This window comes from Streptomyces hesseae, from assembly GCF_031845785.1.
In the GTDB taxonomy this organism is placed as follows: Bacteria; Actinomycetota; Actinomycetes; order Streptomycetales; family Streptomycetaceae; genus Streptomyces; species Streptomyces hesseae.
The window spans coordinates 55569-111373 of record NZ_JAVRFI010000009.1 but is presented as its reverse complement, the minus strand read 5'-3'; the positions used below and the strand labels follow the sequence as shown (position 1 = coordinate 111373).

The 55805-nt window shown below is 71.5% G+C and carries 54 protein-coding genes and 1 pseudogene (2 of these 55 cut by a window edge); 36 read left to right on the top strand and 19 right to left on the bottom strand.

Annotation, left to right across the window (positions count from 1 at the left end; translation table 11 throughout):
- From RM609_RS16490 to RM609_RS16435, 12 genes are all read left to right on the top strand, one after another.
- Positions 1 to 692: the 3' portion of a helix-turn-helix domain-containing protein gene (locus RM609_RS16490; protein ID WP_311611613.1), read on the top strand. 211 nt of this gene lie to the left of the window's left edge; only the last 692 of its 903 coding nucleotides appear in the window; its start codon lies off the left edge, out of view; the stop codon is at positions 690 to 692.
- Between the two features lie 427 nt (positions 693 to 1119).
- Positions 1120 to 2286, top strand: coding sequence for a helix-turn-helix domain-containing protein (locus tag RM609_RS16485; RefSeq protein ID WP_311611612.1), 1167 nt, complete (start codon positions 1120 to 1122; stop codon positions 2284 to 2286).
- Positions 2287 to 2459: 173 nt separating this feature from the next.
- On the top strand, positions 2460 to 3449 hold the full coding sequence (locus tag RM609_RS16480) for a malate dehydrogenase (RefSeq protein ID WP_311611611.1): 990 nt from the start codon (positions 2460 to 2462) through the stop codon (positions 3447 to 3449).
- A 182-nt stretch (positions 3450 to 3631) separates the two neighbouring features.
- Positions 3632 to 5302, top strand: coding sequence for an AbeC-like domain-containing protein (locus RM609_RS16475; protein WP_311611609.1), 1671 nt, complete (start codon positions 3632 to 3634; stop codon positions 5300 to 5302).
- The gene (locus RM609_RS16470) at positions 5299 to 5862 is read left to right on the top strand and encodes a hypothetical protein (protein ID WP_311611607.1); all 564 of its coding nucleotides are present in this window, start codon (positions 5299 to 5301) and stop codon (positions 5860 to 5862) included. The genes RM609_RS16475 and RM609_RS16470 overlap by 4 nt, the downstream gene beginning before the upstream one ends.
- A gap of 13 nt (positions 5863 to 5875) precedes the next feature.
- Positions 5876 to 6808, top strand: coding sequence for a serine/threonine kinase C-terminal domain-containing protein (locus tag RM609_RS16465; protein ID WP_311611606.1), 933 nt, complete (start codon positions 5876 to 5878; stop codon positions 6806 to 6808).
- A gap of 185 nt (positions 6809 to 6993) precedes the next feature.
- Positions 6994 to 8502: an aldehyde dehydrogenase family protein gene (locus RM609_RS16460; RefSeq protein ID WP_311611604.1), complete on the top strand. Its 1509-nt coding sequence runs from the start codon at positions 6994 to 6996 to the stop codon at positions 8500 to 8502.
- A 60-nt stretch (positions 8503 to 8562) separates the two neighbouring features.
- A complete protein-coding gene (locus RM609_RS16455) occupies positions 8563 to 10095 on the top strand; it encodes a GMC family oxidoreductase (RefSeq protein WP_311611602.1) in 1533 nt (510 codons plus the stop codon).
- A gap of 35 nt (positions 10096 to 10130) precedes the next feature.
- Positions 10131 to 11279 carry a quaternary amine ABC transporter ATP-binding protein gene (locus RM609_RS16450; RefSeq protein ID WP_311611814.1) on the top strand — a complete coding sequence of 383 codons (1149 nt, stop codon included), beginning with the start codon at positions 10131 to 10133 and terminating at the stop codon, positions 11277 to 11279.
- A complete protein-coding gene (locus tag RM609_RS16445) occupies positions 11276 to 13249 on the top strand; it encodes an ABC transporter permease (RefSeq protein ID WP_311611601.1) in 1974 nt (657 codons plus the stop codon). Before RM609_RS16450 ends, RM609_RS16445 begins: the two co-directional genes overlap by 4 nt.
- Position 13250: 1 nt before the next feature.
- Positions 13251 to 14225: an ABC transporter substrate-binding protein gene (locus RM609_RS16440; protein ID WP_311611599.1), complete on the top strand. Its 975-nt coding sequence runs from the start codon at positions 13251 to 13253 to the stop codon at positions 14223 to 14225.
- Positions 14226 to 14345: 120 nt separating this feature from the next.
- On the top strand, positions 14346 to 15455 hold the full coding sequence (locus tag RM609_RS16435) for a hypothetical protein (protein ID WP_311611597.1): 1110 nt from the start codon (positions 14346 to 14348) through the stop codon (positions 15453 to 15455).
- Here RM609_RS16435 and RM609_RS16430 read toward each other — a convergent pair.
- The 3 genes from RM609_RS16430 to RM609_RS16420 form a co-directional block, all read right to left on the bottom strand.
- Positions 15452 to 16216 carry an isocitrate lyase/PEP mutase family protein gene (locus tag RM609_RS16430; protein ID WP_311611596.1) on the bottom strand — a complete coding sequence of 255 codons (765 nt, stop codon included), beginning with the start codon at positions 16214 to 16216 and terminating at the stop codon, positions 15452 to 15454. The genes RM609_RS16435 and RM609_RS16430 overlap by 4 nt on opposite strands.
- Positions 16217 to 16314: 98 nt before the next feature.
- Complete coding sequence (locus RM609_RS16425; protein WP_311611594.1) at positions 16315 to 16698, bottom strand: VOC family protein; 384 nt, start codon at positions 16696 to 16698, stop codon at positions 16315 to 16317.
- A 97-nt stretch (positions 16699 to 16795) separates the two neighbouring features.
- On the bottom strand, positions 16796 to 17278 hold the full coding sequence (locus RM609_RS16420) for a carboxymuconolactone decarboxylase family protein (RefSeq protein WP_311611592.1): 483 nt from the start codon (positions 17276 to 17278) through the stop codon (positions 16796 to 16798).
- Positions 17279 to 17325: 47 nt separating this feature from the next.
- Between RM609_RS16420 and pdxR the strand changes: the two genes are divergently transcribed.
- Positions 17326 to 18825: a MocR-like pyridoxine biosynthesis transcription factor PdxR gene (gene pdxR, locus RM609_RS16415; RefSeq protein WP_311611590.1), complete on the top strand. Its 1500-nt coding sequence runs from the start codon at positions 17326 to 17328 to the stop codon at positions 18823 to 18825.
- On the opposite strand, the gene RM609_RS16410 is transcribed toward pdxR, so the two are convergent.
- Positions 18822 to 19310, bottom strand: a complete 489-nt coding sequence (locus tag RM609_RS16410) for a hypothetical protein (RefSeq protein WP_311611589.1) — start codon at positions 19308 to 19310, stop codon at positions 18822 to 18824. The two genes, pdxR and RM609_RS16410, sit on opposite strands and share 4 nt — an antisense overlap.
- Before the next feature lie 274 nt (positions 19311 to 19584).
- Here RM609_RS16410 and RM609_RS16405 point away from each other — a divergent pair, with 274 nt between their 5' ends.
- The gene (locus tag RM609_RS16405; protein ID WP_311611587.1) at positions 19585 to 20043 is read left to right on the top strand and encodes a hypothetical protein; all 459 of its coding nucleotides are present in this window, start codon (positions 19585 to 19587) and stop codon (positions 20041 to 20043) included.
- A 50-nt stretch (positions 20044 to 20093) separates the two neighbouring features.
- Here RM609_RS16405 and RM609_RS16400 read toward each other — a convergent pair whose 3' ends face one another.
- From RM609_RS16400 to RM609_RS16390, 3 genes are all read right to left on the bottom strand, one after another.
- Complete coding sequence (locus RM609_RS16400; protein ID WP_311611586.1) at positions 20094 to 20987, bottom strand: YwqG family protein; 894 nt, start codon at positions 20985 to 20987, stop codon at positions 20094 to 20096.
- Positions 20988 to 21017: 30 nt separating this feature from the next.
- Complete coding sequence (locus tag RM609_RS16395) at positions 21018 to 21875, bottom strand: hypothetical protein (RefSeq protein ID WP_311611584.1); 858 nt, start codon at positions 21873 to 21875, stop codon at positions 21018 to 21020.
- A 153-nt stretch (positions 21876 to 22028) separates the two neighbouring features.
- A complete protein-coding gene (locus RM609_RS16390) occupies positions 22029 to 22238 on the bottom strand; it encodes a hypothetical protein (protein ID WP_311611583.1) in 210 nt (69 codons plus the stop codon).
- A gap of 240 nt (positions 22239 to 22478) precedes the next feature.
- Here RM609_RS16390 and RM609_RS16385 point away from each other — a divergent pair, with 240 nt between their 5' ends.
- Both RM609_RS16385 and RM609_RS16380 read left to right on the top strand, forming a co-directional pair.
- Positions 22479 to 23321: a helix-turn-helix domain-containing protein gene (locus RM609_RS16385; protein WP_311611581.1), complete on the top strand. Its 843-nt coding sequence runs from the start codon at positions 22479 to 22481 to the stop codon at positions 23319 to 23321.
- A complete protein-coding gene (locus RM609_RS16380) occupies positions 23306 to 23506 on the top strand; it encodes a DUF397 domain-containing protein (RefSeq protein WP_311611580.1) in 201 nt (66 codons plus the stop codon). Before RM609_RS16385 ends, RM609_RS16380 begins: the two co-directional genes overlap by 16 nt.
- A gap of 8 nt (positions 23507 to 23514) precedes the next feature.
- On the opposite strand, the gene RM609_RS16375 is transcribed toward RM609_RS16380, so the two are convergent.
- A complete protein-coding gene (locus RM609_RS16375; protein ID WP_311611578.1) occupies positions 23515 to 23826 on the bottom strand; it encodes a helix-turn-helix domain-containing protein in 312 nt (103 codons plus the stop codon).
- 268 nt (positions 23827 to 24094) lie between these two features.
- Here RM609_RS16375 and RM609_RS16370 point away from each other — a divergent pair, with 268 nt between their 5' ends.
- Complete coding sequence (locus RM609_RS16370; protein WP_311611577.1) at positions 24095 to 24541, top strand: hypothetical protein; 447 nt, start codon at positions 24095 to 24097, stop codon at positions 24539 to 24541.
- A 149-nt stretch (positions 24542 to 24690) separates the two neighbouring features.
- Here the strand turns inward: RM609_RS16370 and RM609_RS16365 are convergent, their stop codons facing one another.
- The gene (locus RM609_RS16365) at positions 24691 to 25515 is read right to left on the bottom strand and encodes a hypothetical protein (protein ID WP_311611812.1); all 825 of its coding nucleotides are present in this window, start codon (positions 25513 to 25515) and stop codon (positions 24691 to 24693) included.
- Between the two features lie 73 nt (positions 25516 to 25588).
- Here RM609_RS16365 and RM609_RS16360 point away from each other — a divergent pair, with 73 nt between their 5' ends.
- From RM609_RS16360 to RM609_RS16350, 3 genes are all read left to right on the top strand, one after another.
- On the top strand, positions 25589 to 26338 hold the full coding sequence (locus RM609_RS16360; RefSeq protein ID WP_311611575.1) for a serine hydrolase: 750 nt from the start codon (positions 25589 to 25591) through the stop codon (positions 26336 to 26338).
- A 65-nt stretch (positions 26339 to 26403) separates the two neighbouring features.
- Positions 26404 to 26742 carry a hypothetical protein gene (locus tag RM609_RS16355; protein WP_311611573.1) on the top strand — a complete coding sequence of 113 codons (339 nt, stop codon included), beginning with the start codon at positions 26404 to 26406 and terminating at the stop codon, positions 26740 to 26742.
- Between the two features lie 9 nt (positions 26743 to 26751).
- Positions 26752 to 27981 (top strand): glutathionylspermidine synthase family protein, encoded by a 1230-nt coding sequence (locus tag RM609_RS16350; protein WP_311611572.1) that lies wholly within the window; start codon positions 26752 to 26754, stop codon positions 27979 to 27981.
- Here RM609_RS16350 and RM609_RS16345 read toward each other — a convergent pair.
- Positions 27929 to 28807, bottom strand: coding sequence for a class I SAM-dependent methyltransferase (locus RM609_RS16345; RefSeq protein WP_311611570.1), 879 nt, complete (start codon positions 28805 to 28807; stop codon positions 27929 to 27931). The genes RM609_RS16350 and RM609_RS16345 overlap by 53 nt on opposite strands.
- A gap of 84 nt (positions 28808 to 28891) precedes the next feature.
- Between RM609_RS16345 and RM609_RS16340 the strand changes: the two genes are divergently transcribed.
- A complete protein-coding gene (locus RM609_RS16340; protein WP_311611568.1) occupies positions 28892 to 29935 on the top strand; it encodes an Lrp/AsnC family transcriptional regulator in 1044 nt (347 codons plus the stop codon).
- Here the strand turns inward: RM609_RS16340 and rocD are convergent.
- A complete protein-coding gene (rocD, locus tag RM609_RS16335; RefSeq protein WP_438828456.1) occupies positions 29877 to 31085 on the bottom strand; it encodes an ornithine--oxo-acid transaminase in 1209 nt (402 codons plus the stop codon). The genes RM609_RS16340 and rocD overlap by 59 nt on opposite strands.
- A gap of 114 nt (positions 31086 to 31199) precedes the next feature.
- Here rocD and trpS point away from each other — a divergent pair, with 114 nt between their 5' ends.
- The 3 genes from trpS (at position 31200) to RM609_RS16320 (ending at position 33866) form a co-directional block, all read left to right on the top strand.
- Entirely contained in the window at positions 31200 to 32219 is a 1020-nt protein-coding gene (gene trpS / locus RM609_RS16330) for a tryptophan--tRNA ligase (protein WP_311611809.1), read from the top strand.
- 175 nt (positions 32220 to 32394) lie between these two features.
- Complete coding sequence (locus RM609_RS16325; protein WP_311611567.1) at positions 32395 to 33009, top strand: 2'-5' RNA ligase family protein; 615 nt, start codon at positions 32395 to 32397, stop codon at positions 33007 to 33009.
- On the top strand, positions 32982 to 33866 hold the full coding sequence (locus tag RM609_RS16320) for a YihY/virulence factor BrkB family protein (RefSeq protein WP_311611565.1): 885 nt from the start codon (positions 32982 to 32984) through the stop codon (positions 33864 to 33866). The genes RM609_RS16325 and RM609_RS16320 overlap by 28 nt, the downstream gene beginning before the upstream one ends.
- Here RM609_RS16320 and RM609_RS16315 read toward each other — a convergent pair.
- Positions 33844 to 35322, bottom strand: coding sequence for a D-alanyl-D-alanine carboxypeptidase family protein (locus RM609_RS16315; protein ID WP_311611807.1), 1479 nt, complete (start codon positions 35320 to 35322; stop codon positions 33844 to 33846). The two genes, RM609_RS16320 and RM609_RS16315, sit on opposite strands and share 23 nt — an antisense overlap.
- Positions 35323 to 35434: 112 nt before the next feature.
- On the opposite strand from RM609_RS16315, the pseudogene RM609_RS16310 reads away from it, so the two are divergent.
- From RM609_RS16310 to RM609_RS16295, 4 genes and pseudogenes are all read left to right on the top strand, one after another.
- Positions 35435 to 35671 (top strand): annotated as a pseudogene (locus RM609_RS16310) (SCO4848 family membrane protein); the annotation flags it as partial.
- A gap of 83 nt (positions 35672 to 35754) precedes the next feature.
- A complete protein-coding gene (locus RM609_RS16305) occupies positions 35755 to 37374 on the top strand; it encodes an ABC transporter substrate-binding protein (protein ID WP_311611564.1) in 1620 nt (539 codons plus the stop codon).
- A gap of 103 nt (positions 37375 to 37477) precedes the next feature.
- A complete protein-coding gene (locus tag RM609_RS16300; protein ID WP_311611562.1) occupies positions 37478 to 38353 on the top strand; it encodes an SAM-dependent methyltransferase in 876 nt (291 codons plus the stop codon).
- 40 nt (positions 38354 to 38393) lie between these two features.
- Positions 38394 to 38630: a hypothetical protein gene (locus RM609_RS16295; RefSeq protein WP_311611561.1), complete on the top strand. Its 237-nt coding sequence runs from the start codon at positions 38394 to 38396 to the stop codon at positions 38628 to 38630.
- Between the two features lie 29 nt (positions 38631 to 38659).
- Here the strand turns inward: RM609_RS16295 and RM609_RS16290 are convergent, their stop codons facing one another.
- Positions 38660 to 39442 carry an alpha/beta fold hydrolase gene (locus RM609_RS16290; RefSeq protein WP_311611559.1) on the bottom strand — a complete coding sequence of 261 codons (783 nt, stop codon included), beginning with the start codon at positions 39440 to 39442 and terminating at the stop codon, positions 38660 to 38662.
- A 60-nt stretch (positions 39443 to 39502) separates the two neighbouring features.
- On the opposite strand from RM609_RS16290, the gene RM609_RS16285 reads away from it, so the two are divergent.
- Positions 39503 to 39898: a MerR family transcriptional regulator gene (locus RM609_RS16285; protein WP_311611557.1), complete on the top strand. Its 396-nt coding sequence runs from the start codon at positions 39503 to 39505 to the stop codon at positions 39896 to 39898.
- A 67-nt stretch (positions 39899 to 39965) separates the two neighbouring features.
- Here RM609_RS16285 and RM609_RS16280 read toward each other — a convergent pair whose 3' ends face one another.
- The 4 genes from RM609_RS16280 to sdhC are packed head-to-tail and all read right to left on the bottom strand — an operon-like array spanning position 39966 to position 43364.
- Positions 39966 to 40724, bottom strand: a complete 759-nt coding sequence (locus RM609_RS16280; protein WP_311611556.1) for a succinate dehydrogenase iron-sulfur subunit — start codon at positions 40722 to 40724, stop codon at positions 39966 to 39968.
- Complete coding sequence (sdhA, locus tag RM609_RS16275) at positions 40724 to 42478, bottom strand: succinate dehydrogenase flavoprotein subunit (protein WP_311611555.1); 1755 nt, start codon at positions 42476 to 42478, stop codon at positions 40724 to 40726. The genes RM609_RS16280 and sdhA overlap by 1 nt, the downstream gene beginning before the upstream one ends.
- Positions 42479 to 42501: 23 nt before the next feature.
- Positions 42502 to 42975: a succinate dehydrogenase hydrophobic membrane anchor subunit gene (locus RM609_RS16270; protein WP_311611553.1), complete on the bottom strand. Its 474-nt coding sequence runs from the start codon at positions 42973 to 42975 to the stop codon at positions 42502 to 42504.
- An 8-nt stretch (positions 42976 to 42983) separates the two neighbouring features.
- Positions 42984 to 43364, bottom strand: coding sequence for a succinate dehydrogenase, cytochrome b556 subunit (sdhC, locus tag RM609_RS16265; protein ID WP_311611552.1), 381 nt, complete (start codon positions 43362 to 43364; stop codon positions 42984 to 42986).
- Between the two features lie 354 nt (positions 43365 to 43718).
- Here sdhC and RM609_RS16260 point away from each other — a divergent pair, with 354 nt between their 5' ends.
- From RM609_RS16260 to RM609_RS16235, 6 genes are all read left to right on the top strand, one after another.
- Positions 43719 to 45371 carry a beta-N-acetylhexosaminidase gene (locus tag RM609_RS16260; RefSeq protein WP_311611550.1) on the top strand — a complete coding sequence of 551 codons (1653 nt, stop codon included), beginning with the start codon at positions 43719 to 43721 and terminating at the stop codon, positions 45369 to 45371.
- Positions 45372 to 45648: 277 nt separating this feature from the next.
- The gene (locus RM609_RS16255) at positions 45649 to 46677 is read left to right on the top strand and encodes a DUF4328 domain-containing protein (protein WP_311611547.1); all 1029 of its coding nucleotides are present in this window, start codon (positions 45649 to 45651) and stop codon (positions 46675 to 46677) included.
- Between the two features lie 34 nt (positions 46678 to 46711).
- Positions 46712 to 47368 (top strand): RNA polymerase sigma factor, encoded by a 657-nt coding sequence (locus RM609_RS16250; RefSeq protein WP_311611804.1) that lies wholly within the window; start codon positions 46712 to 46714, stop codon positions 47366 to 47368.
- A complete protein-coding gene (locus tag RM609_RS16245; protein WP_311611545.1) occupies positions 47368 to 48462 on the top strand; it encodes a hypothetical protein in 1095 nt (364 codons plus the stop codon). Before RM609_RS16250 ends, RM609_RS16245 begins: the two co-directional genes overlap by 1 nt.
- Before the next feature lie 211 nt (positions 48463 to 48673).
- Positions 48674 to 50266 (top strand): acyl-CoA mutase large subunit family protein, encoded by a 1593-nt coding sequence (locus RM609_RS16240; RefSeq protein ID WP_311611544.1) that lies wholly within the window; start codon positions 48674 to 48676, stop codon positions 50264 to 50266.
- A gap of 70 nt (positions 50267 to 50336) precedes the next feature.
- Positions 50337 to 50555 carry a hypothetical protein gene (locus tag RM609_RS16235; RefSeq protein ID WP_311611543.1) on the top strand — a complete coding sequence of 73 codons (219 nt, stop codon included), beginning with the start codon at positions 50337 to 50339 and terminating at the stop codon, positions 50553 to 50555.
- Between the two features lie 29 nt (positions 50556 to 50584).
- Here the strand turns inward: RM609_RS16235 and RM609_RS16230 are convergent, their stop codons facing one another.
- Positions 50585 to 52066 carry an alpha/beta hydrolase gene (locus RM609_RS16230; RefSeq protein ID WP_311611542.1) on the bottom strand — a complete coding sequence of 494 codons (1482 nt, stop codon included), beginning with the start codon at positions 52064 to 52066 and terminating at the stop codon, positions 50585 to 50587.
- Between the two features lie 383 nt (positions 52067 to 52449).
- On the opposite strand from RM609_RS16230, the gene RM609_RS16225 reads away from it, so the two are divergent.
- The gene (locus tag RM609_RS16225) at positions 52450 to 54093 is read left to right on the top strand and encodes a fibronectin type III domain-containing protein (protein ID WP_311611541.1); all 1644 of its coding nucleotides are present in this window, start codon (positions 52450 to 52452) and stop codon (positions 54091 to 54093) included.
- A 55-nt stretch (positions 54094 to 54148) separates the two neighbouring features.
- Here the strand turns inward: RM609_RS16225 and RM609_RS16220 are convergent, their stop codons facing one another.
- On the bottom strand, positions 54149 to 55805 hold the 3' portion of the coding sequence (locus RM609_RS16220) for a HelD family protein (protein WP_438828465.1). 599 nt of this gene lie beyond the right edge of the window; 1657 of the gene's 2256 nt are visible here — the last part of the coding sequence; its start codon lies beyond the right edge, outside the window; the stop codon is at positions 54149 to 54151.

Here is a 55805-nt window from a genome sequence, read left to right as displayed (position 1 = left end):
GGCTGCTGGCGCTGTGGGAGCTCGCCGAACAGTCGTGGAGCGGACGGGCCGCCGCCGGGGAGGCCCCGACGCAGGCGCCCCCGCCGCAGGCGCCCCCGCCGCAGGCGCCCCCGCCCGTGGTGGCGGAGCGGCTGGAGGAGCGGCCGGAGCGGAAGCCGGAGCGGAAGCCGTCCTTCGTCCGGCGGGTACTGCTGCTGACCGGCATCGCCGTCCTCGCCGCGGCGGGCGTGGTGCTCTCGCTGATCCTGACGAGCGGCGGGTCCGGCGCCGGCGGACGGGACCCCGACCCCCTCGCGGCGGCCTCCTATCCGCAGTCCTACGAACCCGGCTGCCGGGGAACGGAGTGCGAGGGCGCGGACCCCACGGAGATGGGCTGCGGCGCCCAGGGCATGCTCGCCACCCTGCTCCAGCGCCGGGCGGCCGGCGGCCAGCGGGTCGAGATCCGCTACAGCGAGAAGTGCGGGGCCGTGTGGGTGCGGTCCATGCACCTGCGGCTCGGCGACCGTGTCGTGCTCTCGCTGCCCGGCAGCGACCCCAAGGAGCTCAAGGCGGCGAGCCAGCGGGACACGGAGGTCTATCTGTCGACCGCCATGACGGCCACCAAGTACCCGGACAGGGCGCGGGTCTGTGTACTGCCTGCGGGAGGCAGCCCGGAATGCTTTGTTCCGCAATCGCCCGCTCCACGTGTGTGATGCCGCGTGTGATGGGCGACATGTGGGTAGAAGACGGGTGGAGGAGAGCCGGCGGCCGGTCCTCCACCCCCGTGGGAGGACCGCCCGCCGCTCACCCAAGAGGATCATGACCGCGACAATCCGGATCAAGGTCCGCCGGGCCGCTGTGGCATGGGTGTGACCATTCCGGTACCGGGTCCCTTTTCCGTATCAAAGTGCCCGGGCGTGTCACCGTACGGTCACCGCGTGCGCCAGGGGCGTGCGCCCCATGGCCTTGATCAACCCCAAGTGCCACCGTGCGCCGCCCCTTTGGGAACTGACATGCTGGTTTCGGGCATCCCCGTGGGTAGCCGTGAGCGGGGCCGCGGGCGCGGCGGGGCGGAAGGGCGGACATCGGCGCGAGTGGCACGGGGACAGACGCTTAGGTACCGGGGGACAGGGGAGGGCAATGCCTCGCTGGAGGGCGCTACCGGAGGAACTCGACCCACAGGTGCGCGAGTTCGCCGAACAATTGCGCAGACTGGTCGAGCGCAGCGGGCTCGGCATCGCCGCCGTGGCGGACCGTACCGGTTACAGCAAGACGTCCTGGGAGCGCTATCTCAACGGCCGGCTGCTGCCCCCGCGCGGGGCGGCGGAGGCGCTGGCCGAGGTCACGGGCACCGACGTCGGCCATCTGGGCACGCTGTGGGAGCTGGCCGAACGGTCGTGGAGCCGCTCCGAGCTGCGGCACGACGTGACGATGGAGGCGATCCGCGTCGCGGAGGCGCGGGCGGCGCTGGGGGAGTTCGGACCGCCGCCGCCGAAGGCGGGGCGGGCGAAGAAGCAGGCCGCGTCCGCGCCGACGCCTTCGCCGGACCCCGTCGGGGAGGTTCGCACGGCCGTACGTGACGAGGGCGCGATGCCGCCCGCGATGCCTCCGATGCCGGATTCCGGGCTGCCGCGCGATCCGGAGTCGCGGGACGTACGGGACATGGCCATTCCGGTCCGGAAGCCGAAGGAGTCTAAGGAGCCGAAGGGGCTCAAGGAGTCGAAGGGGCCCAAGGAGTCGAAGGGGCCCAAGGAGCCGAAGGCGGCCAAGGTCCCCGCCTCCACGCGCCGCAACGCGGTGCTGTTCGCCGTCGGCGCGGTGGGGGCCCTCCTCGTCGTCGCGGCGGGCGTCCTGCTGCTCGGTACGGGCTCGGACGAGGGGCAGGTGGCCCCGGGCGCGATCGCCACGCCGAGCGCGGGCAGCCCGTCGAGCATGCCCGACGGGGTGAAGTGCACGGGCGCCGGCTGCGCGGGCAAGGACCCCGAGACGATGGGCTGCGGTGGCGCGCACGCCACGACAGCGGGTTCCGCGACGGTGGGGGCGTCATTTCTTGAGGTCCGCTACAGCAAGGTCTGCGGCGCGGCGTGGGCCCGGATCACGCAGGCGGCGCCCGGCGACACCCTCCGCATAAGCGGCACCGGCACCCGGGCCGTCACCGAGAGCGGCCGCGTCGACAAGGGCGCCGACGGGCACACCCGCATGATCCCCGTCCCCGACCCGGGCCAGGCGTCGGCCTGCGCGGCGCTCGTCTCCGGCCGCAAGGGCTGCACGACGCCGCGAGCGGCGGAGCGCGCGCCGCAGGGGTGACGGGGGCCCGGGGGCTCCCGCCCCCGGGAAACGGCGACGGTGAGGCGTCCCACACGGGGCGTGGGGTCGATGGCGGGTCCCGTCGGATAGCCTGGCGCCGGATCTCTTGATACCGAGAGAGATCCGCACACCTTGGGCAGGGACACCCACCAAAGCTCGCGCAGGAGATCGCCATGACCCGCACTCCCGTCAATGTCACCGTCACCGGCGCCGCCGGTCAGATCGGCTACGCGCTGCTCTTCCGCATCGCCTCCGGTCACCTCCTCGGCGCGGACGTGCCGGTCAAGCTGCGCCTGCTGGAGATCCCGCAGGGCCTGAAGGCCGCCGAGGGCACCGCCATGGAGCTCGACGACTGCGCCTTCCCGCTGCTGCGCGGCATCGAGATCACCGATGACGCGAACGTCGCGTTCGACGGCGCCAACGTCGCGCTGCTCGTCGGCGCCCGCCCCCGTACCAAGGGCATGGAGCGCGGCGACCTGCTCGAGGCCAACGGCGGTATCTTCAAGCCGCAGGGCAAGGCCATCAACGACAACGCCGCGGACGACATCAAGGTCCTCGTCGTCGGCAACCCGGCCAACACCAACGCCCTGATCGCCCAGGCCGCCGCCCCGGACGTACCGGCGGAGCGCTTCACCGCCATGACCCGTCTGGACCACAACCGGGCGATCTCGCAGCTGGCGCAGAAGACCGGCGTGGCCGTCTCCGAGATCAAGAAGCTGACGATCTGGGGCAACCACTCGGCCACCCAGTACCCGGACATCTTCCACGCCGAGATCGCCGGCAAGAACGCCGCCGAGGTCGTCAACGACGAGCAGTGGCTCGCGGACACCTTCATCCCGACCGTCGCCAAGCGCGGCGCCGCGATCATCGAGGCCCGTGGCGCGTCCTCGGCCGCCTCGGCCGCGAACGCCGCCATCGACCACGTCCACACGTGGGTCAACGGCACCGCCGCGGGCGACTGGGCCTCCATGGGTATCCCGTCGGACGGCTCCTACGGCGTTCCCGAGGGTCTCATCTCCTCCTTCCCGGTCACCGTGAAGGACGGCAAGTACGAGATCGTCCAGGGCCTGGAGATCAACGACTTCTCCCGCGCCCGCATCGACGCCTCCGTCAAGGAGCTCGCGGAGGAGCGCGACGCCGTGCGCGCCCTCGGCCTGATCTGAGCCGGTACGGAAACCCCGTCGCCGTACGGGTGTACTGACGTACACCCGTGCCCGACGATTTCGGGCCCGTCATCCACCTCCAAGGGGGGTCGGTGGCGGGCCCGTTGGCTTATTCTGGGTTCTTCCGAAAATACGTCAACTCGGCTAGTTCGAAGGCGAGTTCGACGGATCGGGGGACCGAAATGAGCCATTCCGTCCAAGGATCCCCGTCAGAGGCCACCCGGTTACTCTGCGCGGGGACCTACCTCGACATCGAGTTCCGCCGCCGTGTCATCGAAGAGCTGGTGGAACATGAGGAAAGACCCATCGCCCCGTCCCTGGGGGTCGATGCGGTGCCGGTGCTCACCCACGCACTGCGCGCCCGCGGTCAGGACACCCTGACCGCCCTGCTCCTGTTCGCCCTGTGGGTGGCCTTCATCGCCGTCGACTTCGCCTCGGCTCCCGAGGGCGCGGAGGGCCCCCCGTTCGGGGGCCTCTGGTCCATGTTGTACGCCGGGGTCTGCCTGCTCCACTGGGGCGCGCACGCCGCCGCCGGGCGGGGCTCGGCCGCGTACGTCGTAGACCGGCGCACGCTCCGGGAGGCCCTCCAGGGCAGCGGCGGCCAGCGGGCCCTGCGCGCCCTGCTGCCGGGGCTGCCCCTCATCACCCTCGCCTACTGGCTGTTCGCCCTGTGGGCGCTCGCGCAGGGCGCGGGCAACTGGGCGGGCGTCATCTTCCCGCTGCTGCTCGTGCTGCCGGTGTGGATGCACCGGGCGCGTGTGGCGGCCGTGATGCGCGACGAGCTGAGCCGGAAGAACTTCGCCGAGTCCCGGCCCTTTCCCGACTCGGCTTACCACCGCCGTATCGCCCGGTCCATCGACCGCGAGCAGTACGCGGGGCTGACGATCTACGACCCCTCCCGGCCGTTCATCGGCATGGGCGTCCCGTACGAGCCCTGGTCCTTCGCCCTGGAGCTCAAGCGCGGCAAGGAGTCGCCGTCGGCGTCCAACGGCACCGCCAATGGCGCGACCAATGGCGCGTCGGCCGGTGCGTCCGGTCGCGCGGCCGGTGCCCCCTTCACCGGCCGTACGGTCGTGGAGCTCATCCGGCCCCGGCTGGAGGCCCTGCGGCAGGCGGCCGCCGCGACCAGCCGGGACCGGCTGAAGGACCTGGAGATCGACGAGTTCGTCTATCTCCCGGTCGGGCCGCAGCGGCCCATGGTGTCCTACGACGAGCGCACGGTGCGGATGCACCTGGCCGAGGCCGTCAACGAGGGCGGTGAGGCGCGCCGCTACTTCCTGCGCGTGCGCGTCGGCGCGTGGGACGAGCAGGTCGTGGTGTCGGTGCTGGTCCGGGTGCACACCCAGGGCGGGATGCTGGTCCTGGAGGTCGTCCCGCACGTGCTGACCCCGGTCAGGGCGGAGTTCCGCGCGGTCGACGTGATCGCGAGCCGGGGCGAGGAGGACATGCTGCGCGACGGGCTGCGGGCGCTGCTGACCGCTCCCGCCGCGGGCTTCGCGGCGGCGGTCTCCACGGTCGGCTCCGGCGTGTCGGGCTTCCGCACCTGGCTCGCCGACCCCCGGCGCTCGGCGCCGGACGGCCCGGCCCACTCGGTGCGGGAGCTGGCGGCGACGAAGGAGATCTCGCTGTTCCAGGAGATGGACGTCAGCCGCTATGTGAAGACGGTCCAGGACCGCATCGCGAGCGGGGTCCGGGAGGCGCTGCGCTCCCAGGGCTATGAGACGGACCGTTTCGAGCAGCAGATCGTGCAGATCAGCGAGGGCGCGATCTACATCGGCCAGATGAGCGGCGGCGCCGTGGCCCAGGGCGCGGGCGCCGAGGCCAAACACCTCTCGGGAAGCGGGGGACGATGACGGACGACCGGCACAGGAACGACCGGCAGCACGAACGCGAAGAGGACGAGGAACGCCACGGGAACGCCCCGGGCGGTGGCGGCATCTCCATCGGCTCGCTGAGCGGCGGCGCCGTGGCCCAGGGCGACGGAGCCCAGGCCGAGGACCGTTCCGAGCGGGTGGGCGAGCGCCCCGCGGCGGCGGCCGCGACACCTCCGCCGCAGGCCCCGGGCCGGGGCGGCATGGCCGTCGGCTCGATGTCGGGCGGCGCGCTGGCCCAGGGCAGGGACGCGCGGGCGGTCGACGCCTCACGGCAGTTGCTGACCGTGACGCCCGAACTCCTCGCAGCGGTCCGGGAGATGCGGATGGAGCTGTCCCACCGCGTCCGTACCCCGGGCGACGGGCTGGACGAGGTCGACGGGGAGCTCGCGGAGCTCCAGGCGGAGGCCGGGCTGACCGGCCAGGCCAGGCGCACCCGGCTGACACGTCTGCGGACGCTGCTGACCAGCGGCGCCACGGCCGTCGGCGGGCTGGCGTCGCTGGCCGCCGTCGTCGAGGCGATCAGCCGGTTAGTGGCGTGAGGCGGCGAGACGCATGAGCTACTGGGACGCGGACGCGCAGAAGTGGGTGGACGAACCGCCACCCGGTTGGCGGCCGCCGCCGGAATCGCGGAGCGCCGGGACCGGCGACGACACGGACGACGAGCCCGAAGTGACTCTCGGTGCCCCGGATCCGTACGAGGACCGGCCCACGGGCCCCTCCCACGCCTCGATCCTCGCGGGCGTCGTGGCCGGGGTGGTGCTGGCGGCCGGACTCGGCGTCGGCATCTGGGCGCTCGTCCGGGACGACGGCGGCGGAGGGGGCGGCGACGGGCCCGTACCGACCGCCACCGCCTGGCCGTCACCCGGCCCGACGGACACCTACGGCTCGTCGTACGGCTCGTCCTACGGGACGACATACGGCACGACATCCGGTACGAGCTCGGGCACGACCTCCGGTCTCTCCGGGGGCTACCCCAACCCCTACAACCCGAACCCCTACCCCACCGCAACCACCTACGGCACATACAGCGCCCCGGGCGCCGCGTCCGGCTTCGTACGGACCACGGATCCGGCCGGCTTCCGGCTGGACGTGCCGGCGGGCTGGTCGCGCAGCACGGACCGGGGCAGCGTCTTCTACAAGACGGCGGACGGGCTGAGCCTCATCCAGGTGTTCACGCTCAGTCCGCCGGGGGCGACGCCGTACGACTCGCTGCTGGAGACCGAGAAGTACGTCTCCGAGTACAAGAACTACCGGAAGGCCAGGCTGGGCGCGGTCTCCGGGCAGGGCAATCCCGCCGAGTACGAGTACGCGTACACGCTGAGTGACGGGACCGGCCGGCATGTGGTGATCCACGCCTACACCGCTCCCGACGGCAAGCAGTACGCCCTGCTGGTGGGCGGTCCCGTGGGTAGTGAGTCCACTCAGGGCCTGGTCATGCGGTCACTGGTGGGCTCGTTCTGCCCTACGGGCTACTGCGTCGGATGACGCCGTCCTGACATCGTCCGATCAACACCCCACCCCGCGACGCTGAGTGATGCGCGTCACTCTTTGTGAAAGGAGAGGCATAGGTTGACCCCTTCTGGTTAGGCGCGACCCGTTGCCGGCCCTGGGCCTCGTCCGGACAGGGCCGGGACGCACGGGATCGTTCGTCACCGGAAGGCAGAGAAGACATGGCGTCAGCCGAGACCATCCACGTCGACGGGGAGTGGCGTGCCGCCGCGTCCGGCGCGCAGCGGGAGGTGCTCGACCCGGCCGACGCCACCGTCCTCGCGGTCGTGGCCGAGGGCGGTGCGGCCGACACCGACGCCGCCGTCGCCGCCGCGCGGCGCGCCTTCCGCGGCGGCCAGGGCGACTGGCCGCGCACGCCGGTCGCCGAACGGGCCGCGCTGCTGCGGCGCGTTGCCGATCTGCTCCAGCGCGACCGCGAGAGCATCGCGCTGATCGAGAGCCGGGACACCGGCAAGACGCTGGAGGAGGGGCGGGTCGACGTCGACGATGTCACCGCCGCCTTCCGCTACTTCGCCGATCTCGTCATCAACGAGGGCGGCGGCCGTGTGGTCGACGCCGGCTCGGACGACGTCCACAGCATCGTCGTGCACGAGCCGGTGGGCGTCTGCGCGCTGATCACGCCCTGGAACTATCCGCTGCTCCAGGCGAGTTGGAAGATCGCCCCGGCGCTGGCCGCGGGCAACACCTTCGTCATCAAGCCCAGCGAGGTCACCCCGCTGTCGACCGTCCACCTGGTGCGGCTCCTCGCCGAGGCCGGGCTGCCCGATGGCGTCGCCAACCTCGTCACCGGCGCGGGCGACCCGGTCGGCGCCCGGCTGGCCGAGCACCCGCACGTGGACCTGGTCTCCTTCACCGGCGGCCTCGCCAGCGGCGCCAAGGTGGCCCGCGCCGCCGCGCCGGCCGTCAAGAAGGTCGCCCTCGAACTCGGCGGCAAGAACCCCAACGTCGTCTTCGCCGACGCCTGCGCCACCGACGAGGACTTCGACACCACCGTCGACCAGGCCCTCAACGCCGCCTTCATCCACAGCGGTCAGGTCTGCTCGGCGGGCTCCCGGCTCATCATCGAGGAGTCGGTGCGCGACCGCTTCGTCGCCGAACTCGCCCGCCGCGCCGAGCGGATCAGGCTCGGCCGGGGCACCGAGAAGGACGTCGAGTGCGGCCCGCTCGTCTCCGCGCAGCAGCTCGCCAAGGTCGAGGCGTACGTCGCCTCAGCGCTCGCCGAGGGGGCGGCCCTGCGCTGCGGCGGCAAGCGCCCCGAGCCGTCGGAGACCCGTCCGGCGGACGGCTACTTCTACGAGCCCACCGTCCTGGACCTCTGCCACGGTGACATGACGGTCGTCCGGGAGGAGACCTTCGGGCCCATCCTCACCGTCGAGACCTTCCACACCGAGGACGAGGCCGTGGCGCTGGCCAACGACACCGAGTACGGGCTCGCGGGCGCCGTCTGGACCAAGGACGCGGGCCGGGCCCGCCGGGTGGCCGGCCGGCTGCGGCACGGCACGGTCTGGATCAACGACTACCACCCCTACCTGCCGCAGGCGGAGTGGGGCGGCTTCGGCAAGTCCGGCACCGGCCGTGAGCTGGGCCCCGCCGGACTCGCCGAGTACCGCGAGAGCAAGCACGTCTACCAGAACCTGGCCCCGAAGCCGGTGCGCTGGTTCGCCGGCTGAGCGGGCGTTTCGCCCGCCCCTGCTGAAACCTCCCTGCCGCACAAGGAGTTCACCCCCACCATGCCTGTCTACGACTACGTCGTCATCGGCGGCGGAACCGCCGGCTCCGTCATCGCCTCCCGACTCACCGAGGACCCCGACGTCACCGTCGCCGTCATCGAGGGCGGCCCCACCGACGTCGACCGCGAGGACGTCCTGACCCTGCGCCGCTGGCTCGGCCTGCTCGGCGGGGACCTGGACTACGACTACCCGACCGTCGAACAGCCCAGAGGCAACTCCCACATCCGCCACAGCCGCGCCCGGGTGCTGGGCGGCTGCTCCTCCCACAACACCCTGATCTCCTTCAAGCCGCTGCCCGGCGACTGGGACGAGTGGGCCGAGGCCGGCGCCGAGGGCTGGGACGCGGAGTCCATGGACCCGTACTTCGCCCGGCTCCGCAACAACATCGTCGCGGTGGACGAGAAGGACCGGAACGCCATCGCCCGCGACTTCGTCGAGGCCGCCCGGCGCGCCACGGACGTCCCGCGCGTCGAGGGCTTCAACAAGAAGCCCTTCCACGAGGGCGTCGGCTTCTTCGACCTCGCCTACCACCCCGAGAACAACAAGCGCTCCAGCGCCTCGGTGGCCTACCTCCACCCCTTCCTCGACCGTCCCAACCTCCATCTGATGCTGGAGACCTGGGCGCACCGGCTGGAGATCGAGGCCGGCCGGGCGCGCGGCGTGCACGTCCGCACCAAGGACGGCGAGGAGCTGTTCGTCGAGGCGGCCCGCGAGGTGCTCGTCTGCGCGGGCGCCGTGGACACGCCCCGGCTGCTGCTCCACTCCGGCATCGGCCCCAAGGCCGACCTGGAAGAGCTCGGTATCCCTGTCGTCCACGACCTGCCGGGCGTCGGCGAGAACCTCCTCGACCACCCCGAGTCGGTGATCGTGTGGGAGACGGACGGGCCCATCCCCGAGAACTCCGCGATGGACTCCGACGCGGGCCTGTTCGTCCGCCGGGACCCGGCCTCGAACGGCCCGGACCTGATGTTCCACTTCTACCAGATCCCCTTCACCGACAACCCCGAGCGCCTGGGCTACGAGAAGCCCGAGCACGGCGTGTCGATGACCCCCAACATCCCCAAGCCGCGCAGCCGCGGCCGCCTCTACCTCACCAGCGCCGACCCGTCCGTCAAACCCGCCCTGGACTTCCGCTACTTCACGGACGAGGATGACTACGACGCCCGTACGCTCGTCGACGGCATCCGCGTCGCCCGTGAGATAGCGAAGACCGAGCCGCTGGCGGGCTGGCTCAAGCGCGAGGTCTGCCCGGGCCCGGAGATCACCTCGGACGAGGAGCTCAGCGAGTACGCGCGCAAGGTCGCACACACCGTCTACCACCCGGCGGGCACCTGCCGCATGGGCGCGTCGACGGACGACCAGGCCGTCGTGGACCCGGAGCTGCGCATCCGCGGCCTGGAGGGCATCCGTATCGCGGACGCGTCGGTCTTCCCGACGATGACGGCCGTCAACCCGATGATCGGAGTGCTGATGGTGGGGGAGAAGTGCGCCGAACTGCTGGTAAAGCCCGCTACCCGAGGGGGTGACGCCTGATGTCGAACGATGGCAATGGCATAGGCGGCAATGGCATGGGGAAGTCCGCCGGCGAGGCGGTCGCCCCCGTCTTCTCCGTCCGCAACCTGTGGAAGGTCTTCGGCCCGAAGGCCGACCGCGTCCCGGCCAGTGACGAACTGGCCGCGCTGTCCCCCGAGGAACTGCGCGAACGCACCGGATGCACCGTCGCCGTCCGCGACGTCTCCTTCGACGTGCGCCCCGGCGAGTGCTTCGTGGTCATGGGCCTGTCCGGCTCGGGCAAGTCCACGCTCGTCCGCTGCCTCACCCGCCTCATCGAACCCACCGCCGGCACCATCGCCATCGACGGCGAGGACGTGGGCGGCATGGACAAGGGCGCCCTGCGCGACCTGCGCCGGCACCGGGCCGCCATGGTCTTCCAGCACTTCGGCCTGCTCCCGCACCGCACGGTGCTCGACAACGTCGCCTACGGCCTGGAGATCCAGGGCATGGGCAAGGCCGAACGCCGCGCCAAGGCCGCCGAGATGGTGACCAAGGTCGGCCTCGCGGGCATGGAGGGCCGCCGCCCCGGCCAGCTCTCCGGTGGCCAGCAGCAGCGCGTCGGCCTGGCCCGCGCCCTGGCCGCCGACCCCGAAGTACTGCTGTTCGACGAGCCGTTCAGCGCGCTCGACCCGCTGATCCGCCGCGACATGCAGGAAGAGGTCGTCCGCCTCAACCGCGACGAGGGCCGCACGATGGTCTTCATCACCCACGACCTCAGCGAGGCGCTGCGCGTCGGCGACCGCATCGCGCTGATGCGCGGCGGCCGCGTCGTCCAGTGCGGCACCCCCGAGGAGATCGTCGGCTCCCCCGCCGACGACTACGTCCGCGACTTCGTCCGGGACGTGCCGCGCGAGCAGGTCCTCACCGTCCGCCGCGCCATGCGCCCCGCCCATGACGCGGGCGAGGCCGCGACCGGCCCGGCGCTGTCCCCGGCCACGACCGTCGCCGACGCCATCGAGGCGGTGGCCCGTACGGGCCACTCCGCGCGGGTCGTCGACGCGGGCCGCTGCCTGGGCGTCGTCGACTCCACGAGCCTGCTGGGCGTCGTGGCGGGCCTGGACAAGGCGAAGGACGTCGGCAAGGACGTCGGCAAGGACATGGGCAAGGCGAAGAACGAGCAGGGCTTCCACACAGGGGGTTTCGAGGAGAAGACCGCGGCATGAGTACTGCCGGCACCACCACGGTCCCGTCCGCCCAGGGCGGGACCATCACCCCCCACACCCGTCTCCGGGCACTCTGGCAACGCCCCGCGGCCCGCAAACTGCTGCTGCTGGCGGCCGTCACCGCGGCCGTGGCGCCGTTCGCCGCCGCCCGCTGGGGCAGCGGAGCCTGGCCGCACGCCCTGACCGTCGACCTCGCCGGCCCGCTCGGCCGGGCCAACGACTGGATCATCGACAACCGCGACAGCCACTGGCTGTTCCTGTACTTCTTCGGCCACATCAGCAACGCGATCGTCATCTCGATCCGGGCCGTCTACGTGGTCCTGCTCGCCCTCGGCTGGGCGGGCGTGACGGCGGGCGCGACACTGCTGGCGTGGCGCTTGGCGGGCGTACGGGCGGGCGTCACGGCCCTGGCCTCGTTCGCGGTGTGCGGACTGCTGGGCATGTGGGTGCCCACGATGCGCACGCTGGCCCTGATGATCGTGGCCGTCGCGGCGTCCGTCGCCGTGGGCGCCCTGCTGGGCCTGGCGGCCGGTCTCTCGGACCGTACGTTCCGGGCCCTGCGCCCGGTCCTGGACACGATGCAGGCCCTGCCCGCCTTCGCGTACCTCCTGCCGGTCGTACTCGTCTTCGGCATCGGCGTGGCCCCGGCCGTCCTGGCCACCGTCGTCTACGCGGCACCCCCGATGGCCCGCCTCACGGCCCTGGGCCTGCGCGGCACGGACAAGGGCGTCCTGGAAGCCGTCGACTCCCTCGGCGCCACCGCCCGCCAGCGCCTGCTCACGGCCCGCCTGCCCCTGGCCCGCCGCGAACTCCTCCTGGGCGTCAACCAGAGCATCATGATGGCCCTGTCCATGGCCGTCATCGCCTCGGTCATCGGCGCGGACGGCCTCGGCGACCGCGTCTACCAGGCCCTGTCGACGGTAGACGTGGGCAGCGCCCTGACAGCGGGCATCCCGATCGTCCTGCTGGCGATAGTCCTGGACCGCTCTGTGGGCAATCGTTCCGCAGGGCGGAACGGGTGGGCACAGAGCAACCCACCGGGCCGCACCCGAACGGTCACCACGTGGGTGCTGGCCACGGCAGCGGTGGTGGCCCTGGGCCGCCTGGTCGGCACGTCCTGGCCGAGCCAGTGGACCGTGCCGATCGCCGCCCCGGTCAACACGGCCAAGGACTGGATGGTCGACCACCTCTACAGCGGAATCCCAGGAATCGGCGGCACCGCCGACGCCGCCGCCCACTACACCGCCTGGGTCCTGGACCCCCTCCGCAGCGGCCTCCAGGCCCTCCCCTGGTGGGGCGCCCTGACCCTCGTCGCGGCGCTGGCCTGGCTGATCGGCACCTGGCGCACCGCCCTCACCGCGACGGTATCGCTCGCCGCGATCGGCGTGCTGGGCCGCTGGGAGCCCGCCATGGACACCCTCTCCCAGGTGCTCGCGGCGGTCGTCGTCACCCTGGCCCTGGGCGTGCTGATCGCCGTCGCGGCAGCGCGCAGCGACCGGGTGGAGCGGCTGCTCCGCCCCGTCCTGGACGTGTTCCAGACCATGCCGCAGTTCGTCTACCTCATCCCGGTCGTCGCCCTCTTCGGCGTGGGCCGCGCCCCGGCCGCCGCGGCGGCGATCGTCTACGCGCTCCCCGCCGTCGTCCGCATCGTCGACCAGGGCCTGCGGCAGGTGGACCCGGCGGCCATGGAGTCCGCGCGCTCGCTGGGCGCGACGGGCGGGCAGCAGCTCCGCCAGGTGCAGTTCCCGCTGGCGAAACCGCAGCTGCTGCTGGCCGTGAACCAGGCGGTCGTCCTCGTCCTGTCCGTCGTCATCATCGGCGGCCTGGTGGGCGGTGGCGCGCTCGGCTACGAGGTCGTGTTCGGCCTGGCCCAGGGCGACCTGGCCACGGGCCTGATGGCCGGTACGGCCATCGCGTGCCTGGGACTGATGCTCGACCGGGTGACCCAGCCGGTGAAGGAGGCGAACTGACATGAAGCTGAAGCACAAGACACTGACGGTCGCCGCGACAGCGACCTTGCTGGCCGCCGCCACCGGTTGCGGCGCGGCGGACATGACCAAGCAGGCGTCCCCGTACGCCAACGCGGCGGGCGCGAAGACCGTGACCCTCTCCGTGCAGTCGTGGGTAGGCGCCCGCGCCAACGCGGCGGTGGCGCAGTACCTGCTGGAGCACGAGCTGGGCTACCGCGTGGACACCGTGCAGGTGGACGAGGTCCCGGCCTGGGACGCCCTCAGCCAGGGCCGCGTGGACGCGATCATGGAGGACTGGGGCCACCCGGACCAGGAGAAGCGCTACGTCCAGGACAAGAAGACGATCACGGCGGGCGGCGACCTCGGGGTCACCGGCCACATCGGCTGGTGGGTCCCCAAGTACTTCGCGGACGCCCACCCCGACGTTCTGGACTGGAAGAACCTCAACAAATACGCCTCGCAGCTGAAGACTTCCGAGAGCGGAGGGAAGGGCCAGCTCCTCGACGGCTCCCCGTCGTACGTCACCAACGACAAGGCGCTGGTGAAGAACCTGAAGCTGGACTACCAGGTCGTCTTCGCGGGGTCGGAGGCCGCGCAGATCACGCAGATCAAGCAGTTCGCGAAGGAGAAGAAGCCCTTCCTGACCTACTGGTACGAGCCCCAGTGGCTCTTCAACGAGGTCCCGATGGTCGAGGTGAAGCTCCCGGAGTACACGGACGCCTGCGCGGCCAAGGGCGCGAAGGACCCGTCGACGATCGACTGCGCGTACCCGACGACGTCCCTGAAGAAGTACCTCAACACGGACTTCGCGAACAAGGGCGGCAAGGCGGCCCGCTTCCTCAAGGAATTCCACTGGACGAAGGCCGACCAGAACGAGGTGGCCCAGATGATCGCCGAGGAGAAGCTGGCGCCGGAGGCGGCGGCGAAGAGGTGGGTGGACCGCCACCCGGACATGTGGAAGAAGTGGGTCAACTAGCCCCGCCGGCGTTTGAGGCGCGGGGTCTGGGGCGGAGCCCCAGGAAACGGTGAAAGGGCGGGACTGGGGCATCAACCCCCCGCCTCAACGCCCCCCAACCCGCAGGCGCACAATTCCCCCATGCCACCCCCCGCTCAACGCGCGACAACCCGCAAGGACCGCCGCGCGGCCGCCATCCACGCGGCCGCCGGCGTTGTCCTCGCGACAGCCGCCGCCATCCTGCTCCTCCTCGTCGCCCCCGCCAAGCACACCGAGGAGCGCGATTTCCTGGCGGCACCCATCTGCCCGGCCGCAGCGGCCGCCACGGGCGCACCCGCCGCCACGGCCGACTGCCTGCGGCCGGAGCCGTTCACGGTCGTCAAGGTCGTCCGCGACGAGATGAAGAGGACCCCCAGCTACGAGCTGCGCGTCGCCGACCGCGACGGGATGAGCGGGCTCGTCCCGCTCAAGGGGCAGCGCCCGGTCGTCGACGTAGTCAAGGCCGGTGACCAAGTAACGGCCTGGTACTGGAGGGGCGAGATCCGGGCGTTCGGCTTCCGCGGCAAGTGGCAGTACACCGACGCGGCCCCGACGGACGACTTCAGCCTCCCCGCCGCCATCGGCCTGGGGCTGGCGCCCTTCTCCCTCGCCTTCCTCTGGTCGGCGTACTGGCTGGCCCGCCGGTCGGACAGGTCGCCGCGGCTTGTGCCCTGGCAGACCTCGATCCCGTTCGTGGCGGCCCTCGGCATCGCGACGGCCGGGGCGCCGTTCGGCTACTTCATGAGCACGACGGCGGAGGCACTGCGCTGGACCGCCTCCATCGCCATGTCCATCGCGCTCGTCGCGGCCGCCGCGATGGTCCGCTGCGCCTTCCGGGACCGCCGGAAGGACACCGACACGGTCGAGATCGCACCGCTGGTCCCCACTCGGGAAGAGGTCTTCGCCGGTGCGATCAGCGGTGACGTCCCGTACAGCGAGAAGGGTTACCGCACGCTCGTCGCGAGCCCCGGCAGGCTCGTGTCGTCCCTCGATCCCGCCGGCCGTATGCTCCGCAAGGCCGTGCCGGGCACCCTGGTCGTGGAGCGCGTCCGCCCCGTCCACCGTACGGACCCCGTTCTGTACATGGACGGCGAGGCCCTGGTCGCGGAGTGCCGCGACGGCGAGAAGCAGGTGCTGATCACGGTGGGCGCCGAGCACATGGGCTGGGTGCTGGGGGCGCTGCTGCCGGACGGACCGGCGCCCGTCTCTTAGGACTCCTCCCGCAGCCCGGCGGCGATTTCCGCCACCGCCGCCATCGCCCGCCGGTGCAGCCCGCCCCCGAAGGTGACGCGGGCGGCGCCGAGGGCGCCGAGTTCGGTGGGGGAGGGTCCGCCGGGCTTGGCGAGGGCGTTGACCGGGATTCCGACGCGATCGGCGATCGGCGCGAGCAGCTCGGCGGGGGCGAGGATCGGGTAGACGCAGTCGGCGCCGGCCGCGGCGTACAGCAGCCCGCGTTCGACGGCGGGGGCGGCGCCCTCGACGCCCTTCAGGAACGTGTCGATACGGGCGTTGACGACGAGCCGTCCGTCCGCCTCGGCCACGACGGCGGCCAGCCAGTCGGCCTGCTCGCGCGGCTCCTTGAGCAGGCCGGTCCGCCGGTCGGTGTCCTCCAGGTTGCAGCCGACCACGCCGGTTTCGAGGAGGCGTTCGACGAGCTCGCGGGGCGGCAGCCCGTAGCCGTCCTCCACGTCGGCGGTGACGACCACTCCTTCGGCAGCGACGGCCCGCACGATCCGGCCCACCGCCGTCAGCATTTCCGCTGCCGGAGCTTCCCCGTCCGCGTATCCCAGCGCTGCCGAGACCCCCGCGCTCGGCGTCGCCAGGGCCCGGAAACCGGCATCGGCGAAGGCCCGGGCGCTGGCGGCGTCCCAGGGGCCGGGCAGCACGAGCGGACCGTCGGTGGCACTGCTGTGATGGCGGACCCGGAAGGCGGCCACTGCCGCCGTCGTCGCCGCGTCGTCGTTCGCTCTCATACGAACGACCGTAGGCGCGTGACAGGCGGGCGGAGTGGTCCACTTCCCCTTGAAGAACGTGGGCCACTCCGCCGTTCGGCCCCTATGAGGCCGGGGGATCAGCCGCCGTACGGGCGGGTGATGATCTCCATGAAGTGGCCCGCGGGGTCCGGGAAGTACACGCCCCGGCCACCGTCATTGGTGTTGATCTCCATCGGCCGCTGCTGACGCGGATCGGCCCAATAGGTGATCCCGGCTTCCTGGATGCGCGCGAACGCCGCGTCGAACTCCTCCTCGGAGATGAGGAAGGCGTAGTGCTGCGGCGCGACGGGCGCCCCGGGCGGAACGGGGGCGAAATCGAGAGTCACGCCGTTGGCGAGGACGACGGGGACGAACGGTCCCCACGGCTCACCGATTTCCAGCCCGAGGATGTGGGCGAAGAATTCCGCCGACTCGCGGTTGTCCTTGGCCGCGACGATGGTGTGGTTCAGCTGAACTGACAAGGTGTAAGTGCCTCCGAGGGCATCTCGGGCACCTCCACGCCTCACCCGGCCGGTGACCGACGCGCGATGCCGTGGCGCGAGCCTACCCAAGATCGAATCAGGGCTGGTAGGACCCGGGCTGGACGCGCGTCGAGACGCTGATGCGGTTCCAGGAGTTGATCACGATGATGGCGGCGATGAGGTGCGCCAGCTCCTCCTCGGAGAAGTGGCGCGCGGCGCGCTCGTAGACCTCGTCCGGGACGAAGCCGTCCGTGAGGACCGTGATGGCCTCGGTGAGGGCGAGGGCCGCCTGCTCCTTCTCGGTGTAGTAGCCGGTGGCCTCCTCCCAGGCGTTGAGGAGGTAGATGCGCGCCTCCGACTCGCCCGCCTTACGGGCGTCCTTGACGTGCATGTCGATGCAGAACGCGCAGTGGTTGAGCTGCGAGGCGCGGATCTTCACCAGCTCGCCGATGACCGGGTCCACGCCCTGGTTCGCGGCCTTCGAGAGGGCGAACATCGCCTTCCGGACCTCGGGGGCGTGCTTGTAGAAGTCCATGCGGGGGCCGTGCTGGTGGGCGCTTGTCTCGGGTGTCGTCGTCATGCCACCGACGCTACGCCAGGGATAGCCCAGCGGTATGGTCCATTCCCATGGAGAAAACGTGGGCCATTTCCGGGGTGGACCTCCACCTGGACCTTCCCCGCGCGGTCGCGGGAGCCGAGGCCGGAACGGGCATGGGCACGGGCACCGGCGCGGGGGAGCGCGGCGTGCGCGCCTCGCTCACCGACGCGCTGCGCGAAGCCGTACGCTCCGGGCGGCTGGCCCCCGGTACCCGGCTGCCCTCCTCCCGCTCCCTCGCCGCCGACCTCGGGCTCGCCCGCAACACCGTCGCCGACGCCTACGGCGAGCTCGTCGCGGAGGGCTGGCTCACCGCCCGGCAGGGCTCCGGCACCCGGGTGGCCGCCCGCACCGCGCCACCCCGCCCGGCCCCCGCCCACCGTCGCGCCACCCCGCCCCGCACCCCGCCGCCGCCCGTCCACGACCTGCGCCCCGGCCCCTGCGACGTGTCCTCCTTCCCCCGCGCCGCCTGGCTCTCCGCCGCCCGCCGCGCCATGGCCGCCGTCCCCCACGAGGCCTTCGGCTACAGCGACGGCCGGGGCCGCCCCGAGCTGCGCGAAGCCCTCGCCGGCTATCTGGCGCGGGCGCGCGGCGTCCGTACGACCCCCGAACGCATCGTGTTGTGCGCGGGCTTCAGCCAGGGGCTCGCCCTGCTGGGACGAGTGCTGCGGCAGCGCGGCGTGAAGTCGATGGGCGTCGAGTCGTACGGACTCTGGATCCACCACGACATCATCGAACGGGCCGGGATCCGGACGGCCCCGCTGACCGTGGACGGCCACGGCGCGCGGGTCGCCGAGCTGGACGACGAGGCGCGGCGGAACGTCCGTTCCGTTCTCCTCACCCCCGCCCACCAGTTCCCCACGGGCGTCCCCCTCCACCCCGACCGCCGCGCCGCCGTCGCCGACTGGGCCTCCCGCACGGGCGGCCTGATCGTCGAGGACGACTACGACGGCGAGTTCCGTTACGACCGCCAGCCCGTCGGCGCCCTCCAGGGCCTGGCCCCCGAGCACGTCGTCTACTGCGGCACCGCCAGCAAGTCCCTAGCCCCCGGCCTGCGCCTGGCCTGGCTCGTCCTCCCCGAACACCTCGTCGCCGACGTCGTGGACCTGCGACGCACCGGCGAATGGGGCATGGGCGTCCTCGATCAGCTCACCCTCGCCGAGTTCATCAACTCCGGTGGCTACGACCGTCACATCCGTGCCATGCGCCTCCACTATCGCCGCCGCCGCGACGACCTCGTCTCCGCCCTCGCCCGGCACGCGCCCCACATCCGCGTCACCGGCATCGCCGCCGGCCTCCACGCCGTCCTCGAACTCCCCCTGGGCACCGAGCACGCCACCGTCCAGGCCGCCGCCTGGCGGGGCCTGGCGGTGCAGGGCCTGAGCGCCTTCCGCCACGCGGCCGTGGACGAGTCCGCCCCCTCCCCGGTGCCGGACGGCCGCGACGGCCTGATCGTGGCCTATGGCACCCCCGCGAAGCACGCCTTCGCGGGAGCGCTGGAGACGCTCATCGACGTCCTGCCGGCGCTCTAGCCGTTCGTCGGGCGAGCACCGACATACCGCTTGGTCGCCCGTAGTCCGCACAGCACCATGCCGGCCACCGAAAAGCCGCAGAAGGCGAGCATGGCGGGTGGTCCGGTCCACCACCCCACGTCGGGGGGTTCCGAGAACAGCCCTCTGATCAGGGCGAGCCCGAACAATCCGAACGGGGGCAAGAACTGGGCCTGCAAGGTCTCCGCCGGGCCCGGCCGGCCCTGGAGCAGTCCCCGCCCGTTCCGCAGCATGGCCAGACCGAACCACGCCCCCAGGGAGGAGAACACGACTCCCAGCCAGCCGCCGAGCCAGCGGTTCTGCCCCGGCTCGGCGCCGAAGATCCACCACACCGTGTGCAGCGTGATCCAGACGCACCCGCCGCAGATGAACGCCCCGTAGAGCAGCCCTATGAGCCCGGCGGCCGTGGCCGTGGCCGGCCGGCTGCGGTGGGGCCGCTCATCGGGTCGGGACTCTGAAGACTCCATCGCGATGACTCCAACCGCCGGATGATGCGCCGAGGTTAATGAGGGCCTTGTGGGGGTGGGATCTCGACGGCCGAACGTAAACGTGTCATTGACGGCTGTGGCGAGGGTCGTTATCGCCTCGGGTCGATCAACTGCGGCGTTCAACCGCGCGCGTGATCGGGAAGCGTGCCGGATTTACGGCTTCCGCGTCAGGAAGGTAACAAGATCATTGTCATGCTCCCGTTCGCTGCGCTGTGATCTGCGGCGGAGACCGCCGGGAGTCGGCAATCTCCGGATGACCGAAAGGAACACGAGCGTGTACAAGCGCTTCACGGCCGCGGCGACTGTCTCGGGCCTCGCGGCCGCACTCGTCATGGCGGCCTCGCCGGCCAACGCGGCTCCGGCTGCCGACACCAAGTCCGTGGTGGCCAAGCAGGACCAGGCGGCCGCTTCGGCGCCCGCCGCCCCGTTCGGCGGCACGACGACCAACTTCTGCGCCCGGCTCAGGGTGAACGGTCAGAACAAGAGCTGGGAGATGCACTACGACAAGGTCGACCACTCCTTCGCGGTCTGGGCTCCCGGCATCAACCGGACCGTCTACTGCAAGGACCCGTCGTTCAACAACTACGACTGCCTGGCCGCCACCGAAGGGCTGGTCTTCACGCTCATCGGTGGCGGTGTCGCCTGGCGCGCCGCTCTCTCGCTGGCCGGTGGCGGGGCGCTGAGCGCAGCGGCGATCTGGCAGTCCTGCTGAGAGGTGACGCGGGCAGCCACGCCTGCCTCACCCAGCGGAAATCCGCGTGTTCAGCAGCACTGCATGGTGAACATCGCTTGATCGAAGCGGCCGGCGGCCAGGTCCTCGGGGCGTATGAGCCAGTAGAGGGCGCCGCAGTCGCCCCACATCATGTCGGCGGCGTCGTCGGTGTCGATCTGGGCGAGGAGCGTCCAGCGCCCGGCCTCCTCGGTGACGCGCGGGTCGCTCCAGGGGATGTCGCCGCCGTCGCGGTTGAGGAAACCGTGGGCGATCTCGTACTCCACGGGGTTCTGGACGGGGTTGGCATGGCCGCCGACGAGATGGTCGGCGTCCCGCTCCAGATCCCACAGCGCCTCGACGAACGCCTCGGCCTCTGCCGGGTGACCGTTGCCGTCCTTGACGACACCGTCGCGGTACAGAGCCGAGACGAAGTCCGGGTGCCAGGAGTCGGGCGCGGTCCACTCCACGCGGGCCGTCAGCGGCACCTCCTGGTACGGCTCGAACTCCACGTCCTCGTCGTCGACGACGGGCCACGCACGCTCGGCCACCTCGACGCCGGCCGGGACGTGGACGACCCGGGCGCCCGCCCACGTCTCCGGCTCCTTGGGCCAGACCAGCGCGTCGCCGTCGTCGATCTGCCCGTCGAAGTAGAAGAACGACAGCGTCCCGTCGGCGGGCAGCGCTATGTCCAGCGCGTCCTTGGGCAGCGCGGCACAGTCGACGGACGCGATGAACGACAGCGGCCCGTGCCCCTCCCACACCGGCCACGCCATGTCCTCCGGCAGCTCGGGCAGCCCGCCCAGCCGCCCGACCACCACGTCCTCCGCCCCCGGCTCCGGGGTCGCCACCAGCCGCGCGGCCGGGCGCAGAAGGGAAATCCAGCGCTCGGCGAGGTCGGCGGGCAGAAGCGTCCGGGCGAGGTCGTGCAGCGTGCTCTCAGTCATGTGGACGATGATGCACGACCCCACTGACAATCACGTCTGAGCTGCGAGGATGTCCCGGATCGCGGCCATGCCGCGTCTGGTGGCGGCGATGGCGCCGGAGGCGTCGTCAGCGGCCGCCTCCGTGCGGCACTGGCGGCACGCCGCCTCATTTGTGACCGGGCGAAACACGCGTCCGCAGCCGCCCGCGCAGGAGCGCAGGGGATTCGGTGGGGGCGTCGGCTCGGGCGCCGGGTCCGGCATCTTGCGCGTGAGCCGGTCGCGCGTCAGCCCGGCGGGGGACCGGACGACGTCCGGGAGCCCGGACGTCAGCGCTTCTCGCAGCTCGGCGAGGGTCGCCCCTCTGGCCAGCCACTCCGTCGCGAGCGGCGCGAGCGCGCGAATGTCCCGCCCGGAGAGGCGGAGCCTCCGTTCGGAGCGAGTGACGGAGGTCAGGGCGTCCGCGCCGCGATCGGTTGGCGGGAGGGGAGGGTTGGGGGTCTCCTCCCCGGTGTTTCCCTGGGGATGACCGACGGCTTGGTCGGCCGGACGACCGGGGGCCGGAGGAGCGGCCGTCGGCGGGCACTGCTCGTCCCGGATGGCCAGCGCCTCGGCCGTCGTCAGCGGGACATTCGATACGAGCTGTGTCGTGGACCAGCGTCCTCGGGGCCCGGAGAGCTTCCACTCGTGGACGTATCCCTCGGCGAGCAGTTCGCGCTTGGCGCGGCCGAAGGCGGTCTTCCTGATCCCGGCGCGCCGGGCGGACTCGGAGAGGGACTCGTCGACGCCTTCGGGAAGCGAAAGCTGCCATAGGAGGAGGCACTTGGCGTCGGAGGAGAGGCGGGGATGGCGGATGATCTCGTTGGAGATCTGGGTGTAGAAGCGCGTGGGCGCGATAACATGCCGGAACATCTTGAGGGAGGCCTTTTCCCTTGAAGGTGTAGACCCCCGGATTGGTGTTGCGAGCACCGCCGGGGGTCGATTCGTATGCGCCGAAACGTACTCCACGGGGGCGTGCCGAAGGGCACGTTCCGGTGCTCCAACACCCGTACGGTTACTAATGGGTCAGCCGTGCGATACGCGCTGATGGACGCCCATGGCGGTGGCCATCGCCATGGCCATGCCCTGGTTTCCGTCGCGCACGGCCATGGCTCGGCTCCGCTTGATGGTCCGGCACTCCTCGCAGGACGGCGGAGGGCCCGCGTAGGCGGTCAGCGCGGCGGTGAGGAGCTGAGCCTCGTAGCCGGTGAGCGCGTCGTCGATGACGATGAACATCTGTCCGTCGGAAGGTCCGTGGGGAACGACCTGGACCGTACAGCCGTGAGCTTTGAATGCGTCGGAAAGCTCGCGTGCCGTGCGCGCGGCGGCGTGACGGATGTTGTCGTATGGCATGGGTGGGCTACCTCGGTCGTGGTCTGTTGCTCCGGTTCCGGTTCTCAGCATCGGGGCGTAGGGCTACGCTCACCAGGGGTAACGGCTTTCGGTACGACAAGACGAAAACGGGTGGTCGCCTCCATGCCTGCGCCCAAGGAACTCGACCCGTCCAGCTCCCTACCGGCCTTGTACGGAACGAAGTTGCGCAAGCTTCGTGTGCGGGCTGGTTGGACGCAGAAGGAATTGGCGGAGAAGGTCTTTCTCTCCCATAGCCGTATCGCTCAGTTCGAGCTGGCAAAGGAGACGCCGGCGGAGGAGGTGTCAGCGATGCTCGATGCGCTCCTGGGAGCGGATGGTGACTTGCACGACCTTTGGGCGCACTTGCAGCGACTGCCACCGTCGGACGCGTTCCGTAAATACAAGGAGTACGAGGCCAAGGCCACCGCGATCCATCAATATCAAGCGCATTGCGTGCCAGGGCTGCTCCAGACGGAGGCGTACGCGCGCGAGGTGATGATCCACGCCCTGCCGTGGGCTTCTGAGGAAGAAATCGACGAATGGGTGGCTGTCCGAATGGCCCGGAGCGGTGTGCTCAGGAAGGAAGCTCCACCGCTGCTGTGGGTCGTGTTGGACGAGGCGGTGATTCGTCGGCTGGTCGGAGGGCCATCGGTCATGCGCGCGCAGATGGCCCACCTGCTGAAGATGTCCAAGGAGCCCCGCATCGAAATCCAGGTGCTGCCGTATGCGGCAGGCAGTCATGCGGCCATGGGCGGGTCGCTGACAGTCCTGTCCTTCGACAACGCCCCGGATTTCGTGTATCTCGAAGGCGGGACCGCCCTGACTGACATGGTCAGGGATCGCAAGGCGGTAGCCCGCCACTCCCACCGATATGACCTAGTACATGCGTTGGCGCTGCCACCAGCCGAGTCCAGAAGGTGGATCGAGAAGGCGATGGAGGAATTCAGCACATGGGACTCGAACTGAGTGAGGCGACTTGGCGCAAGTCGACGTACAGCGCCGCGCATGAGGAATGCCTGGAGGTCGCCGACCTCATACCCGGCGACCTCATACCCGTCCGCGACAGCAAAGTCCCCACAGGGCCCGCCCTGTTCCTCCCGGCCGGGGCCTGGGCCACGTTCGTACGTGCCGTCAAGGCGGACGCGGCCTGAAGTCAGGCTCAGGCGGTGTGCGGGGTGAACGCCACGCGCGTGTCCTCGACGTCGACGGAGACATCCAGCTTCGCGTCGAGCGCGGCAGCAAGAACGCGGAGGAGCGGGAACGTCGGCGCCGTGCCGCCGCCTTCGATCCGTTCGATGTCCGCGAGGGATATCCCGGTCCGTTCGGCCAGGGTGCCCTGGTCGATCTCCAGGGCCATCCGGCGGTCGTAGACCGCCTGGCCCAGAGCGATGGCGGCGCCCGCCTCGACGTACGCCGGATCGGCCCGGTGTGCTTCCGGAATCTTCCATGAGGTGTGGTGCCCCGCGCTCACAGTGACTCCTGACTGCTCCACCGCCGGGACGTTAGGGGCAGAGCCCGCGCTCGCTGATGGAATCACGCGGCGATCGCCTGATCGGGTGACTCGGGTCGGCGCCCCCGGGCACCGGATTCGTAAGCGCGATCGATCACTCCGCGCCGTAATCGCCTTGGCGACATCCCGCCCTAGGCGGCGCCCGGACGCGCCGCAAGGGTGGAGGGCGTGCGCCGGCGGCGGTCTGCCGTCGGTGGAAGTGGACCGTGAGAGAAGGGACGTCTCGCCCATGCCTCCGATCCCGATCAGGCCTGGCATCTACAAGATCCACGCGCACATCATCGGTGCGTCCTCCCTGGTGACGGCCACGGAGCACGCCGTGAAGCACGGCGCGCCCGTGATCGTCGACCGGCTGAACCCGCTCCCGATCGAGCAGGAGTGGATCATCGAGCCCGCCGAGCCCGTACCCGGCTCGCCGTATGTGATCCGCCTCGCCAGCCACGACACCGCCGGTCTGGTGATCGCCGAAGACAAGCTCTTCGTCAACAACGTGTCCCGCGCCGAGCTGGCGAAGTTCACGTTCGAAGGCGTGCTCGGCGGCGTCAAGATCCTCAACGAGAAGGGCCTCGCCCTGCGGGCGGGTCACCGTGGTGCCCAGATCGAAGTCGTGCCGCCGAAGCCGGAGTTCCAGGAGACCTGGACCCTGGAGCACGCGCGCGGGATCGACCAGGACTAGCCACTGGCCACACCCCAGGCGTGGGGCGGGGCGATCGGCGGCCTTACGGCCGACCGGTCGCCCCGCTGTCGTTGCCGACGACATGGCAGCGCCTACCCCACCCGCCTCGGCCTCACACCTGCTGAATCCGTCCGCCGGAAGGGCAACGGTCACTCCTCCGCCGGTGCCTCCCCGAACCGCGCCAGCGCCAGCGCGCCCGCCACCGCCAGCGCGAAGCCCGTCACGGCGAGCGGCAGCAAGCCCTCCCGTGTGCGGTCGCCGAGCCAGGCGACGCCCACCCAGGACGGGCCGAGGGTCTCGCCGATGACCATGCCCGCCGTCGCGGCCGTGACCGAGCCGCGCTGCAACGCGGACGTCAGGAGCAGGAACGCCGCTCCGCCGCCGATCAGCAAGGCATAAGCAGCGGGGTTGGTCAGGACGGCGGAGGGCGCGAAGTCGTCGATCAGACGCACCGAGACCTCGACGACGCCGAAGCCGAAGCCCGCGCCCAGGCCCAGGGCCGCCGCCCTCGCCCGTCCCCGGGCCCGGCCCGCCGCCGCGCCGAAGGCGAGGACGCCCACCGCCGCGACCAGGACACCGACGCGTAGCGCGGTGTCGCCCGTACCCGTGCCCTCCGCGCCGGAGGACAGGCCCAGCATCGCCAGCCCGCCGCACACCACCAGTACCGCTGCCCACTCCATGCCGCTGAGCCGCACGCGCAGCACGCGTGAGGCCGTGACGGCGGTGACGGCCAGGCTCGCGGCGAGGGCGGCGCTCACCGCGTAGATGGGCAGGGTGCGGAGGGCGACGAGCTCCAGCAGGAAGCCCACGCCGTCCAGGGCGAGCCCGGCGAGGTAGCGCCACTGACGCAACGCCCGCATCAGGAGCATCGGATCGACGCCGGAGCCCGTGCCGGGCGCGGTGGCCCGGGTCGCTACGGCCTGGAGGACGGACGCGGTGCCGAAGCAGACCGCCGTGCCGAGTGCGCAGAGCATGCCGAGGATCACGTCTCCGACTGTAGGGCGAGGGAGTCTCCCGGAGCCTGGGCCTGGACCCTAAAGTCGACTCGTGCTTTCACTGGTCGTGGCGCCCTGGCGGCGCGCTCCCGTCGTCGAGCGGAACCCGGACGTGCCGCATGACGCGGCGAGCACGATGAAGGTGGCCGTGCTCGCGGCGCTCCACCGCGGCGGGGCCGACCTGGACAGGCGGATTCCGGTCGTCAATCGTTTCGTCTCTGTGACGGGAACCGCCTCTTTCGCCAACGAGCGGTCCTACGACAGCGACGACGAGCCATGGGAACTGCTCGGCGGCACCGCGTCGTTGCGCTGGCTCGCCGGGCGGATGGTGACGCACTCCTCCAACCTGGCCACCAATCTCTGCCTCGCCGAGGCCGGCCGCGAGGCCGTGGCCCGCGTGTGGGAGCGGGCGGGGGCGCGCGGCAGCGATACGCCGCGCGGAATCGAGGACGCGCCGGGGCGCGCGGCGGGTGTGCGCAACCTGGCCACGGCGGGGGATCTGGTCCGGCTGCTGGAGTCGCTGGAGCCGGAGCTGCTCGCCCTGCTGGAGGGCAATGTCCACCGTGTGGACCTGGCGGCGGGGCTGCCGCCGGGGACCCGGCTGGCGGGGAAGAACGGCTGGTTCCCCGGGGTGCGGCACAGCGCCGCTGTCGTCCACCCGCCCGACGCCGGGCCGTACACGATCGCCGTCTGCTACACCGGGCCCCTCGCCAATGGGGAGGATGTCGACGACCCCGCCGCCCGTCTGCTGGCACGGATCTCCGCACGGGTCTGGGAGGCCCGGCACACCCTCGCGAAATGATCTTCCGTACCCCGGTTTAGGGTGGACGGACTTTCGAACTGTTCACGCGACGGGGGCGTCAGCGCATGGAGAAGAAAACGCGACGGCGTTTGCGGTCCAGCACGGTCATATTGGGCGGAATGGGCGTGCTCGCCACCGCCCTCACCTCCTGCGGATCCGAACCGGACAAACGCTGCGTCGACCGCAACAGCTACGAGGCGGGGAAGGGCTACAAGGTCCTCGACTCGAAGTCCTGCAAGAAGAGCGGTGGCAGCGGCGGTCACGCCGCCGGCACCTGGTACTACAACTCCGGCGATTCCGGCAGTCGCGCCAAGACCGGAACGTTCGACAAGAGCAAGGCCGTTTCCCGGGGCGGATTCGGCTGTTCCTCCTCCAAGGACCATTCCGGTTCGAGCGGCGGCTGATCCTGGGACATGCGCCGCCATCGCACCACCCCTCGCCCCGGCTGGCAGAACACCGTCGAGGAACAGGGCCTGATCTATCCGCTCACCCGCGAGCCGGACGGCTCCCTGCGGCCGTACTGGGACGAGAGCGCGTACTACTCCTTCACGCTGCCCGAGATCGAGGCACTGGAGGACGTCGTCGAGGAGCTCCACACGATGTGCCTGGCCGCGGCCGCGCACATCGTGGAACGCGACCGCTTCGCCGACCTGGGCCTCACCGACCCCCGGCTCATGGCCCTGATCGGCGAGTCCTGGCACCGGCGCGATGAACTCCCCTCCCTCTACGGGCGCTTCGACCTCCGTTACGACGGGCGCGGCGGCCCCGCGAAGATGCTGGAGTACAACGCCGACACCCCGACGTCCCTCGTGGAGGCGGCCGGTCCGCAGTGGTTCTGGATGGAGGAACGCTTCGCCGGCGTTCCCGACGCCGACCAGTGGAATTCCCTCCACGAACGGCTCGTCGACACCTGGCGCCGCCAGGCGGGCCTGCTGCCGCCCGGCGCGCCCGTGCATTTCGCGCATTCCATCGGCGATGAATTGGGCGAGGACCTGATGACCGTCGCCTATCTCCGTGAGACGGCGGAACAGGCGGGCATCGCGACGGACGTCATCTCCATGGAGGACATCGGCTGGGACGGCCTCTCCGGCCGTTTCGTCGACAAGAAACTCCGTTTCATCCGGGCCTGTTTCAAGCTCTACCCCTGGGAATGGCTGGCGGAGGACGACTTCGGCCCGCACGTGCTCGACACGCTCGACAACGGCGGCGGTACGGGTTCCACGCTGTGGATCGAACCGGCGTGGAAGATGCTGCTGTCGAACAAGGCACTGCTGGCCGTGCTCTGGGAACTCTTTCCCGGGCACCCGAATCTGCTGCCCGCCTATCTGGACGGCCCCCGGGAACTCGCGCGCGAAGGCGGCTGGGCCGCCAAGCCGCTCTTCGGGCGAGAGGGCGCGGGCGTCACCCTCCACCCGGCCGGGGAGGCGGTCGGGGAGACGGCCGGGGAGGCCCCCGCGACCCGGGACGAACCCTGCTGCTACCAGGAACTCGCCCCGCTCCCCGACTTCGACGGCAACCACGTGGTGCTGGGCGCCTGGGTGGTCGACGGCGAGCCCGCCGGTCTGGGCATCCGGGAGTCGTCGGGCCTGGTCACGGACGGGTACGCCCGCTTCGTCCCCCACGTGATCCTCCCGGAGGGGTGACCGCACCGCCCCCACCGGGCCGGCGCGTCGCCTCCACCAGCCACCCCGAAAGTTCCCGCCCGCCCGGCAGCCACCGCCCCAACTCCTCGCCCACCTCGGCGAACGACCGCACCCCGGCCCGCCACCCGAACCCAGCGAGCAGCGCCCCGGGGTCGTCCGTCCCGTACCGCCACGGCGCGCCCCACTCCGCCATCAGCCGCAGCAGCGGGCGGGCCTCGGGGGCGGAGAGGAACGCGGCGGGCACGAAGTCGGTCAGGAGCCGGCTGCCCGGCGCGGACAGGGCCGAGATCCGGTCGAGGAGCGCGAGCACGTCCGGCTCCGCCAGGTACTGGTTCAGCCCTTCCGCCAGCCAGCACGTCGGCCCGTCGGCCGCCCGGAACCCCGCGTCGGCCAGGGCCTCGCCCCAGTCGGCCGCCGCGAGGTCGACACCCACGCCGACCCGCCGGCACGTCGGCCTGACAGCGCCGCCCAACAGCCGTTCCTTGCGGGCCAGGACCTCCGGCCGGTCCAGCTCGTAGACCGTCACATCGCCGGACAGCCCCAGCCGGTACGCCCGGGTGTCCATCCCCGCCGCGACGATCACGAGCCGGTGGGGACCCCCGTACCCCACCGCGCTCTTGACCGCCTCGTCGAAGAACCGCGTCCGGACCGAGAGCAGCGGCGTGTCGCCGAAGTCGTCCAGCAGGGCCATGCCCGGAGGCCCGGCCAGGGCCGCGGCGAACGGGTCGCGGAAGAGAGCGTCCGCCCTGGCCGATTCACGGGCCCGCTGCGCCGCGGTGAGCAGCGCCGTGCGCGCGACGGGATCGAGTTCGTCGTGTTGCTTCATGCCGACGACCCTCCCCGGCATCGATACCCCTCGTCTTCAACTGCCCGCACCGTGACGGAATCCGACATCCGATACCGTCTTCCGGTGGAATCCGTCATACGCGATCTCGACCTCCTCGACCGGCAGTTGGCCCACGCCCTCCAGATCGACGGACGCGCCTCCTTCAGCCGCATCGCCGCCGTCCTAGGCACCTCGGACCGTACGGTCGCCCGCCGTTACCACCGGCTGCGCGTGGACGGCGCGCTGCGCGTCGTCGGGCTGCCGGAGGCCCGGAGCCTCGGACTGGTCGACTGGGGCGTACGGATCCAGTGCACGCCCGACGCCTCGGCCGCGATCGCCGCCACGCTGGCGGAACGCGCGGACACCTCATGGGTGGGGCTCGCCTCCGGCGGCACGGAGATCACCTGTATCACCCGCGCCCAGGGCGGCTCGGGACCCGGGAGCCTGCTGCTGTCCAAGCTGCCCAGGACACCGCGGATCACCGGAGTGACCGCCCACTGCTTCCTGCGCCCGGTCGCCGGTACGGCCGGGTGGCCGGGACGTACCGACGCGCTCGACGCGCGGCAGGTCGCGGAGCTGTCCCCTCCGGTGCCCGCCGTGAACCCGGCCCGGTGGGAACCCACCGCCGCCGACCACCGCCTCCTGGACGTCCTCGCCCAGGACGGCCGTGCCGCCGTGCCCGAACTGGCCGCCGCCACCGGCTGGTCGGAGTCCACCGTCCGGCGCCGGATCGAGGAGCTCCGGGCCACCGGGGTGCTGTACTTCGACGTCGACATCGACCCGGCGCTCTACGGGTTCGCCTGCGAGGCCGTGCTGTGGCTGAGCGTCGCCCCGGCCGAGCTCGGCACCGTCGGCGCGGCCCTCGACGGGCACGCCGAGGTCGCGTACGCCGCGGCCGTCACCGGGCCGAGCAACATGATGGCGATCGTCGTCGTCAAGGACGCCGACGCGCTCTACGACTACCTCGCCGTCCGCGTCGGCGCCCTGCCCGGTGTGCGGGGCGCGGAGACCGCGCTCGTCACCCGGCACGTCAAGCGCGCGGGGGCGCTGCTCGGCCCGCGTCGGCACCTCAGCCCGTCAGCACCTCCCGCAGCCGCTCCAGCCCCCAGTCCAGGTCCTCCTTGCTGATGACCAGCGGCGGGGCGATGCGGATCGTCGCGCCGTGGGTGTCCTTGACGAGCACCCCGCGCGCCATCAGCCGCTCCGAGACCTCGCGGCCCGTGCCGATCTCCGGGGCGATGTCGACGCCCGCCCACAGGCCCCGGCCGCGGACGGCCGTGACGGCCGGGCCGCCCGCCAGGAGGCCGAGTTCGTGGTGGAGGTGGTCGCCGAGGCGGGCCGCGCGTTCCTGGTACTCGCCGGAGCGGAGGATCGCGATGACCTCCAGGGCCACCGCGCACGCCAGCGGATTCCCCCCGAAGGTGGAACCGTGTTCGCCCGGCTTGTGGACGCCCAGCACCTCGCGCGAGGAGACGACCGCCGAGACCGGCACCACGCCGCCGCCGAGCGCCTTGCCCAGGATGTAGACGTCCGGGACGACGTCCTCGTGCTCGCAGGCGAACGTCCGGCCCGTTCTGCCCAGCCCGGACTGGATCTCGTCCGCCATGAAGAGGACGTTCCGCTCCCGCGTGACCCGGCGGACGCCCGCCAGATAGCCGGCCGGGGGCACCAGGACGCCCGCCTCGCCCTGGATGGGCTCCAGGAGCACGGCCACGGTGTGCTCGTCGACGGCGGCCTCCAGCGCCGCCAGGTCGCCGTACGGGACGATCTCGAAGCCCGGCGTGTACGGACCGTAGTCCGCCCGGGCCTCCTCGTCCGTGGAGAAGCTGATGATCGTGGTCGTACGGCCGTGGAAGTTGTTGTCCGCCACGACGATCTTCGCCTTGCCGTCGGGGACGCCCTTGACGCGGTAGCCCCACTTGCGGGCGGTCTTCACGGCCGTCTCCACGGCCTCCGCGCCCGTGTTCATGGGCAGGACCATCTCCATCCCGCACAGCTCCGCGAGCTCGGTACAGAACTCGCCGAAGCGGTCGTGGTGGAAGGCCCGGGAGGTCAGGGTCACCCTGTCGAGCTGCTCCTTGGCCGCGTTGATCAGTCGTCGGTGGCCGTGGCCGAAGTTCAGCGCCGAGTATCCGGCGAGCATGTCGAGATAGCGGCGGCCCTCGACGTCGGTCATCCAGGCGCCCTGCGCGGTCGCGACGACGACCGGCAGCGGATGGTAGTTGTGCGCGCTGTACTTCTCGGCGGCGGCGATGCTGCGTTCCGTGGCGGTCACCATGTGCTCCGTTCCACTCCGGGGCTGATGCTGACGCCTTTGTACACCCGCCGTACACCCTCGGTGGGCGCGGTTTTCCACAGCTGAACCGAGTCCGCTCCCGCACCTGAGAGAATGTTGTGCATGGCCCTTGATCGTCCGCGCGCTCTCTCCGGTATCCAGCCCACCGCAGGCTCGTTCCACCTCGGGAACTACCTCGGTGCGGTCCGTCAGTACGTGGCTCTGCAGGAGTCCCACGACGCCTTCTACATGGTCGTCGACCTCCATGCGATCACCGTGCCGCAGGACCCCAAGGAGCTGCGGGCCAATACCCGTGTCGCGGCCGCCCAGCTGCTGGCCGCCGGGCTGGACCCGGAGCGCTGCACGCTGTTCGTGCAGAGCCACGTCCCGGAGCACGCGCAGCTCGGCTGGGTGATGAACTGCCTGACCGGCTTCGGCGAGGCCTCGCGCATGACGCAGTTCAAGGACAAGTCCGCCAAGCAGGGCGCCGGCGCCACCACGGTCGGCCTGTTCACGTACCCGATCCTCCAGGTCGCCGACATCCTCCTCTACCAGGCGGACTCGGTGCCGGTGGGCGAGGACCAGCGCCAGCACATCGAGCTCACGCGCGACCTGGCCGAGCGTTTCAACGGCCGCTTCGGCGACACCTTCACCCTCCCGTCGGCGCACATCGTCCGCGAGACGGCGAAGATCTACGACCTTCAGGACCCGTCGGCGAAGATGAGCAAGTCGACGGCCAACCCCAAGGGCCTGATCAACCTGCTCGACGAGCCCAAGGTCTCGGCGAAGAAGATCAAGAGCGCGGTCACCGACACCGACACGGTCATCCGCTTCGACGCCGAGAAGAAGCCGGGCGTCAGCAATCTCCTCACGATCTACGCCACGCTCACCGGCACCACCATCGCCGAGCTGGAGCGGAAGTACGAGGGCAAGGGCTACGGCGCGCTCAAGACCGACCTCGCCGAGGTCATGGTGGAGTGGGTCACCCCCTTCCGCGCCCGTACCCAGGAGTACCTGGACGACCCGGCCGAGCTGGACGCGGTGCTGGCCAAGGGCGCGGAGAAGGCCCGGGCCGTCGCGGCGGACACCCTGGCCCGGGCGTACGACCGGGTGGGCTTCCTGCCCGCCAAGCACTGACCGGTCGCGTTTCGGCGGCCCCGCCGGCCGCTGAGCCATCCGGATACGGTTCACCGGCGTCCGCGCACGTCGGGCCCCTGATCCCGGGCGGGCGGGACCAGGAGATCTGGCAGTGGGAGCGGCGCAGCCGTCACACTGACCACGGGGACGTACAGGCGCCAGGAGGGAGAACGCAGTGGGGACCGTAACGCTCGGCGTTTCGATCGCGGTCCCGGAGCCGTACGGCAGCTTCCTCCAGAAGCGCCGCGAGGGCTTCGGCGACCCGCACGCCCACGGCATTCCCACGCACGTCACCCTGCTGCCGCCCACCGAGGTGGAGGTCTCGTCGCTCCCCGCGATCGAACGGCACCTCGCCGAGGTCGCGGCGGCGGGGCGCCCCTTCCGGATGCGGCTGTCGGGGACGGGCACGTTCCGGCCGCTCTCGCCGGTCGTCTATGTGAACGTGGTCGAGGGCTCGGCCGCCTGCGCATGGCTCCAGAAGCGGGTGCGGGACGCGTCGGGCCCGGTCGCGCGGGAGCTCCAGTTCCCGTACCACCCGCATGTCACCGTGGCCCACGGCATCGCCGAGGAGGCCATGGACCGGGCCTTCGCGGAGCTCGCGGACTACGAGGCGGAGTGGACGATCGAGGGCTTCGCCCTCTACGAGCAGGGAGAGGACGGTATCTGGCGCCTCGAGCGCGACTTTCCCTTTGGGACCGACGGCGTGGCCGACGATGTGACCCCGGCGGTGCCCCGGCAGGAAGGCACGGGTATCCGTAGCTCATGGACTGGCTCACCCGGCTGCCCCTGATCGGCCCCCTCGTCGCGAAGGCGATGCGTACGCACGCCTGGCGCGCGTACGCCACCCTCGATCGTGTGAAGTGGACGCGGCTCGCCGCCGCGATCACCTTCTCGAGTTTCGTCGCGCTCTTCCCCCTGCTCACCCTCGGCGCGGCCGTGGCCGCCGCCGTGCTCAGCGACGGGCAGACCAAGGACCTGGAGCGGCGGATCGCCGAGCAGGTGCCCTCCGGGGCTCTCGACATCAGCACGTTCACCGACAACGCCGGCACGGTCGGCCTCGTCGCGGGCGCCCTGCTGCTGTTCACCGGCGTCAGCTGGGTCGGTCAGCTGCGGGAGTGCCTGCGGGTGGTGTGGGAGCTGGAGGAGGACCCCGGGAACATCCTGCTCCTCAAGGTCAAGGACGGCGCCCTGCTGCTGGGCCTCGGCGGGGTCTTCCTGCTGTCGGCGGGCTGCTCGGCCTTCGCGTCGGCCGCGGTCGGCTGGGTCGTGGAGCGGGCCGGGCTGGAGGGCGTCGGCGGGCTGCTGACGGCCCTCGGTTTCTGCATCGCCGTCCTCGCGGACTTCCTGCTGATGCTCTACGTCCTGTCACGGCTGCCCGGCGTCCAGCCCGAGCGGCGCCGGCTGGTCACCGGCGCGCTGCTCGGGGCGGTGGGCTTCGAGCTGCTCAAGCTGGTGCTGAGCGGCTATCTGCGGGGCGTGGCGGCCAGGAGCATGTACGGCGCGTTCGGCACCCCGATCGCCCTACTGCTGTGGATCAACTTCACGGCGAAGCTCACGCTCTACTGTGCCGCGTGGACCGCCACGGACGACGCGGCCACGCGGCACGGAGAGAAGCGCTCGCCGGCTACTCCTTCGGCGGGTTCTTAGGCTGCGGCGGGGCCGCGTGACCGCCCGCGCGGCGTCGCGCCCGCTCCGGCAGCGGATGCCTGCGGTTGACGACGAACCCGGCCACGGCCAGCACCGCCAGCGCCCCGCCCGTCAGGCCGACGGCCGTCCACATGCCGTCGCCGCCGCCCGTGACGGCGGCCTGGGCGCCCTGCGGGGACTGCCCGCCCGTAGCGCCCTTGTCGGCGGGGAAGCCGCCCTTCGGCGGGACGAGCACGCCCACCGGCTTGACGTGGCCGGCCGCCTCGAAGCCCCAGTCGAGGAGCAACTGGGTCTCCTTGTAGACCTGGTTGCGCTCCTTGGTCTCCGGGTTCATCACGGTGACCAGCAGCTTCTTGCCGTCGTGCTGGGCGACGCCGGTGAAGGTGTTGCCGGCGTTGGTGGTGGAGCCGTTCTTCACCCCCGCCATGCCCTTGTAGGCCGGCACCCCGTCCTGGCCGGTGAGGAGCCGGTTGGTGTTGACGATCTCCTTCGTCTTCCCCGGGTGGTCCTCGTCGGGGAACTGCGTCCGGGCCGTCGAGCAGTACTCGCGGAAGTCGGCCTTCTGGAGGCCGGAGCGGGCGAACAGCGTCAGGTCGTAGGCGCTGGAGACCTGCCCCTCGGCGTCGTAGCCGTCGGGCGTGATCACATGGGTGTCGTTGGCCTGGAGCTCGTCGGCGTGCTCCTGCATGTCCCGGACGGTCTTGGCCACGCCGCCGTTCATCGCGGACAGCACGTGCACGGCGTCGTTGCCGGAGCGCAGGAAGACGCCCATCCACATGTCGTGGACGGAGTAGCTCAGCCCCTCCTTCATCCCGACCTGGCTGCTGCCCTCGCCCATGCCCTCCATGTCGGACGGCCTGACCTCGTGCTTCTTGTCCTTGGGGAACTTCGGCAGCACCGTGTCGGCGAAGAGCATCTTCAGCGTGGAGGCGGGCGGGAGCTGCCAGTGGGCGTTGTTGGCGGCGAGGATGTCACCGGTCTCGGCGTCCGCGACGAGCCACGAGTTCCCGCTGAGCTCCCGGGGCAGCTCGGGCGCGCCGGGGCCCAGCTGGACCTGCGGGCCGGGCCGGCCCAGGAGCTCGCCGCCCACCGTCGACATCTTGGCGGGCGGCAGCCGCTTCGGCGGGGGCTTGGCCTTGCCGTCGGCGGGCTTGCCGGGGGTCGCCGAGGCGCCGGGCGTCGCCGGGGCACCGGGGGAGCCCGCCGGCGAGCCGCTGGGGCCCGGGGCGGGAACGGCGAGGGCGGGGGCGGCGGCCGCCAGCGGGAGCAACAGCGAGGCACCGGCCGCCAGCAGGGCCGCGCAGCGGCGGCGGGGCGTCGCGGAGTACCGCGGGGGGTGTGATGTCGTCGTCGGCACGCTGGTGAACGTACCGCCACGCTCCGTCGACCGGGACGGCGCCTCACGGAGGGCGCCCGCCGAGGACCCGATAGGACCATTGCCGGCGCCGGAACGCATACTGAAACCCATGGCGAACGCTTCCCCTGCTTCCCCCACCGATGCTTCCCCCACCGAGCCCGAGGCCCCCGCTCCGTCGGCCCCCTCCGCTCCGGCACCGGTTCCCGCGACCCTCTCCCGTCCCGTGTCGTGGTTCCTGCTGGCGTTCGGCGCCTGGAGCTGGGTCATCTGGGTCACTTTCGTGAAAAATCTCTGGAAGGACGGCAGCGGACTGGCCTTCGACGACGCGGGTTCCCCGACCGCGTACTTCTGGGTCCACCTGCTGCTCGCGATCACTTCTTTTCTTCTGGGGACGGCTGTCGGCCTCATCGGGTTGCGTGGCGTCAGGGCGCTGCGGCGTAGCTCATAGCGGCCGGTTGACCCATTCCCGGGACGTACGCCCGTTCCCCCTTCTACGGTGATGCGCATCACTGGGCAGGAGGGGCGCGGGGGATGCGTGAGGTCCGGGTACGAAGAGGGTTACGAGGGCTACAAGGGTTACCGCGAAGGGGCTTACGCGGTCGGCGCGCGGCCGGGGCGTCGCTGACGCTCCTGCTGCTCGCGGCGGGCGCCGGAGGCTGCCGGCTCACCCCGGGGGAGGACCGCGACCGGGGGCCCGTCCAGGTCGGCACGACCGACACGGTCACCGCGCTCGACCCGGCGGGCGCCTACGACGCCGGGTCCTGGGCGCTGTACGGCAACCTCTTCCAGACCCTGCTGACCTTCGCCCCCGGCTCGAAGAACCCGGTGCCGGACGCGGCCCGCAGCTGCGGCTTCAAGGGCGACGACCTGCGGACGTACACGTGCGAGCTGCGCCCGGGGCTGAGCTTCGCCAACGGGCACGAGCTGACCGCGGAGGACGTGAAGTTCTCCTTCGACCGCATCGCCCGGATCAAGTCGCCGCAGGGCCCCGCATCGCTGCTGGACACCCTGGGCTCGGTCGAGACCTCCGGCGGCGGACGCGTCGTCACCTTCCGCCTCAAGGTCCCCGACGCGACCTTCCCACTCAAGATCGCCACCGGCGCCGGCTCCATCGTCGACCACCGCGCCTACCCCTTCGACGCACTGCGCGGGGGCGACCGGGTCGACGGCTCGGGCCCGTACACCCTCAAGGAGTACCGGCCGGGAACGAGCGCCGAGCTCGCGCCCAACGACCAGTACGAGGGCGCGGTCAAGGACGTCGGCTCCCCGGTGACGGTCCGCTACTTCCCCGACCCGGCCCGGATGAGCGACGCCTGGCGGCACGGGACCGTCGACGTCGCCGCCCGCCAGATGCCACCCGCCGACCTGGCCAAGTACTCGCTCTCCGAGACCGGCTCCCGGATGACCGAGACCTCCGGCGCCAACGCCCGCTTCCTCGTCTTCAACCTGCGCGACGGCGCCCCGGCGAAGCCGCTCGCCGTACGGCAGGCCGTCGCGGCCGTCGTCGACCGCCAGGCCCTCGCCCGGGACGTCCACCTCCGCACCGTCGAGCCGCTCTACTCGCTCGTACCGCAGGGCTTCACCGGCCACGCCACGTCCTTCTTCGACGCCTACCCGAAGCCCGACGCGGACCGGGCCCGCCGGCTGCTGCTGGACGCCGGAGTGGCCACCCCGGTCCGCTTCACCCTCGCCTACTCCAAGGGCGCGGCCACCGACCAGGAGGCGGCCCTGCTGCGCCGCCAGCTGGAGGCCACGGGACTGTTCGAGGTGACGACGAAGCGGGTGGAGTGGACGGAGTTCCAGCGGGGCTACGCCCGGGGCGCGTACGACGCGTACTGCGTCAGCTGGCTGGCCGACTTCCCCGACCCGGACACCTTCACCACACCCCTGGTGGGCGACGGCAACGCCCTCCACTCCGGCTACTCCAGTCCCAAGGTGGAGAAACTCATCCGCAAGGCCCAGCAGAACGACCAGCGCGGCCGGGTCGCGGACGACTTCCGGAGCATCCAGAAGATCGTCGCCGAGGACGTACCGCTGGTGCCGCTGTGGCAGCGGAAGGACTACGTCCTGAGCAACGCGGGCATCGCCGGGACGCAGTACCTGACGGACGGCACGGGCATCTGGCGGCTGTGGATGCTGGCCCGGATCTGAGCGGTGCGCTGCTGGCCGGTACGCGACCTTGTCGCCTCCGGGGCGGCCCACTTCACTCGATCGCGTACCGCTGATTCCCGGAACCCTCCCGGAAGGGGACGACGTGCCGCAGCAAGAAGCTCCTCACGACCCGAAGGACCTCATCAAGGCCGAGACAGTGGGAGCCTGGTACGACAAGTTCGGCGACCTGTACCACATGACCCTCGGCGACAGCGTGCACTGCGGCCTGTGGGTCTCGCCGGACGAGCCCCATCCGGCGAGCATGGACCTCGTGGCCCTCTCCTCACAGGCGCAGGACCGCTACACCGACTACCTCATCCGGCTGATGAACGCCCGCCCCGGCGGCCACCACCTCGACATGGGCTGCGGCCCCGGCCGCCCCGCCGCCCGCCTCGCCGAGCAGAGCGGGACCCGCGTCACCGGCATCTCCGTCAGCAAGGAACAGATCGCCCGCGCCCAGGAGATGGCCCGGGCCACCGGCCTGGCCGACCGCCTCACCTTCGAGGTCGTCGACGCCATGAACCTGCCCTACGAGGACGAGAGCTTCGACACCGCCTGGGCGGTGGAGAGCCTGTGCCACATGGACCGGGCCAAGGCCCTCGGCGAGGCCTGGCGGGTGCTGCGCCCCGGCGGGCAGCTGATGATCCTGGAGTCGTCCCTCATCGCCGAGCTCACCCCCGTCGAGCTGGGCATCTACGAGACGGTCCTGGCCTCCAACCCACCGCTTCCGATGGCCGAGTTGTTCGCCCTGCTGGAGCGGACCGGGTTCCGGACGCTGGAGCTCAAGGACCTCTCGGCCAATCTGGCGATCACCTCGGACATGATCGCTCTGCTGCTGCGCGACCGCCGCGAGGAGCTCGCGGCCGCGCTGGGAGCCGAGTTCGTCGAGCAGACGGATGCCGGGTACACGGGTGTCCGCACCATCATCCGTGAGAAGACGCGCTTCTTCATGATGCTGCTGCGCAAGCCCCTGGCGTAGCGGCGGACCCCTGGGCCGCCGCGCGTGGCAGTCTGGGGGTATGGACCGGATGGACCAGCACCCGTGGCGCTCGCCCGCCTCGCCGGGCGAGCCGCCCTACTACACGACCGACACCTGCGCCGGGTGCGGCGTCGTCGTGCACGGTATCCACGGCCGGTGGACGTGCGCGGCCTGTGGCGCGTGCAGCCCCTACCAGGAACCGCCCGAGGGCTGGGCCTCCGAGATCACCGCGGAGGAACTGGCCACGAACACGGTGGGGTACGACCGGCCGGCATAGCCCGGAGGCCCGTGGCGGGCCGGTCGTCGTCACAGACCGTGCCGGCCCAGGAAGTCCAGGATCAGCTTCTGCCACTCCTCCGGCCGCTCGGCCATCGGCACATGGCCCGTGTCGATCTCCGCGTACTCCGCGCCCGCGATCCGCTCCGCGAGGAAACGGGAGTTGGCCGGGGCGACCAGCGTGTCCTGGAGGGGCGCGACGACCAGCGTGGGTACGGAGATACCGGCGAGGTCGCCGGTGGTGTCGGAGGCGCCGACCACGGCGGCCTGCTCGGCCGCGCCGGCCGGGACACCGCGCGCCACGAGCTCCAGGAAGGGCTCGACCGTCGTCTCCGGGAGGCCGTTGAAGAACGTCTCGCCGAAGCCGCTCAGCGCCACGAACCGCGCGAACCCCTCCAGATCGCCCCGCTCCAGCAGCCGCTGCCAGAGATAGAGCGAGGCCCGCGTCCGGTTGTCCGCCTTGGCCAGGCCCGCCGTCAGGACCAGGCCCCGCACCCGCTCCGGGTGCCGGGCGGCCGCCCGTACGGAGACCATGGTGCCCAGCGAATAACCCACCAGGGTGAAACTCTCCAGCCCGGCCCCGTCCGCCGCGGCCACGATCCCGTCGGCCAGCGCGTCGAGGTCCAGCGGACCGGTGGCACGTGGCGTGGCGCCGGAGCCGGGATAGTCGGGGGCCACCACCGTGTGTGCCGCGGAGAGGGCCGGGAGGATGGGGACGTAATTGCCCTCGATGCTGCCGCCCGCGCCGTGCGCGAGGAGCAGCCCGGGGCCGGTGCCGTGAACGGTCGTTGCGAGTGCGGGAATCCGTGTCATGTGCAAGAGGTTGCCCCATGACATCAGTGTCAAGGTCAAGTGTGAGTGGGGGATTCGCTTATGCGTATCGGTGAACTGTCGCAGCACACGGGGGTCAGTGCGCGGCTGCTCCGCTACTACGAGCAGCAGGGACTGCTCGGCTCCGAGCGGGACAGCAATGGCTACCGCCGATATCACCCGGCCGCGGTCCAGCGCGTTCGTCGCATCCGCGAACTCCTCGACGCCGGGATGACCACCGAGGTCATCCGCACCCTGCTGCCCTGCGCCCAGGGCGGCCCCGGGCTGCTCACCTGCTCCCGCTCCGTCCAAGCGCTGGACGACCAGCTCGCCCGTGTGGAGGAGCAGATGGCCGAGCTGGAGCGGAAGAAGGAGGCGCTGCGCGGGGTGACCCGGGCGATGGAGGTCCGCCGGCACGAGGACGAGATGCTGGCGAGGGCGGCGCTGAGGTCCGCCTGACGGGCGAGGGCCCGCTCCCCCAGGGGAAGCGGGCCCTCGCCGTGGAACCGGGTGACCGGACCGGAGGTCAGAAGCGGCGCGTGATCAGCGCCCGCTTCACCTCCTGGATCGCCTTGGTGACCTCGATGCCACGCGGGCAGGCGTCCGTGCAGTTGAAGGTCGTGCGGCAGCGCCACACGCCGTCCTTGTCGTTCAGGATCTCCAGGCGCTGCTCGCCCGCCTCGTCACGCGAGTCGAAGATGAAGCGGTGCGCGTTGACGATCGCCGCCGGGCCGAAGTACTGGCCGTCGTTCCAGAACACCGGGCACGACGAGGTGCACGCGGCGCACAGGATGCACTTGGTGGTGTCGTCGAAGCGCTCGCGGTCCTCGGCGGACTGCAGACGCTCGCGCGTCGGCTCGTTGCCCTTGGTGACCAGGAACGGCATGACGTCGCGGTAGGCCTGGAAGAACGGCTCCATGTCGACCACGAGGTCCTTGAGGACCGTCAGACCCTTGATGGGCTCGACCGTGATCGGCTTGGCCGGGTCGATGTCCTTGATCAGGGTCTTGCAGGCCAGCCGGTTCTTGCCGTTGATCCGCATGGCGTCGGAGCCGCAGATGCCGTGCGCGCAGGAGCGACGGAAGGTCAGCGAGCCGTCCAGGTCCCACTTGATCTTGTGGAGACCGTCGAGCACGCGCTCCTTCGGGTCGATCTCGACCTGGAAGTCCTGCCAGGTGGCCTCCGCCGAGACCTCCGGGTTGAACCGGCGGATCCGGAAGGTGACCGTGATGTACGGCGAGGCCTGCGCCTCGGCCTCCACCTTGTCGAGAGTCGGGGTGCTCATCAGTACTTACGCTCCATCGGCTGGTAGCGGGTCTGGACGACCGGCTTGTAGTCGAGGCGGATCGAGTCCTTGCCGTCCGCGTCGACCTCGCGGTACGCCATGGTGTGGCGCATGAAGTTGACGTCGTCGCGGTTCGGGAAGTCCTCGCGGTAGTGACCGCCGCGGGACTCCTTGCGCGCCAGCGCGGACACGGCCATCACCTCGGCCAGGTCGAGCAGGTTGCCCAGCTCGATGGCCTCCAGGAGGTCGGTGTTGAAGCGCTTGCCCTTGTCCTGGACGGACACGTTCTTGTAGCGCTCGCGCAGCTCGGCGATCTTCTCGACGGCCGTCTTGATGGTCTGCTCGGTGCGGAAGACCATGACGTTGGCGTCCATGGTCTCCTGGAGCTCGTTGCGGAGCTCGGCGACCCGCTCCTTGCCCGTGGAGTTCCGCAGCCGCTCGACCTGCTCGACGACGAGCGCGGCCGGGTTCTCCGGCAGCTCGACGAAGTCGGCCTTCTGGGCGTACTCGGCGGCGGCGATGCCGGAGCGACGACCGAAGACGTTGATGTCGAGCAGCGAGTTGGTGCCCAGGCGGTTGGCGCCGTGCACGGACACGCACGCGACCTCGCCGGCGGCGTAGAGGCCGGGGACGACGGTGTCGTTGTCGGCCAGCACCTCGCCCTCGACGTTGGTCGGGATGCCGCCCATGGCGTAGTGCGCGGTCGGCTGGATCGGGATCGGGTCCGTGTAGGGCTCGATGCCGAGGTACGTCCGGGCGAACTCGGTGATGTCCGGGAGCTTGGCGTCCAGCTGCTCCGGCGGCAGGTGGGTGAGGTCCAGGTAGACGTGGTCGCCCTCGGGACCGCAGCCGCGGCCCTCGCGGATCTCCGTGTAGATGGAGCGCGAGACGACGTCACGCGAGGCGAGGTCCTTCATGACGGGCGCGTACTTCTCCATGAAGCGCTCGCCGTCCTTGTTGCGGAGGATGCCGCCCTCACCGCGGGCGCCCTCCGTCAGCAGGATGCCCATGCGCCAGATGCCCGTCGGGTGGAACTGGAAGAACTCCATGTCCTCCAGGGGCAGGCCGCGGCGGTAGCAGGCCGCCTGGCCGTCACCCGTGAGGGTGTGGGCGTTGGAGGTCACCTTGAAGAACTTGCCGGTGCCGCCGGAGGCGTAGATGACCGACTTGGCCTGGAAGACGTGGATCTCGCCGGTGGCGAGCTCGTACGCCACCACACCGGCGGACTTCTTGACGCCGTCGACCTCGGTGATCAGCTGGTCCAGGACGTAGAACTCGTTGAAGAACTCCACGCCCTCCTTGACGCAGTTCTGGTACAGCGTCTGGAGGATCATGTGGCCGGTGCGGTCCGCGGCGTAGCAGGACCGGCGGACCGGGGCCTCGCCGTGGTTACGGCTGTGACCGCCGAAGCGGCGCTGGTCGATGGTGCCGTCCGGGGTGCGGTTGAACGGCAGGCCCATCTTCTCGAGGTCGAGGACCGCGTCGATGGCCTCCTTCGCCAGGATCTCGGCGGCGTCCTGGTCGACCAGGTAGTCGCCACCCTTGATCGTGTCGAAGGTGTGCCACTCCCAGTTGTCCTCCTCGACGTTCGCGAGGGCGGCGGCCATGCCGCCCTGCGCGGCGCCGGTGTGGGAGCGCGTGGGGTAGAGCTTGGTGAGCACCGCGGTGCGGCTGCGCTTGGTCGACTCGATGGCCGCGCGCATGCCGGCGCCACCGGCGCCGACGATGACGGTGTCGTACTTGTGGATCTTCATCGTGATTACCTCAGCCCCGTGGCCTAGCGGATGTTCGGGTCGAAGGTGAAGATCACCAGCGTGCCCAGCAGGACGGTGAACACCGTGGCGGTGTACAGCAGCATCTTCAGCCAGAAGCGGGTGTTGTCCCGCTCCGCGTAGTCGTTGATGACCGTGCGGAGGCCGTTGGCGCCGTGGAGCATCGCCAGCCACAGCATGATCAGGTCCCAGGCCTGCCAGAACGGGGAGGCCCAGCGGCCGGCCACGAAGGCGAAGCCGATCTTGCTGACACCGCCGTCGAGGACGAGCTGGATCAGCAGGTGGCCGAGGACCAGGACGACCAGCACGATGCCGGACAGGCGCATGAAGAGCCAGCCGTACATCTCGAAGTTGGTGCGGGTCGACTTCGGGGTCTTCTTGGTGCGCTTGCGCGGCGCCTCGATGACCGGGGCCGGGTTGTCGACGTCGTAGAGCGACACGGAGGCGTCGGTCACGGCGGGGGTGGTTTCAGCGGACATCTCGCGACTCAGCTCCCGAACAGCGTGCGCAGCGTGTGCTGGAGCACGGGGTAGAAAGCGCCTGCCATCAGCACGACCCAGACACCGACGACGCTCCACAGCATCTGCTTCTGGTACCGCGGTCCCTTGGACCAGAAGTCCACCGCGATGACGCGGAGGCCGTTCAGAGCGTGGAAGAGGATGGCGGCCACGAGGCCGTACTCCATCAGGTTGACGATCGGTGTCTTGTACGTGGCGACGACGTCGTCATATGCCTCAGGAGAGACACGGACGAGAGCGGTGTCGAGGACGTGTACGAACAGGAAGAAGAAAATGAGGACGCCAGTGACTCGATGAGCCACCCAGGACCACATGCCTTCCCGGCCGCGGTACAGCGTTCCAGCCGGCACGGAAAACCCTCCGGGAGCGGGGATTGGGGCCTGCCGGCTTCACTGTCGGTCGGGCCCGGCCGGGTACGGTCCACCGGCCCTGGCCATCGTAGCGACGCCTTGTCGGTTCGGTCCCCCGGGGTACGGCAGGTGTGATCAAACAGGCACGTACGGCCTAGGCCGAGCGGGACCCACGGGCCCCGGAGGCCGTGCCGAGACCTTCCCGAGTCCGGGCCGAGATCACGTCGAGATCGCGCCGAGACCCCGCCGGATCCCCTGGGATTCAAGCTTCCGGCGTGTCCGGCGGGATGTGGGGGTAGTTAGGGAGAAAACCCATATCTTCGACACCAAAGCCCCAAATGGGAGGTTTTCTCCATGGGACGGTCTGTCAGGATCACCCGGGCTTCGGCCGTCCGGGGAACGGTGGCCAGCTGCGCCCTCCTCGCGACCATGACCCTCATGGGCTGTCCGCGCGACGGCCACGCCGGGCATCCGGGCGCCGACGACTCCCGCTCCGCCCAGGGTTCCGTCGCCGGGGCCCCGGCCGCCTCCGCCCCCGCCGCCTCGGACCCGGCCACCGTCTCCCCGTCCACGCCCGTCCCGCAGGGGCCCCCGGCCGTGGTCCCGGCCGTCCGGGAGTACACCCAGCGCTCCGGCCCCGGCTGGCGGCCCGCGCCCGGCGCCCGGGTGGTGGCCGCGGCCGGGAAGCCGGCCGACGAGGCCCGCCGGCTCGCCGGCGACCTGGGGCTCACCTACGACGCCGGGCCCGCCCGCCCCGGCGACGTGGAGCTGATCGCGCGCGCCGGACAGGCCGGCGGCCCCGAGTCGTACGAGCTGACCGTCCAGGACCACAAGGTCACCATCACCGCCCCCGAGGCCGCCGGCCTCTTCTACGGCACCAGGACCGTCGTCCAGGCCGTGCGCGGCGGCGGGGGACTGCCCGAGGGGGTGATCAAGGACGCGCCCGACCGTCCCCAGCGCGGCCTCAACCTCGACACCGCCCGCAAGCACTTCACCGCCGACTGGATCGCGGCCCGGCTGCGCGAGCTCGCCGACCTCAAGCTCAACCAGCTCGGCCTGCACTTCTCCGACGACCAGGGCTTCCGGATCGAGAGCTCCTCCCACCCCGAGGTCGTCTCCCCGCAGCACCTCACCAAGGCCGAGCTCCGCCGGATCGTGGCCCTCGCCTCCGACCTCCACATCACCGTCGTCCCCGAGATCGACTCGCCCGGCCACCTCGGCGCGGTCATCGCCGCCCGCCCGGCCCTCCAGCTCCGCGACGCGAGCGGCACGGCGGCGCGGGGCGCGGTCGACATCGGCAACCCCGAGTCCGCGCGGGTCGTCGACGACCTTTTGCGGGAGTACGCCCCGCTCTTTCCCGGCCCCTGGTTCCACCTGGGCGCCGACGAGTACCGCGCCCTGATGTCCCGTGACCCGCAGGCCTCCTACCCCCGGCTGGCCCAGCTGGCCCGTCAGCGGTTCGGCCCCCAGGGCCGGGTCCAGGACCTGGCCACGGCCTGGCTGAACGACCGGGCGGCCGTGGTACGCGGCCTGGGCAAGACCCCCAAGGCGTGGAACGACGGCTTCTTCACGGGCGGGGTCGTCGCCCCGGACAAATCCATCGAAGTCGAATACTGGACGGGCAAGGAGATCGGCGCGCGTCGCCCACAGGACTACCTGAACGAGGGACGCACGGTGGTCAACCTGAACGACGAATACCTCTATTACGTGCTCGGCGAGCCCAACGACTTCCACTATCCGACGGGGGAGCGGATCTACGGAGCGTGGTCGCCGCCCGTCCTGCGGGGCACGGGCCCCGTTCCGCCGAACGTGGCGTCCGGCGCGGACCGGGTGCCCGGCGGGCGGCTCGCGGTCTGGTGCGATCGCGCCGACGCGCAGTCGCCGGAGCAGGTGGCGGCGGGAATCAGGCTGCCGCTCGCGGCGGTCTCCCAGCGGCTGTGGGACCCGCGGCCGCCGCGGCTGTCGTGGGCGGACTTCGCGGCCCTGGCGGGGCGGGTGCGGCGCTGAGGGAGAAGCCGGGCGGTCAGCCGAGCGGGGATCGGACGGGGACGGCCGGGGCCGCCACCCCCCACAGGAGAGGCCCCGACCGCCGTCCGCTGCGAACCCTGGTGGAGCACGCATCTCTTACAGCGCCGGTAATCGAAAATTCGTCACTCCACCTCTTCCCCGGGCCGGGGCCGGTCGTCCGGAGCGCGTAATATCACCCGCTCGTAGCCGTTTGACCACGTCACGATTCCTGGGGGTCCTGCCGATGTATCCGTGCGGTCGATGCCGCGCTGCCGCCGTGGGACCGGACGGCCGGTGCGCCGCCTGTGGCACCTACCAGCAGCAGCCGCACACGGCCGCGCAGCCGCATCCCGCCCCGGGCCCGTACGGGTACGGATACCCGCAGCCGTATCCGTACCCGGCCGCCGTGCCCGGCCCGGTCGGCGGTCTTCCGGTCGGCGGGGTGGATCTGCGGCGCGGTGTACGGATCGCCCTGAACGTCCTGCTGGGCGTGGTCGCCCTGCTGCTGATGCTGCACATAGCGGCCATCGGCCAGCAGCGCGGCGTCATTCAGGACATTCTCAGCGACGGCCATGTGAGCTTTTCCGCGTCCGACGCCGTCGACGACGCCGACTCCTTCGCCGCCGCGATGACCGCGCTGTCGTTCCTCGGCATGGCGGCCACGGCCGTCCTGTGGGTGATCTGGTTCCGCCGGGTGCGCCTCAACGCCGAGGTGTTCGCGCCCGGTACCCACCGTTTCGGCAGTGGCTGGGCGGTGGGCAGCTGGTTCACCCCGGTCGTGAACCTCTGGTTCCCCAAGCAGATGGCGAACGACATCTACCGGGCCAGCGCCCCCGGCGGCCCGCAGAGCGCTCCCAAGGGCCTGCTCAACGCCTGGTGGGTGCTGTGGATCGCGGCCAACGTGCTCAGCATGGTGGGCGACGGCATGTCCTCGGTCGCTTCGCGCAAGCTCGAACGGCCCTTCCCCGGCTCCGACTGGAGGAGCAACGTCGAGCTGCTGAACAGCTCCCTCGCCGTCAGCGGCTTCTCCGTACTGCTGCTCCTGGCCGACACGGTGCTCGCGCTGCTCGTCGTCCGGCAGCTGACGCGGATGCAGGAGCAGCGCGCCTTGGCCGGCCCCCTGGCGATGCCGCCCGCCCCGCCGTTCGTACCGTCGCCCGCCGCGTCCTACGCGGCCCCGCCCGTCCCGACCGCCGCTCCCTTCGTGCCGCCCGCCGTCCCGCCGTACGGGGCACCGGCCGGGGGTGCTCCCTACGGCCCGCCGCCTCAGCAGAATCCTTTCGGCGCCGGTCCGGCGGCCTCCTGAACCGCGAGTACGACCAGTGGTGCAGGATGTGAGCGTGCAGGGGGACGACGCTGAGCTGACCGTCGCGGTGCGCGCGGCGCAGAGCGGGGACGAAACGGCATTCCGTACGGTCTACCGGACCGTGCACCCGCGCCTGCTCGGGTACGTGCGCACGCTGGTCGGCGAGGGCGACGCGGAGGACGTGGCCTCGGAGGCGTGGCTCCAGATATCCAGGGACCTGGAGCGCTTCACCGGCGACGCCGACCGCTTCCGCGGCTGGGCGGCCCGGATCGCCCGCAATCGCGCCCTCGACCACATACGCATGCGCGGCCGGCGCCCGGCCATCGGCGGCGACGAGAGCGAGCTCGCCGCGCGGGCCGCCGACGCGGACACCGCCGGGGAGGCATTGGAGGCTCTCGGTACGGGGCGTACCCTCGCCCTCATCGCCCAGCTTCCGCAGGACCAGGCCGAGGCCGTCGTCCTGCGGGTGGTCGTCGGCCTCGACGCCAAGAGCGCCGCCGGAGTGCTGGGCAAACGGCCCGGCGCGGTGCGCACCGCCGCGCACCGCGGCCTGCGGCGGCTCGCCGAGCTGGTGACGGCGGGCCCCGGCGGGCCCCCGGCCACAGGCGCCGGCCAGGACCGGCGGGCCGGCGGAGCGAACGTTTCTTCCGGTGTGACGCAATTGCGCGCGCGGACGCAGAAGGACATGTGATGGCGGACGACCACCGGTACGACCACGACTGGCTGGATGACGACGCCGTGGAGCGGCTGCTGCGCGGTGAGTTCTCCGCTCCCCGCGAGGACGCGCCGGGCGCGCCCGGCGCGCCGGGGGCCGGGACCGCCGCCGGGTTCCCCGCTGGATCCGAGGCCGCGGCCGTCGCGAAGCAGCTGGATGCGGCCTTCCGTTCTCTGACTGACATCCCGTCGGCGGGAGCCGCCCCACTCCCCGGCGAGGAGGCCGCGCTCGCGGCCTTCCGCGAGGCGCGCGCCGCCTCGGCGGCTCCGGCCGTCACGGCCGCCCCCGTCGCCGCGCGAGGCGCCGCGCTGTGGCCCGTCGAAGCCTTGCGCTCCTTCCTGCGCCGCCCCGCCCGGACGGCCCTCGCGCTGGCGCTCGCGGGCTGCGCGGTGGGCGGTGTCGCGGTCGCGGCCGGTACGGGCGTCCTGCCCGGGCCGTTCGGCAGGTCCGGCAAGGAGCCGTCGCCCTCCGCCAGCGTGACCCTCGCCGACGAGACCGACGTGGCGACGGTCGCCCCCGGCGCACCCACCCCCGGCGCCACCCCCGCCCCCGGGGCAAGCGCCCACCCCAGTGGCCGCCCGGACCCCTCCCGTACCCCCGGTGGCAAGGAGTCCGGACCGGCGTCCGGCTCCTCGGCGAGCCCGGTCCACGGCGACGGGGACGACGCCAGGGACGGGAAGGGCGACAAGGGGAACAAGGGCGACAAGCCCGGCAAGAACGACGACCCCGGCGCCCTCGACGGCGCCAAGGCGGGCCGCGCCTGGGCCGCCAAGGTCTGCCGCGAGTTCCTCGCCAACAGCAAAGGCGACGGCAGCGGCAACGCCAACGGCAAGGGCCTCGACGAGGACGAGGCCCGCACCCTGGAGCGGTTCGCCGGCGGCTCGTCGGCCGTCCGGGCGTACTGCGAGCGCGTCCTCGCGGCCGACGGCAAGGGCGACGAGGACGGTGACGGCTCGGTGTGGGACGACCTCGTCAACCGCGCCCCGCGCTCCCGCAGCGTGCCCCGCGCCGCCGCGCCGGCCCCCGCCGCGACACCGGGTGTGACACTTTTCGGAGCGTCGGCGCTGTAGGTAGTGAGCCGACTGGTCATCGGCTGCACGGAGCCGAAGTTCCCCCCCATTAGTCGGCTCCGCGCACCTTGGCGCGGGCGGGGCTTTTCCCCCGGCCCTGCCCGCGCCCCCCTCCTCCCTTCGCCGTGTGTGGCGACCGGGACGGGCACCTCCGGAGGACTACAGTCCGAAGTGGAGGCTTCCGGAACCCGAACAGCGGGAGGCGTGTCCCATGACGACCCGATCGCGGGCGACCGAGTCCGGACTGCCCGTCAAGCCCGTCTACGACCCCGAGGCGCTCGCCGGCTGGGATCCCGGGGACCGGCTCGGCGCCCCCGGCGCGTACCCCTTCACCCGTGGCGTGTACCCGACGATGTACACCGAGCGCCCCTGGACCATGCGCCAGTACGCGGGCTTCGGCACGGCCGCCGAGTCCAACGCCCGCTACCGCCGGCTCATCGCCGACGGCGGCCACGGCCTGTCCGTCGCCTTCGACCTGCCCACCCAGATGGGCCACGACTCCGACGCGCCGATCGCGAGCGGCGAGGTCGGCAAGGTCGGCGTCGCGATCGACTCGGTCGAGGACATGCGGGAGCTCTTCGACGGCATCCCGCTGGGCGACGTGTCCACCTCGATGACCATCAACGCCCCGGCCGCCCTGCTGCTCCTGCTCTACCAACTGGTGGCCGAGGAACAGGGCGTCCCCGCGAGCCGCCTGACCGGGACGATCCAGAACGACGTCCTCAAGGAGTACATCGCGCGCGGGACGTACATCTTCCCGCCCCAGCCCTCGCTGCGGCTGACCGCCGACATCTTCGCCTACTGCCGGACCGAGATCCCCCGCTGGAACACCATCTCCGTCTCCGGCTACCACATCGCCGAGGCCGGCGCCTCGCCCGCGCAGGAAGTCGCCTTCACCCTCGCCGACGCCGTCCAGTACGTCCGTACGGCCGTCGCCGCCGGGATGGACGTCGACGACTTCGCCCCCCGGATCTCCTTCTTCTTCGTCGCCCGTACGACCCTGCTGGAGGAGGTCGCCAAATTCCGGGCGGCCCGGAGGATCTGGGCCCGGCTGATGCGGGACGAATTCGGGGCGAAGAACCCCAAATCGCAGATGCTGCGCTTTCACACCCAGACCGCGGGGGTCCAGCTCACCGCGCAACAGCCCGAGATCAATCTCGTGCGCGTCGCCGTCCAGGGCCTGGCCGCCGTGCTCGGCGGCACCCAGTCGCTGCACACCAACTCCTACGACGAGGCCATCGCCCTGCCCTCCGAGAAGGCGGCCCGGCTCGCCCTGCGCACCCAGCAGGTGCTCGCCCACGAGACGGACGTAACCGCCACGGTCGACCCGTTCGCGGGCTCCTACGCGATCGAGTCGATGACGGACGAGCTGGAGTTCGCCGCCCTGGAGCTGATGGACGAGGTCGAGGGCATGGGCGGCGCCGTCGCCGCCATCGAGCAGGGCTTCCAGAAGGGCGAGATCGAGCGCAACGCCTATCGCGTCGCCCGCGAGACCGAGTCGGGCGACCGCGTCGTCGTGGGCGTCAACCGCTTCCGCGTCGACGAGGAGGAGCCGTACGAGCCGCTGCGCGTCGACCCGGAGATCGAGACGCGCCAGCGCGAGCGCCTGGCGAGGCTCCGGGCGGACCGCGACGGCAGCGCGGTCACGCGCGAACTGGACGCGCTGCGGCGGGCGGCGGAGAGCGAGGCGGAGAACGTCCTCCCCCCGATGCGGGAGGCCCTCCGGGCCCGGGCCACGGTGGGGGAGGTGTGCGGGGCGCTCCGGGAGGTGTGGGGGACGCATGTGCCGGCGGACTCGTTCTGACGGCCCCACGCGGTTGCCGGGCCGGTCCTCGCCCGGGCGGGGTGGCCGAAAGGTGAGGGACACTGGTGGGATGTCCTCCCCCCGCCGGGCCTGTCCCGTCTGCTCCCGTGAGATCGCCGTCGTGGGCGGCCGCATCGCCCGCCACGACCCGCCGGGCCGCCGCCCCGCGTTCACATACGAGCTGATGTCCTGCCCCGGCTCCCGCCGCTCGGCCCCGCTCCTGGCGACGGAACCGGTCCTCTTCGACCCGGAGCAGCCCCCGATGGACGGCCAGCAGCAGCTGTTCTGACAGCGCGGGCCGGCCCCGTCCGAGGCGCTCTAGCGACAGACGACATCTCCCGCCGGACGCTGTCCCGTCTTGAGGAATTCGCTGACGGTCCGGTCGCCGCAGGCGTTGCCGTTGGCGAGGTACGCCTCGTGGCCGCCGGAGTCGACGGTGACCAGCCGGGCCCGCTCGCCCAGGGCCTCCCGCATCTTGAGGGAGCCGCTGTAGGGCGTGTTCGGGTCGCGCAGGTTCTGGACCATCAGGATGTTCGAGGGGCCCTGGGAGGTGATCCGGCCGGGCTTGTCGGCCGGCTCGTCCTTCCAGAACGCGCAGGGCATGACGCTGACGGGCATGCCCGCCGTCAGCGGGTACCGGATCCGGTCGGCGGCCACGGCCCGCCGGTAGGCGGGGAGCGACTTCGGCCAGGCGACGTCGTTGCAGATGGTCGCCGTCCGTACGGCCGCGTCGCTCTGGGGCACCGCCACGGGCAGGACGTCGGGGACCGTCAGCTGATCGGTGGTGGTGTCGCGGGCGGCGCGGATCAATTTCGCCAGGGGCGCGAAACCCTCGTCGGAGTGCAGGGTTTGAAGCAGCCCCATCCGCAGATGGTTGCCGGTCAGCTTGTGCCCGTCGGCGAACGTACGCGGCGAGGCGTCCAGCTTCGCCGCCAGCGCGAGGAACATCGGCTGCACGGCCTCGGGGGTGTCGGCCAGCCGGTCGGGGTTGCCGGGCGTCGAGGCCCACTTCGCGAAGTCGGGGAAGCGGTCCGCGACCCCGACGGACGTGTTCGCCAGCCATCCGCGCGCGACCCGGGTGGGATCGGGGTCGCCCGAGCTGTCCAGTACGACCCTGTCGGTCCGGTCGGGGTGCTGCTGCGCGTACTGGGCCGCCACATACGTCCCGTACGAGACGCCGTACACCGACAGCTTCCGCTCGCCGAGGGCCTGGCGGAGGAGGTCGGCGTCGCGTACCTCGTTGGCGCTCGTGAACGAGCGGAGGAGCGGGCCGCCGTTGCGGGCGCAGGCGTCGGCGATACGGCGGCCACGGGCGGCGTTCTCGCCGATGTCGCCGTCGGGGCCGGGCCAGGGGATGAAGCTGCTGATCTCCAGGTCGGCCTTGTCCAGCCCGCACTCGGCGAGGCTGCTGCCGTGGGTGCCGGTGCCGCGCGGGTCGAAGCTCACGATGTCGTACGCCCCGCCGGTCTCCTTGCGCATGGCCTCGCCCTTCTGCTTCAGCAGGTCGAAACCGGAGCCGCCGGGCCCGCCGGGTATCAGCAGCAGCGTCCCCCGCCGCGCCTCCGGGTGGTCCGTCCGCAGCCGGGACACCGCGAGGTGGGCCCGCGGGCCGTCCGGGGCGCGGTAGTCGACCGGTACGGACAGGTCGGCGCACTCCCTGGTGGGCGCGTCGGCGCAGGGCTTCCACTGGAGGGCGGGTGCGGCCGCCGGTGCGGCCTGTGCCGGTGCGGCGAGGGTGGCCGCGGCGGCGGAGGCGGCGAGCGCGAACAGAAGTGATTTGCGGGTGCGTTGGTTCGTCATGCGGATAACAGTGGCCGGTCGGCGCCGGTCTGCCCATCCGGCCCACCGTTCCCTTAAGGGTGGGGGAAACCCCCTGGCCACTGGGGGATTGGTCTCCGTGAATGCGTCATGACCGTTAGGGGTGGACTGTTCGCGATTGGCCGGTATCGCGGTGTTGTGGGGCCTAAGAGGTGGCCAAGACGCGCCACAGCGGCTGGATTGCGTCAAGCACGGCCACCCGTAACGGTGTTGAGGGGTGACTGACCTGCCTGTATACGACATCGGGATGGCGCGGGTCGGCCGTCGTTTCCGGCAGGCCGTATAGGGGCCTTAGGGGGAGCCGTCCGGCCGAATATTTTTCCAGGTGACCGTACGGGACCGGCCTTCGGGAAAAGGGGCACGGAATGACCAGGTCCAGCAGCGAGTACACGATCCTCGTCCGGCCTTCCGTCGAAAAGCAATGGGTCGGCGGAGGCTCCATCCGGCTCACCGTCTACAACCTCACCGACGACGACAAGAACATCTCGACCATCGAGTTCGACGTGGCTCAGGGGCAGGCCGTCAGCAACAACGTCGGCCTCGTGGTGACCCAGCAGGGGCAGCACGTCACAGGAGCCGTCGAGAGCTACAAGCGCAAAATTCCCGCGCACGGCACGAACTTCGTCATCGTGTCCTACAGTGGCACGCTCGACCCGCTGCCCAAGAACATCAAGGTCGACGGCGTCCCGGCGGACGTCCCCGACTACGACACGCCGCCCACCCCGGTCACCGACCTGCGGGTCGAAAAGGCCCTGGGGCGCTCCGTACTGCTCGACTGGACGCCCTCGACCGACGAGGTGGCGGTGATCGAGTACCAGATCACCGTCGACGTCCCCGGCCGGGACCCGGTCGTGGTGACCGGGCCGCCCGCCCTCGTGGGCCGCCTGACGCCCGGGACGGACTACGAGGTCACCGTCGTCGCCATGAACATCCGCGGCCTCCTCTCCGATCCCGTCACGATCGAGTTCAACTCCGGCGCGGCCACGGGAGAACGGCCCGCCTGGGACATCCCGGTCATGCCGTTCATCGACTACGCCGGCGGCAACACCGTCTCCGGCGACTGGCACATCAACGAGATCACGCCCATCGCCCAGGCCACGGGCGTCCGCGGTGTGTCGCTCGGCTTCATCACCGTCGCGAACGACCAGATGGAGCCGTGCTGGGGCAGCATCCCCACCTACGACGCCATCAACGGCAAGCACAACGCCGACGACGTGCGCGCCTTCAAGGCGCTGGGCGGACGCCCGGTCGTCTCCATCGGCGGCTGGACCAACCACATCGCGGAATACGTCCACACGGACGTGGAGAAGGTCTACGACTGGTACTCGTCCATCCTCGACGCGTACGAGATCGACCGCATCGACTTCGACATCGAGGGCGCGGCCCAGAAGGACAAGGCGTTCCTCGCCCGGCACATCGCCATCGTCCTGAAGCTGCTGGACGCCCGCCCCCAGCTCCGGATCTCCTACACCCTGCCCGTCGACGCCGGGCGCGAGCGCCGCCCCGCCGATGTGTTCGGGCCGGACGACCCGAACTGCCCGGTGGACCTCGTCGCCGGGTTCAACACCGACGGCCAGGCCTTCATCGGCATGCTCGCCGACGCGGGCATCCTCCCGTCGCTGTTCAACGGGATGACCATGACCATGGGCAACCCCAACCGTCCCCAGGGCACGGAGGCCGTCATCGCGACGCGCTTCATGCACCGCACGGTCAAGCAGGCCTACCCCCACCTCACGGACGCCGAGGTGTGGGCACGGCTGGGCGCCTGTCCGATGTACGGCATCAACGACGGCGGCGAGCGCTTCCACGAGCAGGACATGCACGACCTCGTCGCCCACGCCCGTGACGTCCGGCTGGGCTCCATCGGCGGCTGGGACGCCCAGCGCGACTGGAACTCCAACCGCACGACGACGAAGTGCGGCGTCGACGCGGGCGACATCTCCCAGTGCACGTGGGAGCCCCAGACGCCCGGCACATATCTGAAGATCGAGGCGACGTACCAGAACTGACGCCCAGGGGGCCGGGTCCGGGGGCTCAGCAGCCCCCGGACCCGGCCTCGTGTGCTCAACCGGCCATCCCCTCCAGCCCCGCCGGGAGGCCGGGGCCGTCGCCGTCCGCGGCGTATATGACGCCGAGGCGCTGGGTCGCGCGCGTCAGGGCGACGTACAGGTCGCTCGTCCCGAACTCGCCCGGCTCGACGACGATCACCGAGTCGAACTCCAGGCCTTTGGCCTGGCGCGGGTCGAGGAGGACCACCGGGTTGGTGAGGTCCGGGTTCGGGCCGGCCGAGGCCGCCGGCAGGGCGGCGCGCAGGGCCGGGTGGTGCCGGTGCTGGGCGATGACCGCGATACGGGCCATCTCGCGGGCTGTCTCGGCGACGACCGCCTCGGCCGCCGCGTCCGCCAGGTCGGCCGGCGAGCCGTCGGAGACGAGGCACATCCACGGCTGTTCCCCCGTGGCCCGTACCGAGCTCGGCGGCTCGAAGGCCGGGTCGACCGAGCGTACGACGCCGGCCGCGACGGCCATGATCTCCGCGGGCGTACGGTAGTTGACGCCCAGCCGTACGTGCTCCCAGCGGTCGCCGACGTAGGGGTCAAGGATGGCGTCCCAGGAGCCGCAGCCGCCGGGTTCGGCGGTCTGGGCCGGGTCGCCGACCAGGGTCATGGACCGCGTGGGACAGCGGCGCATCAGCAGGCGCCAGGCCATGGCGGACAGCTCCTGGGCCTCGTCGACGATGATGTGGCCGAACGCCCAGGTCCGGTCGGCGGCGGCGCGTTCGGCGGCGCTGCGGTGGTCGGCCTCCTCGTGGCGTTCGGCGAGGCGTTCCGCGTCGATGAGGTCGTGCGCGGAGAGGACCTCGGAGTCCTCGTCCTCGCGGTCCTCGAACTCCTGGGTGCGGGAGCCGTAGGAGAGGTCGAGGACGCCCTGGGCGTAGCGGACGCGCTCCTGGCGCGCGGCCTCGGCGGCGGCGCGTTCGGCGGAGTCGTCCTCGCCGAGGAGCTCGGCGGCCTCGTCGAGGAGGGGGATGTCCGCCGGGGTCCAGGGGCCGCCGTCGCGCCGGATCGCCGCGGCGTCCTCCTCGGTGAGGTGGACGGGATCGGTGAGGTAGTCGCCGACGAGCCGCTGCGGGGTGAGCGCCGGCCACAGGTCGTCGACGGCGGCGTGGACGTCGCGGTTGGCGGCGACGGCCTTGCCGAGCTGGGCGATGTCGTCCGGGCCGAGGAGGCTGGGCCCGCCGTAGGGGTCGGCGCCGATGCGGTCGGCGATCTGGGCGGTGAGGGCGTCGATGACGCGGAAGGCGAAGTAGGGGCGGGCGAGGTTGTGCGGCAGCCTGGTCTCCCGTGCCAGGCGCCGGGCCTCGGTGGCGATGTCCGTGTCGAGGACGAGCTCGCCGTCGTCGTGCTCGATGACGAAGGGCGCGCCGGGCTCGGGCACGGTCTGCCGGTCGCGGACGTACGCCGCCAGGGCGTCGGCCATGCCGGCGGCGCCCTTGACCTCGGCGGCCCGGGGGGTGTCGGTGCCGGTGGCGCGAACGCCGGGGAAGAGCTCGGCGGGCGTGGCGAGGAGGACGCCGGTCTCGCCGAGCGCGGGCAGCACCTCGCCGATGTAGCCGAGGAAGGCCGGGTTGGGCCCGACGATCAGTACGGCGCGGCGGGCGAGCCGCTCGCGGTGGGCGTAGAGGAGGTACGCGGCCCGGTGGAGGGCGACGACGGTCTTGCCC

Bases quoted from the DNA above. Each gene is read 5' to 3' on its own strand.
- RM609_RS16465 (WP_311611606.1), top strand. From the start codon at position 5,876: ATGAGCTACTGGGACGCGGACGCGCAGAAGTGGGTGGACGAACCGCCA.
- RM609_RS16370 (WP_311611577.1), top strand. From the start codon at position 24,095: ATGCCTCCGATCCCGATCAGGCCTGGCATCTACAAGATCCACGCGCAC.
- RM609_RS16240 (WP_311611544.1), top strand. From the start codon at position 48,674: ATGACGACCCGATCGCGGGCGACCGAGTCCGGACTGCCCGTCAAGCCC.
- RM609_RS16305 (WP_311611564.1), top strand. From the start codon at position 35,755: ATGCGTGAGGTCCGGGTACGAAGAGGGTTACGAGGGCTACAAGGGTTA.
- RM609_RS16260 (WP_311611550.1), top strand. From the start codon at position 43,719: ATGGGACGGTCTGTCAGGATCACCCGGGCTTCGGCCGTCCGGGGAACG.
- RM609_RS16435 (WP_311611597.1), top strand. From the start codon at position 14,346: ATGCCACCCCCCGCTCAACGCGCGACAACCCGCAAGGACCGCCGCGCG.
- RM609_RS16395 (WP_311611584.1), bottom strand. From the start codon at position 21,875: ATGTTCCGGCATGTTATCGCGCCCACGCGCTTCTACACCCAGATCTCC.
- RM609_RS16315 (WP_311611807.1), bottom strand. From the start codon at position 35,322: ATGCGTTCCGGCGCCGGCAATGGTCCTATCGGGTCCTCGGCGGGCGCC.
- RM609_RS16420 (WP_311611592.1), bottom strand. From the start codon at position 17,278: ATGACGACGACACCCGAGACAAGCGCCCACCAGCACGGCCCCCGCATG.
- RM609_RS16385 (WP_311611581.1), top strand. From the start codon at position 22,479: ATGCCTGCGCCCAAGGAACTCGACCCGTCCAGCTCCCTACCGGCCTTG.
- RM609_RS16350 (WP_311611572.1), top strand. From the start codon at position 26,752: ATGCGCCGCCATCGCACCACCCCTCGCCCCGGCTGGCAGAACACCGTC.
- RM609_RS16455 (WP_311611602.1), top strand. From the start codon at position 8,563: ATGCCTGTCTACGACTACGTCGTCATCGGCGGCGGAACCGCCGGCTCC.
- RM609_RS16355 (WP_311611573.1), top strand. From the start codon at position 26,404: ATGGAGAAGAAAACGCGACGGCGTTTGCGGTCCAGCACGGTCATATTG.
- RM609_RS16345 (WP_311611570.1), bottom strand. From the start codon at position 28,807: ATGAAGCAACACGACGAACTCGATCCCGTCGCGCGCACGGCGCTGCTC.
- RM609_RS16445 (WP_311611601.1), top strand. From the start codon at position 11,276: ATGAGTACTGCCGGCACCACCACGGTCCCGTCCGCCCAGGGCGGGACC.
- RM609_RS16450 (WP_311611814.1), top strand. From the start codon at position 10,131: ATGGGGAAGTCCGCCGGCGAGGCGGTCGCCCCCGTCTTCTCCGTCCGC.
- RM609_RS16475 (WP_311611609.1), top strand. From the start codon at position 3,632: ATGAGCCATTCCGTCCAAGGATCCCCGTCAGAGGCCACCCGGTTACTC.
- RM609_RS16285 (WP_311611557.1), top strand. From the start codon at position 39,503: ATGCGTATCGGTGAACTGTCGCAGCACACGGGGGTCAGTGCGCGGCTG.
- RM609_RS16225 (WP_311611541.1), top strand. From the start codon at position 52,450: ATGACCAGGTCCAGCAGCGAGTACACGATCCTCGTCCGGCCTTCCGTC.
- RM609_RS16405 (WP_311611587.1), top strand. From the start codon at position 19,585: ATGACCGAAAGGAACACGAGCGTGTACAAGCGCTTCACGGCCGCGGCG.
- RM609_RS16440 (WP_311611599.1), top strand. From the start codon at position 13,251: ATGAAGCTGAAGCACAAGACACTGACGGTCGCCGCGACAGCGACCTTG.
- RM609_RS16295 (WP_311611561.1), top strand. From the start codon at position 38,394: ATGGACCGGATGGACCAGCACCCGTGGCGCTCGCCCGCCTCGCCGGGC.
- RM609_RS16410 (WP_311611589.1), bottom strand. From the start codon at position 19,310: ATGGAGTCTTCAGAGTCCCGACCCGATGAGCGGCCCCACCGCAGCCGG.
- RM609_RS16290 (WP_311611559.1), bottom strand. From the start codon at position 39,442: ATGACACGGATTCCCGCACTCGCAACGACCGTTCACGGCACCGGCCCC.
- RM609_RS16280 (WP_311611556.1), bottom strand. From the start codon at position 40,724: ATGAGCACCCCGACTCTCGACAAGGTGGAGGCCGAGGCGCAGGCCTCG.
- RM609_RS16480 (WP_311611611.1), top strand. From the start codon at position 2,460: ATGACCCGCACTCCCGTCAATGTCACCGTCACCGGCGCCGCCGGTCAG.
- sdhA (WP_311611555.1), bottom strand. From the start codon at position 42,478: ATGAAGATCCACAAGTACGACACCGTCATCGTCGGCGCCGGTGGCGCC.
- RM609_RS16245 (WP_311611545.1), top strand. From the start codon at position 47,368: ATGGCGGACGACCACCGGTACGACCACGACTGGCTGGATGACGACGCC.
- RM609_RS16390 (WP_311611583.1), bottom strand. From the start codon at position 22,238: ATGTTCATCGTCATCGACGACGCGCTCACCGGCTACGAGGCTCAGCTC.
- RM609_RS16365 (WP_311611812.1), bottom strand. From the start codon at position 25,515: ATGCTCTGCGCACTCGGCACGGCGGTCTGCTTCGGCACCGCGTCCGTC.
- RM609_RS16380 (WP_311611580.1), top strand. From the start codon at position 23,306: ATGGGACTCGAACTGAGTGAGGCGACTTGGCGCAAGTCGACGTACAGC.
- RM609_RS16470 (WP_311611607.1), top strand. From the start codon at position 5,299: ATGACGGACGACCGGCACAGGAACGACCGGCAGCACGAACGCGAAGAG.
- rocD (WP_438828456.1), bottom strand. From the start codon at position 31,085: ATGGTGACCGCCACGGAACGCAGCATCGCCGCCGCCGAGAAGTACAGC.
- RM609_RS16485 (WP_311611612.1), top strand. From the start codon at position 1,120: ATGCCTCGCTGGAGGGCGCTACCGGAGGAACTCGACCCACAGGTGCGC.
- RM609_RS16270 (WP_311611553.1), bottom strand. From the start codon at position 42,975: ATGTCCGCTGAAACCACCCCCGCCGTGACCGACGCCTCCGTGTCGCTC.
- RM609_RS16430 (WP_311611596.1), bottom strand. From the start codon at position 16,216: ATGAGAGCGAACGACGACGCGGCGACGACGGCGGCAGTGGCCGCCTTC.
- RM609_RS16460 (WP_311611604.1), top strand. From the start codon at position 6,994: ATGGCGTCAGCCGAGACCATCCACGTCGACGGGGAGTGGCGTGCCGCC.
- RM609_RS16400 (WP_311611586.1), bottom strand. From the start codon at position 20,987: ATGACTGAGAGCACGCTGCACGACCTCGCCCGGACGCTTCTGCCCGCC.
- RM609_RS16235 (WP_311611543.1), top strand. From the start codon at position 50,337: ATGTCCTCCCCCCGCCGGGCCTGTCCCGTCTGCTCCCGTGAGATCGCC.
- pdxR (WP_311611590.1), top strand. From the start codon at position 17,326: ATGGAGAAAACGTGGGCCATTTCCGGGGTGGACCTCCACCTGGACCTT.
- RM609_RS16320 (WP_311611565.1), top strand. From the start codon at position 32,982: ATGGACTGGCTCACCCGGCTGCCCCTGATCGGCCCCCTCGTCGCGAAG.
- RM609_RS16230 (WP_311611542.1), bottom strand. From the start codon at position 52,066: ATGACGAACCAACGCACCCGCAAATCACTTCTGTTCGCGCTCGCCGCC.